Below are 57671 nucleotides of genomic sequence, written 5' to 3' on the forward strand. Positions count from 1 at the left end.
TTATTTTCTCATAGACAAAAAGGCCTCGAAAAAATAACCACTTATTTAGTCGAAGGATTTCAATTCGGGTTTAAAGTATTTGGACCAGTGATTCCAATTGCTGCATTCTTTTATTTGGGAGATGCTGGGTTTCAAGCAATCATCGGAGAGCGGCTTCCTCAACATTCACATGGAATCGTCAACGATTTAGGCGTTGCACTTGCATCTGTTGTACCATTAACTGCACAAGTTGGTGCGATTACATTAACGGTAGTAGGAGCAATAACTGGCTTGGATGGATCAGGTTTTTCAGGAATATCATTGGCTGGATCTATTGGTAGTTTGTTTGGTACAGCGATTGGTGATGGTGCAGCAACATTAACTGCTTTAGGTCAAATTGCAGGAATTTGGGTAGGTGGCGGAGCGTTAATTCCATGGGCAATGATTCCCGTTGCCGCTATATGTAAAGTGGATGTATTTGAGTTAGCGAGGCGTAATTTTCTTCCTGTCGTCATTGGTTTGATTGTGACAACAATTGTAGCGATGTTTTTAATATAGTGATATAAAATTGATAGGGCTGAGGCGAAGTGAAGTAGCCTCAGCCTTTTTATAAACATTCTCGTCGCTGGCGTTTTTTTCTATTACTGTAATTGGCTGATGTTTTTTCAAGTGGGAAGCTTTTATTTATCTGTCGTTTGTATATAATAAAAACTGGTATATGCAGGATCTGATAGTAATTCTTTCTTATTACTTTGTTCTTCCTGTATTTTTTTTGCTATAGGATTTGTACTTTCCCAGTTCTTATATGAAGATTCGGAGTCCCAGGCTGTAATAATTACATAAGTATGACCTTTCATCGGAGTTAAAACCCTAGCTGCTCTAAAACCAATTGTATTTGTAAAGTTTGAAGAGAATTGCTGAAATTTGAATTCGAAAATGGGTTTTCCTTCATCAGTTAAGGGGATATATTGAATAGCAATAAATTTACTTCTATGAAGGTCTCCAGTTGAATCATGGATGTGATAAGATTTTGGTTGTTGAAACTTACTTTTTTTGCTTTCTGTTTCATGTACTAACAGGGTATTCTGACTATTTTGCATGAGAACGATATTCTCATTACTGAATTTTTCCATCAGGGGAAGTAGGAAATTTTTAGTGCCGCTTGTCATATAAAGATTCATTACTTTCACCTCGATTTTAATGATAAAAACGTCAAATTTTCGACATTTGAAGCGGGTACTGTACAATAAACACCGAAAAAAGTTATAGTTAATGTGAACATTTACTAAATAAGAATAATTCTAAGCTTATTTGTATGGAAAATACATAAGGCAAATGAAAGGTGGACTTAATTTAATGACTATAAATGATACATTCCTAAAGGCGGCTCGAGGAGAGAAGACTGATTATGTGCCTGTGTGGTATATGAGACAAGCAGGCAGATCACAGCCGGAATATCGCGCAATTAAGGAAAAATACTCTTTGTTCGAGATTACACATCAACCTGAATTATGCGCATATGTAACAAGACTTCCTGTAGAACAGTATAACAATGATGCGGCTATTTTGTACAAGGATATCATGTCACCGCTTCCAAGTCTCGGTGTGAAAGTTGACATAAAACCTGGTGTGGGTCCAGTCATTGATGAACCAATTCGTTCGATGCAAGACGTTGAGAAGCTCGGCGAGATACATCCTGAAGAAGATGTTCCATATATTCTAGATACGATTAAGTTATTAACAAAAGAGCAATTAACTGTACCGTTAATTGGTTTTACCGGTGCACCATTCACATTAGCGAGTTATATGATTGAAGGTGGACCTTCTAAAAATTATTATAAGACAAAAGCGTTTATGTATTCAGAACCAAAAGCATGGTTTGCACTTATGGATAAATTAGGTGAAATGGCAATCACATATGTAAAAGCGCAAATTAAAGCAGGTGCTAGTGCCATTCAAGTTTTTGATTCTTGGGTTGGTGCATTAAATGTAGAAGATTATCGTATTTATATTAAACCCGTCATGGAAAAAATCTTCTCTAGTTTGAAAGATGAAGGGGTACCACTTATTATGTTCGGTGTTGGCGCGAGTCATTTAGCGAATGAATGGAATGACCTTCCAATTGATGTTGTAGGCCTTGACTGGAGGTTGCCAATTAGTGAAGCAAGGTCAAGGGGTATTTCAAAGACAGTGATGGGGAATTTAGAGCCAGCCTTGTTACTTGCTCCGTGGGAAGTAATTGAGAAAAAGGTCTGTGCTATTCTTGATGAAGGCATGAGTCAACCCGGATATATTTTTAACTTAGGACATGGTGTCTTCCCAGAAGTAAATCCTGAGACATTAAAAAAACTCACATCGTTTATCCACAGTTATTCTAAGGAACAATTTGGGAAATAATAAAAGAAAAAGTAATCATTTTTAAAGAGGTGTAAGAATGAATAAAGAAAAAATTGGTTTGTTAGTAATGGCTTATGGAACACCTTATAAAGAAGAAGATATTGAACGTTACTACACACATATTAGACATGGTAGAACTCCATCGGAAGAGATGTTAGAAGATTTAAAGAGTCGCTATAAAGCGATTGGAGGAATATCGCCATTAGCAAAAATAACTGAGAATCAAGCGCTATCACTTCAAGAACATTTAAATCAGATTCAAGATCAATATGAGTTTAAAGCTTATATCGGTTTAAAGCATATAGAACCATTCGTTGAAGATGCAGTTCAACAAATGCATAATGATGGGATTACTAAAGCTGTCAGTCTTGTTCTTGCACCACATTATTCTACTTTTAGCATTAAATCTTATAATGGACGAGCAGAAGATAAAGCTCAGACGCTTGATGGTCCAACTATTTACTCAGTTGATAGTTGGTATAAGGAACCGAAATTTATTCAATTTTGGGCAGATGGTGTGAAGAAGCAAATCGCTAAAATGTCAAGTGAAGAAAGAGATCAATATATATTAATTGTCTCTGCACATAGCTTACCAGAAAAGATTAAAGAATATGGTGATCCATATCCTGATCAACTACAAGAAACAGCTGAGTTAATTGCTAAAGAAGCTGGCGTTCGTGAATTTGCTGTCGGTTGGCAAAGCGAAGGAAATACACCTGACCCATGGTTAGGGCCTGATGTGCAGGATTTAACAAAAGATTTACATGCAAAAAAAGGCTATAAAGCATTTATTTATGCACCAGTCGGTTTTGTCGCTGATCATTTAGAAGTCTTATATGATAATGACTATGAATGTAAGGTGGTTACAGATGAAATAGGAGCTGCCTACTATCGTCCAGAAATGCCAAATAGTCATCCAGCGTTTATTGATTCTTTAGCAACAGTTGTCTTAGACAGAATGAAAAATAAGTAATGAGTTGATTGCAACCGCTTTTTTTATTTTCATAAAGAAGCGGTTTCTTTTTTAAGGATTTTTTGACAATATGAACAGTTTGGTCATAGAGAGGGGAGAATTAAATGGCCGTTGACCGTAAACAATTAATTATTCAAGCTGCCACAAAATCATTTTCTCTTTTTGGCTATAAAGCTACAACAATGGAGCAAGTAGCCAAAATTGCTAATGTAGGAAAAGGGACAATATATACTTTTTTTAAAAATAAAGAAGAATTATTTGATGAAATTATTACGGCACTTATTAGAGAAATGAAAATAGAGGCAGAGCAGGTTTTGTCACCAGATTTATCTTTACAAGAAAATTTACATTTAGCTCTATATCGCATTTTGGAATATAGACTAGAGCATCAATTAACAATTAAGCTGTTCCAAGAGGGAAAAGAAATGGGGACCACTGCAGTTATAGAGATGACGAACAAAATGGAAAGAGAAATCATTTCTTATATAGGAGAAAAGGTAAAAACATTAGGTATTGATAAAGGAGAAATCGAGCCGTGCGACCCTGAATTGACTGCCTTTATTATGTTAAAGTTATACATATCACTCATTTTTGATTGGGAAAGACAGCATGCCCCACTTTCGAAAAGTGAAATCGCTGAGCTTATGGAAAGGTATGTGTTTAAAGGGCTTATAAAATCATGAATGTAGGATGGAATCATCATCAAATCAGCTCGCACATCAAGTGTGGGCTGGTTTTTTTGTTTCTAATAAAGTGATTTTAGATAACAGTTATTTCACTGTGCTTATTTAAAAGGTAAATCTAAGCAGCGCTAAAATATTGTATGAATTAGCTCACTCCAGCAAAACCAATCTTCACTCAGCGGGGTAAGAGAGTCCGGACTTAAATAAGTCATTCTGTTTGAATAACAGAAATGAAGCCGAGCAAATAGAGTTTCCAAGTCAGTCAAAATCGGAAATGGAAATGAGAGCTGAGCTAGGGTGATTTGCGTCTCAATCAGATCAAAAAATAGAAAGAAATGCCAAGCTGAGGTTTTTTGTAACAGTATTTATTCTTTTTACACCTGGATTCAAAAGTCATTCATACTAGAAGGCTTGTTGGAGTAAAACAAAAAGAAGACTTGCTAAGGGGAGCAGGCCTTCTTCTTCCAATGGTTATATATTAAGGGATGGAAACTAGCATTCTATAAATCTGAGACACCTAAACAATGGTCACACTTATTACCGTAACATTCATGTTGCTCTTCGATGGACTTCCCGCATTCAGTACATTGCTTTTGTGGGAGATTCCTAAAGAAATCTAAAATGTTTTGAACCATGGTTGAAGCCTCCTAATCGTTAATTGAATTGTTTTGATATTTATATTGTATTATAACAGATTTATATAGTCAACAGCTGTTTCAATACAAATTAGCAAAAATGAAAAAATGGGCATTATTTAGTATAGTTAGAGATGAATCAAAAGGAGGGAAATGCAATGAAGTTAACGGTTATAGGTGCATGTGGAGGTTATCCAAAAGTGGGAGAAGCAACTGCGGGGTACTTATTAGAGCATGATGATTTTACATTATTAATTGACTGTGGAAGTGCTGTTATATCCAAAATGCAAGAGATTAAACAACCAGAGGAGTTAGACGCAGTCATACTTTCCCACTACCACCCAGATCATCATGCTGATATAGGTGTACTTCAACATGCTCGTTTAATTCAAGGGTACTTAGGAAAAAAAACAAGTATTTTACCGATTTATGGGCATGATGAAAATGAATATGAATTCCAAAAATTAAATTATAAAAATATCTCAGAAGGTGTACCTATTAAAGAGAGCCTACCATTAACAGTTGGTCCCTTTACAATTACTTTTCAACGGACTAACCACCCTGTATTATGCTTTGCGATGCGCATAAAAGTAGATAATAAAGTAATTGTATATACAGGTGATACCTCATATAAAGAAGAGTTAGAAGGGTTTGCTCATGAAGCAGATATACTTCTATGTGAGTGTAATTTTTATGGACATCAAGAAGGTAAAAATGCGGGACATATGAATAGCTATGATGCTGGTCGGTTAGCACAAATAGCTAAAGTGAAGCATCTTCTATTAACCCATTTGCCCCATTATGGTAATATAGAATCGTTAAAGGATGAAGCTTTAACAGAGTACAAAGGACCGATTAGTCTAGCCGCATTTGGCATGACTTTTGAAATTTAAAGGAGTGGTACCATGAAATTTATAGATAATCAAGGAATTACAGATCCTCGCATTAATTTAGCTATTGAAGAATATGCGTTGAAGAATTTAGATATTAATGAATCATATCTATTGTTCTACATAAATAAACCATCTATCATAATTGGTAAAAACCAAAATACGATTGAAGAAATCAATACAGAATACGTTGAAAAAAATGGACTGCATGTGGTGCGCCGTTTATCTGGTGGCGGTGCTGTATACCATGATCTTGGTAATTTAAACTTTAGTTTCATCACAAAGGATGATGGCGAAAGCTTTCATAATTTCTTAAAATTCACTGAACCAGTAATTACTGCTCTAAAAAAGTTAGGTGTAAATGCAGAATTAAGCGGTAGAAATGATTTGACAGTAGATGGGAGAAAGATTTCTGGAAATGCACAGTTCTCTACAAAAGGGAGAATGTTTAGCCATGGAACATTAATGCTCGATTCAGAAATTGAAAATGTTGTCTCTGCACTTAAAGTGAGAAAGGATAAGATTGAATCAAAAGGAATCAAATCTATTCGTAGCCGGGTAGCAAACATCTCTGAATTTTTAACTGAAAAAATTTCTATCGAAGAATTTAGACAGCTAATTTTACATCATATTTTTGAAGGTAGTGAAGTAAGTGAATATCGCCTAACAGAAAAAGACTGGGAAGAAATTCACAAAATCTCAGAACAAAGATATCAAAATTGGGAGTGGAACTATGGCAAGTCACCAAAATTTGATTATGAGCATTCTAAAAGATTCCCAGTGGGTTCTATTGACATTAGACTGAATGTAACAAAAGGACAAATTACTGAATGTAAAATTTACGGTGATTTCTTTGGTGTCGGAGATGTAACCGATATTGAAGAAAAGTTAGAAGGCATCCGCTACGAAAAAAGTGAAATTGAAAAGGCGCTAGCTGGTGTAAATATAAAACATTATTTCGGTAATATCACTATAGAAGACTTTGTAAATTTAGTTTATTAGAGCTGTATCAGTCTGTTTTTACTAAGGCATATAAGTATTTTCACCGTTTAGGATGAAGAACTTTTATGCTTTTTATTTTATTTATAAAGAAAAAAATAGAGTAGATCTCCGTAGACTACTTGAATCCTGAAATTTCTTTTAATATAATAAATTTAGAAAATTTATATTATAAAAATGAATGACTATTCATTCAGAAAAGAGGGAGAAACTTGAATTTAACAAGTCAGCTTCACAAGATTGCCTTAGAAAATGGGGAAAAAAATGCGTATTATTTTATGGATCAAGCATGTACATACGCAAAGCTCGATGAACAAGTAACAAGGTTTGCATCAGGACTTTCGTCATTAGGTATTAAAGAAGGTGATCATATTGCCTTGCTACTTGGTAATTCGCCGCATTTTGTTATTAGTTTATATGGTGCGTTAAAGCTAGGGGCAAAGGTCATACCGATAAACCCTATCTATACGCCTGAAGAAATTGGCTATATTTTAAGAGATGGCGATGTAAAAGCGGTGATTATGCTTGAGCAATTATTACCATTAGCAGAAAAAATGCATCATTTATTAACAGATATTAAGCATTATATTGTCTGCGAAACCGGTCAAACAAGTGGACTTCCAGCTCTGGGAGATAAGTCGGTATTTCCTAAATTGAAATCGTTTTCAGAGCTTGTTTCCAATGGAGATGTAACATTTGTTGATGCAGATGTTACACCCGATGATGTCGCGATTATACTCTATACATCAGGAACAACAGGCAAACCTAAAGGAGCCATGTTAACTCATCGTAACCTGTATAGTAATGCGAGTGATGTCGCGGACTATTTGCAGATTAATGAACGTGACACGGTGATTACAACCTTACCTATGTTTCACGTGTTTTGCTTAACTGTTGCTTTGAATGCACCTCTGATAAGTGGAGCAACAATCTTAATAGACCCTAAATTTAGTCCGAAAGAAATTTTCCGTTTAGCGGAAAAATACAAGCCAACTGTTTTTGCCGGCGTGCCTACAATGTATAATTTTCTTTATCAATATCCTGAAGGCAACCCTGGTGTCTTCCAATCTATGAGATTATGTATTTCTGGAGGTGCTTCACTTCCTGTTGCATTGTTAGAAAATTTTGAGAAGAAATTCAATGTGGTTATTTCTGAAGGCTATGGCTTATCAGAAGCTTCTCCGGTCACATGCTTTAACCCACTAGATCGTCCACGGAAACCGGGGTCGATTGGCACATCTATTATTCATGTTGAAAATAAAGTAGTTAATGAATTAGGAGAAGAGGTCGCTGTAGGTGAAGTAGGGGAGCTTGTTGTGAAAGGCCCTAACGTTATGAAAGGATATTACAAAATGCCTGAAGAAACATCTGCCTGTTTAAAGGAAGATTGGTTATATACAGGTGACTTAGCTAAGAGGGACGAAGAAGGATACTTCTACATTGTTGACCGTAAGAAAGATATGATAATTGTTGGTGGCTATAATGTGTATCCAAGGGAAGTAGAAGAGGTTTTTTATGACCATCCTGACATTGTAGAAGCGGCTGTTTTAGGTGTACCTGATCAGAATACAGGAGAAAAAGTTTTAGCCTATATTGTACCTAAAACTGAAAATTTAACAGAGGCACATTTATTGACTTATTGTAAAGAAAAGTTAGCCAAATACAAAATTCCTTCCTCTATAGAATTTTTAGAAGAATTGCCGAAGAATACAACAGGAAAGATACTGCGACGTGCTCTTAAGAAAAAGGTACTAGAAAATCAGGAAGCATAAGTTAAAAAACATGTTGACAAAAGATTCTAAATATTTTAGAGTAACTATATCAATTAAATAACCACTATCTAGAGAGGTGGAGGGACTGGCCCTACGAAGCCTCGGCAACAGACTTAGCATTGCAAGTACTGTGCCAATTCCAGCAAGCTAGCATTTAGCTTGAAAGATAGGAAGAGAATGAAATATTTATGAGCGTACGTTACCTCTTCCTTTTTGGAAGAGGTTTTTTTATGGCTGATTGGACCACCAAAAGCGATAAACATTCTTAGCACAATTGATAAATACATTATTATGCTTCTTTTGTAGAAGTATTAGTGGAGGTAATGGCAGTATGAGTTATAAAAAACAAATGATATTGAATGCATTTGAAATGACAAGTGCAATGCACAATTCTCATGGGCTATGGAAGCATAAAGATTCCAAACGACATCGTGCCTATAAAGATATTAATTATTGGATGGAATTAGCCAAAACACTCGAGAAGGGAAAATTCGATGCTGTCTTTTTTGCGGATGTATTAGGTGTTTATGATACGTATAAAGAAAGTAAAGAACCTTCAATTAACGATGGATTACAGTTTCCTGTTAATGATGGGGCGTTTGTCATCCCTGCTATGGCAGCAGTGACAGAGCATCTGTCATTTGCATTAACGGTGAGTACAACATATGAGCCACCTTTTGGGCAGGCAAGACGGTTTTCCACATTAGATCATTTGACAAAAGGAAGAGTGGCATGGAATATCGTTACTTCTTATCTTCCTAATGCAGCAAGAAATTTTGGTTTCAAAGATATGATCAAACACGATAAGCGTTATGAAATTGCCGATGAATATATGGATGTCGTTTATAAACTGTGGGAATCAAGCTGGGAAGATGGAGCAGTGATAGAAGATACAGAACAAGGGGTATTAATCGACCGTAAGAAAATCCATGAAATTCACCATAAAGGAGAATATTTTGATGTCGAAGGACCGCATTTAACAGAACCGTCACAACAAAGAACACCTGTTTTATATCAAGCAGGGACTTCTCCTAAAGGACGTGCTTTTGCAGCAAAACATGCAGAATGTGTATTTGTAGGTGGGCCAACACCTGAAAGAGTAAGAAATTATACAGAGGATATTCGAAAACAAGCGGAAGAATATGGCAGGAATCCGGAAGATATTAAAATATTCACTTTCCTAACAGTCATCGTAGGTAAGACAACTGAAGAAGCGGAAGAGAAATTTGCTGAATACAACCAATTATGGAGTGCAGATGCAGCGAAAGCACAGTTTGGGGGCGCAAGCGGTTATAATGTTGCGGAATTTACAAAGGATGAGTTAGATAACCCATTTGAATTTAAAGCTACAGAGCATGGGCATTATAAAGCTGCTTCATTAACGAAAGATGCGAAGAAAAAACTATCGATTAAAGAAGCGATTTCAAAACTAGAAGGATTAGATAGAGACAATATAATTGTCGGCAATCCATCAGAAGTAGCAGACCAAATTCAATATCAGTTTGAAGCCTCTGGTGTCGATGGTTTTAATTTAAATCATTTAGTAACGCCAGCAGATTTGGAAGATTTTATTGAGCTTGTTATTCCGATTCTACAAGAACGTGGTTTATATAAAAAGGAATACAAAAAGGGTACGTTAAGAGAAAAGCTTTTTACTCATGGCTCGCCCCTTTTACCGAGTGGTCATCCAGGAAGTAAATATCGTAAAGGTGAAAAGATAAATAATTAAAATAAGAGGTGAAGGGTATGAGAAAAGTTTGGTTATTATTTTTTGTACTGACTGGTTGCACTGTTTTAAGTGCATGTGGGACATCAGGTTCATCCGGCGAAGAAAAGAAAGAGATGGTCTTAGGGGCGACAGTTCCTTATAGTGATATGCTTGAGCAAGGTGTAGCACCACTACTTGAGGAAAAAGGGTACAAAGTAGAAGTAAAGGAATTTAATGATTATGTTCAACCGAATATTGCTTTAGATAGTGGAGATTTGGATGGTAATTTATTTCAACATAAAGTGTACTTAGAGAATTTTAACACTGAAAAAGGGATGGATCTAGTAGATATTATTTCTGTTCCTACAGCTCCAATTGGTATTTATTCAGAAAAATTCAACTCCCTTGAAGAAGTGAAAGATGGCAGCACGATGGCCATTGCTAATGATCCTACAAACTTAGCGAGAGGATTAACAGTTGCGCGTGATGCTGGTTTAATAGAATTGAAAGATGATATAAACCCAGTCAATGCAACAGTAAATGATGTATTATCTAACCCGAAAAATTTGAAATTCCATGAAGTAGATGCAGCCCAACTGCCAAGGTCTCTTGAATCAGTTGATCTTGCTGCTGTTAATGGTAACTTTGCGGTTGCTGCAGGATTAGATTTAACAACAGCAATTTATCGGGATCAAATTCCTGAGGAAATCCAAAATAGGATTGTTGTTCGTAAAGAAGATAAGGACGCCCAAATGGCAAAGGATATCATTGAAGCCATAGAGTCGGAGGAATTTGCAAAAGTAATTGAAGAAAACTTTAAAGGTTTTCATAAGCCAGAATGGATGGGCGAATGAGTAAATCATCTTAATTTTTAAAAAAAAATTGACAAATATTGATAAATATTATAGAGTAAATGATATAAAATTTAATATGATTTTTCTTATCCAGAGAGGTGGAGGGACTGGCCCTTTGAAGCCTCGGCAACAGGCAATTTATTGCACTGTGCCAATTCCAGCAAGCTGTTGCTTGAAAGATAAGGAGAGATAAAGAACGGAACTTTAACCTCTTCTTGTCAGAAGAGGTTTTTTATTTTGCATGATTTAATCACCAAGGGATGATCTCCTCTATACAAATGCTGTTTTTAAACTGATTAAACCTATTTGTTAAGTTGGAATTAAAGTTGCTGATTGGACCTCCAAAGGCAGTAGTGCAGCTAGATTTACATCAACGGGAAAAATCGGCAATGGTAGTCAACCATTGTCCACCAAAATGTTGCAATATAAAGGAGGACGAAAAAATGAAAAGAGTAGAATCAACAGTTATACCAGGTGCAGATTCTTTTTATTATGAAGGTGGGGACATTGGTATTCTCCTCATTCATGGCTTTGTTGGAACACCGCAGAGCATTGAGGACTTGGGTGCGGAACTTGCAAATAGGGGTTTTACTGTTCATGCCCCAAGGCTCACGGGACATGGAACAAAAAGCAGAGATTTAGAGTTATATGGTTATGATGATTGGTTCAATGATGTTGTTACAGCTTATAAGCAATTAAAGGAGAAGTGCAAACAAGTCTATTGTTTAGGTCAATCTATGGGCGGTGCATTAGCGCTGTTGTTAGCTAAGAAATATGGAGAGCTGGATGGTCTGATCCTAATTAATACTGCACTGACATTACCAGATTACGAGTATTTAAGATATTACGATGAGAAACACTATATTGACGAAGGTAGCCCAGATATCAAAAATCCGACTATACATGAAATTACTTACGATAATATTCCGGTAAAAGCAGTTCACTCTTTACAAAAGGTAATGAGTGACGCAGGAAAAAGTTTATCTCAAATTCATTGCCCAATATTATGCTTTAAGTCTATCCATGATCATGTTGTACCTCCAGAGAATACAGATCGTATTTTTATCGAAATTCAAACAGATCATAAATGGCTTCGAGTCCTTTACAACTCATACCATGTAGCATCCATGGATTATGATCAGACCAAAATTATTCAGGATACAACAGAATTTCTAGATACGATGAATGAAGAAAAAAAGAACACCGAGTGGGGGGGAAAAGAGGTTGGCTAAGTTTTTACAAAAAGCGATAGCAAAGAGAAAACAAACCTTAATCAACCTTATGCTTACTATAGATGAAATAAAGTTCAAGCGACATGAATTAGAACAGTTAACACTTACAGAAATAGAGGAGCTTGTAAAAAGACTAAAATAAGTCCCATAAAGGAGAATTTTATGGAAAAACACATTGATCAAGATAAAATTCATACCATTCTCACAACATTAAAGGAACTCGAATATGGTTGTGTCACCATTACTGTACACGAAGGGGATATTACCCAAATTGACATTACCGAGAAGAAACGATTTGCTCTGAAAAAGAAACAACAAAATAAAAAATGATGGAATGGAGCAAATGAAAAGGAGTGAGTTACATGCAGTCAACAATTAGTAATCAAGCACCCAATGTAGCTAAAAACCTATCAGGCTGCATGTACTTGAATCTACCTGACTTTCACTTTATTAGATGGTGTTGTCAATCTTTTAATATTAATAAAGGAATCTTCCATACGGTTGAACAATCGCTTTATGACAAAGGGTTGCATTCAATAATTGTTAGGAGACTGTTCGTCATCGCGTTTTTGGATTTTGCCTCGAATCAAATTGAAAATCGAAACAATAAAACGAGAATCAAATTTGGAAAAGGTGGTTTAAGTAAAGCACTTGATGAGTTTTTTATAAAATATGATCACTAAAGGAGAATTAAAAATGACCGCGAAAAGAATGTACCTCAATGCTTTTGATATGAACTGCGCTGGGCATCAATCACCAGGACTATGGACACATAAGGATGATCAATCTTCCACTTATAAAGACATATCATATTGGACACATTTGGCTCAAGTACTTGAAAAGGGACGTTTTGATGCCATTTTCCTGGCAGATGTGCTTGGTACATATGATGTTTATCAAAATTCTAGAGAAGCAGCGGTTAAACAAGGGGTACAAGTGCCAGTTAATGATCCTGCTTTCGTTGTTCCTATAATGGCGCAAGTAACAAAACATTTAGGGTTTGGTCTAACGGTTTCAACTAGTTTTGAACATCCATATGTATTTGCAAGGAGGATGTCCACTCTCGATCATTTAACAAAAGGAAGAATAGGTTGGAATATTGTCACATCTTATTTAAATAGTGCCGCACTAAATATAGGACTAGATCAACAAATCAGCCATGATGAACGTTATGAGATAGCTGATGAATATTTAGATGTCACATATAAACTGTGGGAACAAAGCTGGGAAGACGACGCAGTGGTTTTAGACAAGGAAAAAGGGCTCTATACAGATCCAAGTAAAGTTCACGATATTAACCATGAAGGGAAATATTTTAAGGTGCCAGGTGCACATCTATGTGAACCTTCTCCGCAAAGGACACCGGTTATTTTTCAAGCGGGTGCATCTACAAGAGGGAGAAAGTTTGCTGCTAAACATGCAGAGTTGGTCTTTATAAGTGTGCCCACAAAAGAAGCCGGTAAAGTAATAGTCGATAAAATTAGGGAAGCAGTAAGAGCGGAGGGGAGAGACCCCAGTGAAGTAAAGATTCTCTCTCTCGTCACGCCTATTATCGGTGAAACAGAGGAAGATGCTAGAGTTAAGTATGAGGACTATCAAAACCATGCTAGTTATGAAGGATCATTAGCGTTATTTGGGGGGTGGAGTGGTATCGACTTCTCAGAGTATAAAGCAAATCAACCAATCGAGTACGTTAAAAATGACGCCATTCAGTCAATCGTTGAAACATTTACGAATATAGATTCTACAAAGAGTTGGACGGTCGATGACATTGCCAAATTTGTTGGTGTTGGCGGGATGGGTCAAGTGGCTGTTGGTACAGCACACTCTGTTGCTGATCAATTAGAAGGATGGAAAGAAGAGACAGGAGTTGACGGGTTTAACGTTGCATATGCCGTCACTCCAGGTACATTCGAAGAGTTCGTTGAGCATGTCATTCCAATCCTACAAGATAGGGGGCTCGTAAGAAGAGAGTATGAAGAAGGTACTTTAAGAAAGAATTTATTTGGGTATGACCATTTGCCAGAGCATCATTATGGTAAAAAATTTAGTAAGTTGACAGTTACAAAATAGGAGGCATCTGAAGATGACAAATGTTGTAATCATATCGGGAAGCACATCAAACAATTCCCGTTTAAACGGATTAGAGCAAGAAGCGATTGCTTTTTTAAACAAAAAGGGCGTGCCATATGAGCAAATTACAGTAAGGGAGCTACCTGCTGAAGATTTAATTCATGCAAAATTTGATAGCCCAGCAATTATCGCAGCGAATGAAAAAGTAGAAAAATCAGATGCTGTAATTATATTAACACCAGTATTTAAAGCCTCTTATACAGGTGTACTAAAAGCTTATTTGGATTTATTACCTCAAAAAGGCTTCGTTGATAAATCTGTATTACCGCTTGTGATAGGGGGCTCATTCGGACATTTACTTATGATTGATTATGCATTGAAACCAGTTATATCCAGTTTAGGAGCAGAAACAGTCCTTCAGGGTGTATATGTTTTAGATAAAGAGATTGAAAGAACAGAAGAACATTGTTTTATTGTCGAAAATCATGTAAAGGAAAGATTAGATAAAGAATTAAATCGTCTGCATTCTTTATTGTCTATAAAGGAGTTACAACTAAAATAACTGAAAATATATTTTTTGCCGAACAACTCCTGTTTGTTCGGCTCCTTTAATTGTTTGAAAAAACTTTGAGATACAATATTTTTATAAAATTTAGAGTTGTATAATAAATAAGAGAAGATAAATTTTAGCTATTGTTTTGCCACTACTTTTATAGATTGAGGCATAGATTATATTATTATTGAATTTTTTAAAATGGAGGTTGATGATGTGACAATAATGAAATTAAGTGACGGTACAAGTATTTATTTTGAAGATGTAGGTAATGGTGAACCAGTCATTTTTATTCATGGTGTATGGATGAGTGGTCGATTCTTTGAAAAGCAGATAGAATACTTTAAGACTGATTATCGTGTGTTAATACCAGATTTACGAGGACATGGTCAATCAGAAAAAATCCATCATGGCCATACCATTGCACAGTATGCCGAAGATATTAGACAATTTATCACAAATTTAAAACTAGAGAATGTGACCCTTGTTGGCTGGTCGATGGGGGCATTTGTCATATGGGAGTACTTAAAGTTATTTGGTGATAAACATATTAAATCGACAGTAATCGTAGATGAACTTGCCTCCGATTTTAAATGGCCTGATTTCTCAATAGGCGCCTTTGATATGGAGACTTTAACTAGTTTTATGAGAGAAGTGCAAAGAGACCAAAAAGCCTTTTTAAAAGGCTTCATTCCACTAATGTTTAAAAAAGAATTAAGTCTAAGCGAGCTAGATTGGATGCTTGAAGAAACGACAAGATTACCTGCTTCCGTTGCAAGTGCCATTCTGTTTGATCAATCAGTCGTTGATTATCGTAGCTCTCTACCCGATTACGACATTCCCACACTTCTATGCTTTGGTAAGGAAGAAAAGTTGATACCAGTAGCGGCAGGCAAGCATCTTTTAAATGCTTTACCGAATGCAAAGCTGCATATATTTGAGGAAAGTTGTCATTGCCCTTTTCTAGAGGAAACTGATGTTTTTAACAAAATCGTAGATAACTATATTAAAGGTTTATAAAGAAGGTAACTAGCTTTTCTTCATAGGGAAGGCTAGTTTTTCCTATGTAATTTTTTAAGGTGAATGGCTTTGTTTTATATTTGAAAGGGTTTTCATGATTTAGTGGCGAATATTGTTATGAATATTTTTTAAAAAAGAAAAGGAGCTAGAGTATGGAACAAATTCAATTAGATATCAACGATTATATTGCTACAATAAAATTAAATCGTCCTGATGCGTTAAACGCATTTAATTATGAAACGTTAATTGAGTTACAACAGCAAGTAGAAAATGTTCGAGCAAACCCAGAGGTGAGAGTAGTTATTTTAACTGGGACGGGCAATCGTGCATTTAGTGTTGGTGCAGACCTAAAAGAAAGAAGAAATCTTACCGATGAGGAAGTAAGGCGAAACCTATATAAAATGGGGGACGTTTTTAATATGATTGCAGAGTTGCCTCAGCCGACGATTGCAGCTATTAATGGTTTTGCGTTTGGTGGCGGTTTAGAGCTTGCTCTATGTTGTGATTTTAGATTTGCGGCGGATGTTGCTAAGGTAGGCTTAACTGAAACAGGTCTAGCTATTATTCCTGGAGCAGGAGGGACGCAGAGGCTTCCTCGCTTAATTGGTGAAACAAAAGCAATGGAATTAATACTAACAGCGAAGAGGTTATCAGCCATAGAAGCACAGCAATACGGTATCGTAAATGAGGTATGTAATGAAGATATATTGTTAGATACAGTCATACAATTTGCGAGTAAAATGCTTAATAATGGCCCAATCGCACTTAAACAAGCAAAGTTTGCTGTTAAACAAGGAATGAATACTGACTTACATACAGGATTACATATTGAAAGAAAAGCTTATGAAGTGTTACTACCAACAAAAGACAGAGTGGAAGCATTACAAGCCTTCGCAGAGAAAAGAAAGCCGAATTTCCAAGGAAACTAACTGTTTAAAAAACCCTTTAACCACTATTTGTTCATTAGTTGTTAAAGGTTTTTTTGTGGAGATAATAACAGCTGTAAAAAAACTAAATATATTTACTTCAGTACCAGAAGGAGAACCTAGCATACACCATATAAAACAATACCTTCATTTTGTTGTAAAGCGCGCAAAAGGAATTTTGTCGCATCACTCACGGAAATGAGAGCTGGGCAAAATCATGCGTAACGCTTTAGACCCGGAATAGGAAAATAAATCTAAGAAAATAGGAAGAAGTATATGGGAAAGTCACAAATAAGATACTTGCTATCTATAAAAGGTGAGTATGTTTTAGCTTAGTAATCAAGTAGATAGTAATGTGCTTCTTGACAAAGTAGGGTAGTATTCATTCGACCAAAATATAGACCAATATTTGGTGTTGAACGAAAGAAGTGAAAAAAATGTTAAATATTTGCGAAAAAACAATTGACTATGATAATCATTATCAACTACAATTACGTTGTAACGGTCATCATCCTAATTACCTAGTCCATAAAGGGGAAGGAGGCATATTATTTTTTTTGTATAACGTTGAGAATGATAATCAATTAAATTCCTATGGCTTATTGTATAAGGGTGAAGATAAGTTTTTTTATTTCAATATAATTGAGAATGATAATCAATTATATAGAGGAGGGTATATTTTTGTTAGTCAAAAAGTTTTCGGCTCTACTTTTATCAGTAATTGTATTCTTAGTCATTACTCCAGCCCTACATACGTCAGCTGCACTAACTGATGGTACATATTCTGTGTCGTACTCAGTTATTAAACCAGATAGTGGCTCAGCATCCATGGCAGATGGGTATTTTGCTAAGCCAGCAAAAGTAAAAGTAGAAGGTGGCAAAATAACGGTCCAATTAACAACAACGAGCAGCATGATTAAAGATTTCCAAGTTGAATCAAAAAATGTATCTGTGCTATCAACTAGCGGTGAAAATGAAACAGTTCAGTTTACAGTAAATAGTATTTCTCAACCTGTAAATGCAAAAATTCATGTCGTTGCAGATGCCTCTTATGATCACTGGTATTCTATTAGACTATCTTTTGATGAAGCGAATGCAAAGTTAATTGAGGCGGCAACGAATAATCAAGAAACAGCACCTGCTTCATCTGGTGGTGAAGAAGATAATAATACCAGCGGACAGAATCAAGAACAAGAAGTTGTAGCTAATCCAGAGACTGGAGACAATGTTCAACTTTATGTTCTACTAGCTATCGGTGCAGCTTTATTTATTTTATTCACTTATCAAAAACAAATGAAAAGGGGTTAAATATGAAACGCTTATTAAGAGTAACAGTTGCACTATTTGTCCTTGCCTTAGCTGTTTTACAAAATGCCTCACCAATAAAAGTAAATGCTGCGCAAGATTTAGCAAATGGGAAGTATACCATTAATTATCAAATTTTATATAATGGTCAGCCTAATGCAAGCTGGAATAGCTTTTTTGAAAATCCTGCATCATTAATAGCAAAAGATGGAGCATTAAGCATCACGATAAAAATTAATGGTGCCAACCAAGTAATGCAAAAGATACAAACAGAGTCCAATGGTACCTATCAAGATGCCCAAGTTGTAAGTGAAGACCAGGCCTCAAGAGTATATCAATTTCCTATTGATGGACTGAATCAATCAACAAATGTGAAATTATTCATGTCTTACGGAACCCATACCATTCAACTTTCTTTTGATGAAAATTCAATTACTACTGTTGAATTAGATCAACCTGAAGAACCAAATCCAGAAGAGCCAAGCACGGAAGAGCCGGGAACTGAGGAGCCAGGAACGGAAGAGCCAGGCACAGAAGAGCCGGGAACTGAGGAGCCAGGCACAGAAGAGCCGGGAACTGAGGAGCCAGGCACAGAAGAGCCGGGAGCTGAGGAGCCAGGCACAGAAGAACCGGGAACTGAAGAGCCAGGAAATGAAGAGTTAGCAGATGGTCAATATACAATCAAATATCAAGTGTTATATGATGGGCAACCAGCACCTGCAAATTGGGCAGGATTTTTCCAAAGCCCAGCGACGTTAACGATTGCAAAGGGTGTTCCTTATATTTCTTTCAACTTAGGGGCAAGTCATGTAATTACTAATCTTCAATCAGAATTAAATGATGTTTTTGAAGATGTAGAAGTAGTAAGTGAGAACGCTGCAGAACAAACAAAACTAGTTAAATTCCAAATAGCAGATGTGAACCAATTGACTAATTTACGTATGGTTATGTCTTATGGTAGTACTCATGATGTAGCACTTGAGTATGATGTAGACAGCATCCAACCAATTGGAAATGATCCAGGAACTGAAGAACCTGGAGGAGAGAATCCGGGAACTGAAGAACCAGGCACAGAAGAACCAGGTGATAATGAGCCAGCACCAAATGATGATGTGTTAGCAGATGGTGAGTATCCATTACCATTATCTATTCTTGGTGTAGATTCTGATACGGAATCTGCATTTGCGAAATATTTTGCGGATGAAGCTTTATTAACTGTAAATGACGGTGAGTATTCCCTGCAATTTACACAAGTGACGGGGCTTGATACGTTAGGAACAATTGAATTTGATATTGCTGGTGAAAAGGTAGCTTTAGAAGAAATAAGTAGAGACGAAGAAGCTGAAGAACGTGTATTATCAGTTGATATTGAAGCAATCCAAGAAACATATGTAGCTGCTATTGAAGCCATTGGTGCACCACATCTTTATCCTGTTCGATTTGTGTTAGATGTATCGAGCTTGGATGTTGAAATTGACGATGATGGTAATGGTCAAACACCCCCTCCAATCACTCCTGGGGAAGATAAGGGTAGCGGAAGTGGAAATAACAATGATAGTCATTTGCCATTTGACCGTAATGATAATCAAGAACAACCAAAAGATAATCAAAAAAATGTAACCAATGTAAAAACAGGTGATTCATTAAATTATCTTCAAGTAGGCATTTATGCAGCATTACTTCTTTTGTCTGGATTCTATTTATTTAGAAAATACAGATTAAAAGGAATGGGTATGTAAGGAATTTAGTAATAAACTGCTGTTCGCATTTTGAACAGCAGTCCCATTTGGAGGTTTCTTATGAAAAGAATTCAACTAACATTTTGCATCATGCTATTATTTTTCATTGCTGGGTGTGCAGGCGGACAGACTGCAGTTGAAGAGAAGGAAGCGAAAGATGAAGGTCAAACAGAAGAGGAAAAAGTAAGAATTGTTGCAACAACTACTGCTATAGCAGAAGTGATGAACGAACTGGAGCTGGATTTAGTCGGAATACCTACCACTTCATTTCCACTACCTGAACGATATCAAGATGTTGTCGAGGTTGGAAATCCTATGAAGCCTGATATGGAGGTCATTAAAACATTAAATGCTGATAAGGTTTTATCAGTGACTACATTAGAATATGACTTGAAGGACTCGTTTGTAAATGCAGGAATTGAAACAGAATTTCTCAACTTTCAAAGTGTAGAAAGTATGATCACAACAATCAAGGAATTAGGAGGTACATATCATCGTGAAGCTCAAGCAGAAGCTCTATCTCAAAACGTTGAAAGTAAAATTGAAGAGGTACAAGAAAAAACCGCACAATATCAATCTCCAAAAGTACTAATCTTACTCGGGATTCCTGGAAGCTACTTAGTGGCAACAGAAAACTCTTATGTAGGTAATTTAGTGAAGGTTGCTGGTGGTGAGAACGCAATTACTGGCTTTAACGAAGAATATATATCAGCAAATACAGAGTATTTACATGAAGCAGATGCTGATGTCATTTTGCGATTATCACATGGGATGCCCGATGAAGTAGTTGAAATGTTTAATAGTGAGTTCAAAGACAATAATATTTGGCAACATTTTAATGCAGTTAAAAATAATCGCGTATACGATCTGAGGGAACCTTTATTTGCCACAACCGCTAATTTGAATGTAACAAATGCACTTGATGAGCTTGTAGACATACTATACGTAGATTAAAAGGAAGAAGCTTATGAATAAAAAAAATATCTATTTTGTAATCGTGACCATTCTTTTGTTAGTAGTGACGGGCTTTTCTGTTTTAAGTGGAAGTGTATCTGTCACGATCAAAGAATTAATAATGGACCTGTTTTATGGAGGAAATGAGGAAGTAGCTGTCATTCGCGATTTACGCTATCCCCGCATTATCGTTGCAATGTTTGCTGGTGCCGCCCTATCAGTAGCGGGAGTGTTGTTTCAGTCGGTAATGAGGAATCCATTAGCTGATGCAGGCGTCATTGGGATTTCTGCCGGGGCGAGCTTCTTTTCTTTGTTTGGTATGTTGTTTCTTCCGGGCTTATATATAAGTGGGCCGTTATTTGCTTTCATTGGGGGAAGTATCGCTTGTTTTCTCGTTTATTCTATGAGCTGGAAATCAGGATTAAGTCCTTTACGTATTATCTTAACGGGTATTGCTGTTAGCGCAATGTTTACAGGATTAAGAGAAGCACTCTTAATGATCTGCAGTTATTTCAATATCGCCCTCGGTCCATCTAATAGCTCTACGTTAACAATGAAAACATGGGCAGAGGTTGAAATCATTGTCATGTATGGCATTCTTGGTCTCGTGCTAGCATTCTTAGTCAGTCCATGGTGTAATCTATTGGCATTGCAAGATAAAAAGGCTAAGAATTTAGGTATGAATGTCAATGTCTCAAGAATAATGATATCAGCCATCGCTGTACTTTTAGCTGCAGTTGCAACGTCTGTTGCCGGAGTCATTGTATTTGTTGGCTTACTCGTTCCTCATATTGCTAGGCAATTAATCGGTACGGATCATAAACGATTAATCCCATTTTCTGCTATTGCAGGTGCATTATTAATTTTGACGGCTGATACACTAGGTCGTACGCTAATCGCTCCACTAGAGATACCAGCTTCGACGATTATGGCTGTCATCGGTGGGCCGTTCTTAATATTTCTATTAAGAAAGAGTGATAAAGTTTATGGAATTTAAATCCATCCAATTTTCATACGATAAGGAAAAACAAATATTAAAAGACAATACTGGGGTTTTTCCAGCAGGGAAAATCTCTACCATTATAGGGCCTAACGGGTCCGGTAAATCAACGCTATTATCATTATTAGCAAGAGATGAAAAGTTGACAGCTGGATCGATAATGATCGATGGCAAACAAATACACCACTTTAAAGCAAAGGAGTTCGCAAAGTTAGTAGGAACAGTCTACCAGCAAAATGAAGCGCCGATAGATTTAACAGTAGAGAAGCTCATTGCTTTTGGTAGATTACCATATAAGCGAGCCTTTCAAAAGTTGTCCTTAGAGGATGAGGAAGTCATCGATTGGGCAATTTCATTAACCAAGCTTGAAGACAAACGAGAGCGGCAGTTGAATCAATTATCTGGCGGTGAACGGCAAAGAGTTTGGATAGCGATGGCGTTAGCGCAGAAAACAAAAATGCTTTTCCTTGATGAGCCAACAACGTATTTGGATATGTATTATCAGTTGGAATTATTAGAGCTGATTCAATTACTTAACCGAGAATACGGTTTAACGATTGTGATGGTGCTTCATGATATTAATCAGGCAGTACGCTATTCTGATCAGCTTATTGTCATGTGTGATGGTGAAATTGTTGCATCTGGTCTGCCCCAAGAAATCGTCAACGAATCCTTAATTAAAGATATATATGGCGTAGATGTTTGTGTAGAGCATAATATTCGTACGGGACTGTATTTAGTTCCTTTAGGAACATGACAATGAAAATGCTCAAAACATTAGTTAACCTTTTGGCTATTGGTGTTTTCCTCTATGCTGGTTCACAACTTTTTCTCATTTTTTATGACTATTATGAGAACAGGCAAAACATGAATAATGTGCAAGAGATTTATCGGGCAGATGAACATGAGCCAAATACGCAAACAACGGGATTAAGAGCGCAGTTTGAACCATTAAAAGAATTAAATGAAGATATTATAGGCTGGATTACGGTTGACGATACAGCGATTGATTATCCGATATTACAGACACGGGATAATGACTACTATTTAACAAGAAATTACTTGCGAGAAGAAACTAGAGCTGGAAGTATCTTCATGGATTATCGCAATAATATCAGCGATGAGGAGGATCTTAATACGGTCATATATGGACATCGAATGAAGGATGGTACAATGTTCGCTGGTTTGAAGAAGTATTTGGATTCATCTTTCTTTAATAAGCACCCAGTCATCTATTACGATACGCTTTATCAAGGCTATGATTTGGAAGTTTTCTCTGTTTATCAAACGAAGACTGATTTTTATTATATTGATACAGATTTTTCATCTGACAAAGAATATGGCGACTTTATTCATTCGCTAAAGGAAAAGTCTGTACATGAGACAGATGTGCAAATAACAGGAAATGATAGAATTGTCACCCTTTCAACTTGTGATTACTCTTTAGATCGAACAGAAGGAAGGCTAGTTGTCCATGCGAAGTTAGTAGAAAGGGGATAAAAAGTGATGAGAAAATGGTTAGGCGCTTTTTTGCTTGGCACATCCATTAGTTTAGTAGGCTGTGGTGTACAAGATATCGAACATGCGGTCTCCTCTTCAGTAGAATCGTCATATACAATAGAAGATTTTGCTGGTAGGGAAATCGGTTTTGTTGAGGAGCCGACTAAAATAGCCGCATTAAGCAATGGTGATGTCGATATTATTTATTCATTGGGAGAGAAGGTAGTTGGCAGACCGAATGCCGATACTTGGATTAAAGAAGCCGAGGGAGAACAACAAATTGGCTCCACACATGAAGTTAATTTAGAGAGAATAGCATTACTGAAACCTGACGTAATATTAGCCAATCGAACGTTGAATGAAAAAGATGTACCTTCATTGGAATCATTAGGAGCAGAAGTAATTTTAACAGAAGCTAATTCAATTGAAGACATAATGAATCAAATTTCACTTTATGGATCGATGTTAGATAAAGAAGAAGAGGCGAAGAGTGTAAGGTCAGATCTAGAAACGAAGTTAAAAGAGGTAGAACAGCCATCGACTGCAGCTCGCGTTTTACTTGTTTATGGTGCGCCAGGAACATATATGGCCGCTCTACCGAATTCCTTAAGTGGGGATATCCTAACATATGCAGGCGGTGAGAATATTGCTGCAGATTATCAAGCGTTAGAGAGTTTCCCACAATATGCGCAAATCAATACGGAGAGAATTATTGAAGCAAATCCTGACTTTGTCATGTTAATGACCCACGGGAATCCCGAAGAGGTGAGGGATGGGTTTATAAAAGAAATGCAACAAAATGCAGCTTGGAACTCTATTGAAGCTGTGAAAAACGGCAGAATTGAAGTGTTACCTGCTGACCTATTTGGTACAAATCCTGGCACAAGGGTTGTGGAAGCAGTCAGTTTTCTCTCAGAGAAGTTGAAAGTGAAGTGAACCATCATTGAATGTAGTAAAAAATAGGAAAGTCGTGTTGACTTTCGTGGTCCTAATTGTCCTTACACTACTATCTATCTATGCAGGTATTTCCTTCGGAGCTATTTCCATACCGTTAGTTGAAATCTTCCAAGCTTTTCAAGGAAATGGGGTGGAAATGTATCAGACGATTATATTCGATTTACGTTTACCAAGGGTACTAGTTGCTTTACTAGTGGGCGCATGTCTTGCTGCCTCGGGGGCTTTGTTGCAAGGTGTGATGAAAAATCCATTGGCAGACCCGGGGATTATTGGTGTTTCTGCTGGTGGCGGTTTACTTGCTGTCATAACGATGCTCGTTTTTCCTGCTTACAGCTATTTATTGCCGGCAGGTGCATTTATTGGCGCATTTCTAACAACGATACTCATCTATTTACTAGCATGGGAAAAAGGCGCTTCTCCAGTAAAAATTATTCTGGCAGGTGTAGCAATGAATGCCCTTTTAGGTGCGTTAATGAATGGTGTTATGGTCATATATAGTGACCGAGTGCAAGCTGTTCTCTCGTGGTTATCTGGTGGCTTAAATGGGCGCAGTTGGTATCATCTTGAATTCATGTTGCCATATGCAGTTATTGGTCTACTGCTTTCTTTTTTTGCTATTAAGAAAGCGAATCTTATGCTTTTGGGTGACGAAACAATAAAACTACTTGGTCAAAATGTAGAGTGGGCAAGATTGCAAATGATATTGCTGGCCTCTTTTTTAGCAGGAACCGCGGTCAGTGTTGGAGGGTTAATTGGTTTTGTTGGTCTAGTCGTACCTCATATGATTCGATTAATTATTGGTGAAGATTATCGCTATCTTTTACCATTTTCAATCCTAGGTGGAGCTAGTTTAGTAGCTTTTGCCGATACTGTAGCAAGAACATTGTTTGACCCAATTGAGTTACCTGTTGGGATATTGCTCGCTTGCATAGGTGCACCATTCTTTCTTTATTTATTAAGGAAGAGGAGGGTTTCTGCATGATAGATTTGCAGCAAGTCGCGTATAATCAAGGGAATTTTCAATTAAAAGATATCCATCTGACATTTCCAACAGGGCAAATTACAGGGATTGTCGGACCGAACGGATCGGGTAAATCGACACTATTAAAATTGGTAGCGAAACTTATATCCGCTAACCGAGGAGATATTCTTATAAATCATGAGAGTATCAATAACTATACAAGAAAGAATTTAGCGAAAGAGTTAGCTATGCTCGTTCAGCTAAAGGAGGGGATGCCGGGGTTCTCAGTGCGACAAATGGTTGCGTATGGAAGAACACCTTATCAAAAAATGATGAAAAGTGAGAACGTAGAAGACAATGAAATCATTGATTGGGCAATGAAGGTAACTGGTATTACTCATATGAGCGATCGTCTTGTGCAAACATTATCGGGAGGAGAACAGCAACGTGTCCGCATTGCGATGGCACTTGCTCAAAAAACGAATATTTTGCTCTTGGATGAACCGACGACTTACTTGGATATCGGACACCAAATTGAACTGATGTCATTGCTAAAAGAACTGAATCAACAGTTTAAAATGACCATTGTCATGGTACTTCATGAGCTCCAATATGCAGCGATGTATTGTGATTCAATGGTAGTTCTGCAAGGAGGGGAAATTGTCGCAACCGGTCTCCCCAAGAAAATCCTAAATGCAGAATTACTTAAAAAAGTATATAAACTTGATGCTGATGTAATATTTGATGGTAAAGTGCCATTAATTAAACCAAATCAATTTTAAGGGGGAACCTGAGATGTATATTGTAACAAATACTGTTCACCTTCAACCAGGAAATGCTGATATGTTTGTTGAGAGATTTAATCGAGAAGGTAAGGTAGAAACGATGCCGGGCTTCGTTGGTTTAGAAGTAATGTTAACGGAAAATACGAAAGAGTATGAAGAAATAACTATTGTTACAAGATGGGAAGATCCAACAGGCTTTAAAGGATGGATGAAAAGTCGAGAATTTAAAGATGCCCATGCCCATAGAGGCGGAATCCCTGAATTTATTATTAAAAACAAAACGACTTATTATCAAGTAAAGTTACGTCGCAAGCCAAGGATAGAGACAGAAAGCTCTGTCGGGTAAATGTACTTAGTTCCTTACAAAAAGATTGTAAAGACATCCTATTTGGGGGTGTCTTTTTTTTGAATGTTGAAATAATCAAGAGAGTTAAATTTTCATTCACTGAGTATAGACAATAAGCGTTTAAAGGGGGTCAACCTGACTTAGAAATACGTGTTTCGTCATAAAATAACTTAGTGTTCTGGGGCATTATAATAAATATGAATGGTAATCTGTACATTATTTGAGCTCCTCTTTCTTCTTACTTGTCTACGACCTGGATGGTAAAAGCATAAGTGACCGTTCCTTCCTTCCAATGAGCAATAAGGTGATAATAATAGATCCCTGCTTTTGATGGTGAGGTTATTGTCTCTTTTGTCATATCTTTTGAGGTTATCATTTCATCATCTGTCCATTGTTCAATGGTGAAAGTATGATAGGTGGGTTTACATTTAAATTCAATGTAAATATCTTCATTAGGGGAAACGATTGTTGGCTTATGGACTTTGGCCATTTCTATTTGTGATGAGTAGACAACATCTACACATATCTCACTATTGAGACTATGCCAACAATAAGAACCTTGATTAGAAGGTATTTTATCTTTACCTACTGTAATGATAGGTACTGGTGGAGTAGAGTTTCTAAAAAAACAAGAATACTTGTTAGAACCAAAATGATAAAAACTAGACTTCCAAAAACCACTTCAAATAAATCCCCCCTAATAATACTTTTTTCATTAGACGACCAAATTCGTATTTCGTTACAGCCAACGACATTTCTTTGTAACTCTTTCGTAGTTTCTAGAAATTAAAATAGAGTGAGTAGATTTAAGGAGAAAAAAACGTAAAAAAATTATGCAATTTATTGGCAATTAGTTTATTATGAGTATGTAAGGTATTTGACCCTGTACCAAAAGAATCAGTACTAGCAGCTGGTTATAGTATTAGTGGATCATACGGCGGGAGAACTTACCTTATATGTGCCATCATCTTATGAAGGGAGTGATTAAGTTCCGTTAATGGTGATGTTGCATGACTGCACGCAAGCTGTTAGTCAATTTGCGACATGTTAAAATGAATGCGCTTTCATAAGGGGTTTTCTCGTTTTATATCCTAATAAAAGTGCTTCTGCTAATAACAATACTTGTTGGAATTGGTTTGAAGAGAGAAAAAATATAAGACTACTGAAAATGAGGTTCTTTTGCTCAAGGTAACTATTCAAAAGTTTTTGTAGGGAGCTCGTTGCTGATGGGGGAGGGGGGAGTAACAATAAAAGTGGTTGGCAAGTGGATGTATAAAGGCACGTATCGAGGCATCATTTCATTGGATACAACGAGTGTACAAGAAGGTTACCACATAGCGAAACCCCAGGTGTGCCTTAAGCAATTGACAGAGGGGTGTACCATACCATAGCTTAGATTAGATTTAAAAGTAGGGATATTGGATTATGCCATGAATTAATATACAACTGTTACGGCGTCTTATATAGGACAAGCTACTATCCAACAAGATTCCTACGTAGATTATTCCAAGCAGTTATTAACTGTAGAAGATTACTACAGAAAAAGTACAACTTCGCTTAAAAGCGAACGCACGGCAGGATTCAATGCAAACGATGTAGAATTGTATGTTGGGAAAAGGGTATCCATTAGCTGATCATTTTTATTCAATAGTGGTAGTAATATACATTAAATTAATTGAAAATTTATAATAATTAATTATATATTAATTGTAGTTCCAATTTCATGGAATTCATTCTATTTTTTAGTGTCAGATAACATAAATTTTTGGAAAATAATAAAAAGTTCTTGTCTCCTTAGTATTATATGTATATAATTTAATGAACCAAAGCACCAAAGCATAAAAGCGATAAAGTAAAGGGGATGAATGAATAGTGAAAAAGAAAAATAGGTGGAAAACATTATCGACAGCTGGATTATTAAGTGCATTAATATTGGCAGGATGCGGAAACTCTGAAGAAACAACGAATGAGGCAAGTGGAGAAAGCGGTGAGAAAAGCTATCAAGTCGGTATCACGCAAATCGCTGAACATCCAAGTTTAGATGCAGCATCTGTTGGCTTTCAACAAGCATTGAAGGATGAGGGATTAGAAGTAGAATTTGATACACAAGTTGCACAAGGGGATCAAAATAATAATCAATCGATTGCGAACAACTTTGTAAGTGATCAGGTGGATTTAATCTTTGCTAACTCTACACCAAGTGCACTAGGTGCATTAAATGCTACAAAGGATATTCCGATTGTGTTTACTTCTGTAACAGATGCTGTTGGTGGCGGACTTGTTGATTCTATGGAAGCACCTGGCGGAAATATTACAGGCACATTAGATAATCACCCAGATGCCATACCGAATACAGTAGAATTCATAAACAAATATTTTGATATTGAAACAATTGGCGTTGTGTATAATTCGGGTGAAGCCAACTCTGTATCGCAAATTGAGACAGTGAAAGAAGTTATAGAAGGAACAGGATTGAAATTAGCTGAAGCAACTGTTTCAACATCAGCTGAAGTAAAACAAGCTACAGAATCATTAGTCGGTAAAGCAGATGTCCTTTATATCATTACAGATAATACAGTAGTAACAGCTCTAGAGTCAGTCGTTCAAGTGGCAACAGATAAGAAAATTCCACTTTTTGTTGGTGAATTAGATTCTGTCGCTCGTGGCGGATTTGCTGCATACGGGTTTGATTATAATGATATCGGTTATGAAGCAGGTGTGATGGCAGCAGAAATATTAAAAGGTGAGAAAGAAGCAGGCGAAATGGATGTACAATATCCACAAAATCTAAAGCTTGTTATAAATAAGGAAGCGGCTGAAGCAATGGGTGTTGAACTAAATCCTGAATGGGAAGAATCTGCGGAATTTATTGAATAATGACAGGTATCTTAATCAGCACGACAGATGAAAGGGAGAGAGCATAATGCCTTCAGCAATATTTGGCTCCATTGAAGCAGGTGCAATTTATGCATTAATGGCGTTAGGTGTATATTTATCTTTTAGAGTATTAGATTTTCCTGATTTAACTGTTGATGGTAGTTTTGTCACTGGTGGAGCAGTTGCTGCCGTTTTAATTGTAGGAGGAACGAATCCATTCTTAGCAACAATTTTAGCATTCGTTGCCGGTTTCCTAGCTGGCAGCGTGACAGGATTACTTCACACAAAAGGAAAGATCAATCCTTTATTATCAGGGATTATCATGATGATTGCTTTGTACTCTATTAATCTACGCATTATGGGTAAGTCGAATATCCCACTATTATCAGAGGAAACCGTCATTACAAAACTAACTGATTTTTGGCAAGGATTAGGTTTAGATAACGCCTTAGCTTTCATTGGCTTTGTGCCAAAAACATGGGCAATCTTAATTCTCATGCTGATATTGGCTCTTTTTGTCAAAGTAATTATTGATTGGTTCTTGAAAACTGATATTGGTCTGGCCATTCGAGCAACAGGTAATAATGAAACGATGATTCGTAGCTTTTCAGCGAATACAGATACATTAAAAATATTAGGTCTAGGGCTATCTAACGGTTTGGTAGCTTTATCAGGTGGCTTAGTGGCACAATACAATGGTTTCAGTGATGTCGGCATGGGTATAGGCATGATTGTTATTGGGCTTGCTTCTGTTATTATCGGCGAAGCGATTTTTGGTGCAAAAACAATTGTTCGAGCAACATTAGCTGTTATCGGTGGGGCGATTCTGTATCGAATTATTGTTACATTAGCGCTACGCGTGGAGTTCTTAGAAACGGGAGATATGAAATTAATTACGGCATTGATTGTCGTCTTCGCGCTTGTACTACCGAAGATTCTTGAGAAGCAAAAAGAGAGACAACGAAAGAAAAAACGAATGCTTCAAGCAGGAATGGAATAAGTAGAAGAGAGGGGTGACGACATGCTTGAATTAAATCAGATTCATAAAATCTTCAATGAAGGCACACCAGATGAGAAGATTGCACTAACACAGATGAATCTCGATCTTCATCAAGGCGATTTTATGACGGTCATTGGTAGTAATGGTGCAGGAAAATCGACTTTAATGAACATTATCTCAGGGAAGTTAATACCGGATGTCGGTCAAATAATTATTGATAGAAAAAATGTATCGAATGTAAAGGAAAATAAACGGGCACGTCTAATAGGGCGCGTATTCCAAGACCCAATGGCAGGGACTGCACCTGCAATGACGATCGAAGAGAACTTAGCCATTGCCTACACAAGAACGAGATCACGCGGCTTGCATATAGGCGTTTCGAAGAAAAGAAAATTGTTTTTTCAAGAAAAATTAGAGATGCTTCATTTAGGTTTGGAAAACAGACTGCAAGCAAAAGTAGGTTTATTATCAGGTGGTGAGAGGCAGGCATTGTCTCTTTTGATGGCAACCTTCACAGAACCTAAAATCCTTTTATTGGATGAGCATACGGCTGCTTTAGATCCATCCCGGGCAGAATTGATTACGAATTTAACGAAAGAAATTGTTGCTAAATACCAATTAACGACATTAATGGTAACTCATAATATGCAGCAAGCGATCGATCTAGGAAATCGGTTAATTATGATGGATAAAGGCCAGATTATTTTTTCTGCGGATGAGAAGCAAAAATCGCAGCTTACGGTTGAAAAATTATTAAATGAATTTCAACAAATTCGTGGTGAAAAAATGAACAGTGACCGTGCAATACTTGCATAAATGAAGATTTTAGTGTGAGAAAGAGTCCGTTAGTGGACTCTTTTTTTTGTGGTGGGGACTTGATTTTTGTTCTATCAATAGATTGTTTATAAATACGATAGCAGGGTGATTTCTATTTAATGATTTTGTCTTGGTGAAGGAATGTTGCGGTTGATCAAATCTTGTAATGAAACTTGATCTAAGATAAAGGCAATTTCTTCACGCAATAGTGCCCATAGTGGCTGAAGCACACACCCTTGATCTTCTAATGGACAATATTCATAAGCGGTGATACTGACACAACTCATCGGTGCAAGTGGACCTTCTAGTTGACGAATGACCTCTCCTATATTAATCTCATGACTTTCTTTCTTTAACATATAGCCCCCGTAGACACCTCGTTTACTTTTTACATAACCATGGCTTTTTAAAAGAAGTAGAATTTGTTCCAAATATTGAACAGGTACTAATGTTTGAGCTGAAATGTCTTTGATGGTTATAACAGTTCCTTCATTATTCCCGAGAACAATTAATGAACGCAGCGCATATTCACCTTTACTCGATATTTTCAAAAGTTCGGCCTCCTGTTAAACATCTTATAAAAGGGTATTAGTGCTTTCATAGAATTATAACCTAGGCTTCTACTCATTTTCTTGCATTCTAATCACGAAAGTACAAGCTTGTCATATTGTATTTTAGAAAGTTGAGAAAGTCGATCAACTATTCATAGAATTGCATGTAAAGGAGCGATTTACACCGTGACATTTCAAGAAAAAGTTCGCCAAGTTTTACAAGAAAAAGAAGTGCCTTTAGATAAGGCGATTCGTTCATTAAATATTTGTTCAAAAGAGTTGGAGCCTTATATTACACAACCGCAAGGGATGTTAGAGTATGGGAGAAACGTCATTTATCGCAATCAGCAGGTTGAGGTCATTGTTGTTTATCTTCCGCCATTTGCTAAAACGCTTGTCCATGATCATGGTTTTTCAAAAGGAGAAGTTTATGTTGTTCAGGGAAGCTTACTTAATCTCATTTATCATAAAGATTTATCGGTTAATAAAATTGAGTCATATAAGGCAGATGAGTCTTTTCATGTACAAGGGGATACCATTCATCTCATGTTTAATCCCACACCATTTGAGGTCATTAGTTTTCATGTGTATTCACCGCCATTAGCACATAATCAGACTTATCCTGCTGAAGGGAGAGAATAAGCTTGTTTATTGAAAGCTTAAAGGATGGCAGAAATGTGTGGTTGAACGGTAAAAGAATTGATATTACCGAAGATACAAATTTTAGAGGTACGTTGACGACGATTGAATCCTTGTTTTCGCAATTAACGAACCCAAAGTTACAGCCATTAATCGGTTATTTTGATGATGATTTACAGCAATGGGTGCATAAGGCTTTTTATTTGCCAAGAAATATCACTGAATTACAGGAAAGGCGCACGGCTTTTGAGGCATGGGCGAAAGATACGAACGGCATGATGAGTCGACTTTCCGATTATGCCCGTTCGCGAGTGGCAGGCTGGTATGCAAATAGAGAAGCGTATCGTGAATTAGATCCGCATTTCCCAGGAAAAATAGAGGCTTATTATCATATAGCCAAAAGAGAAAATCGTTTCATTGCCATTATTCAAAGAGATCCGCAAATCAACCGGAGTGCTAATGAGTATTATAATACGAAAAAGTTAGGTTTATTGAGAATAACAAAAAAGACAAACGAAGGCGTATATATTAATGGGGCTAAGATGATTGGCACTTCCGCACCTTATGCCCATGATATTATTGTTTATCCCTTAGCACCTTTAGATGAGGCGAAGAAAGATTTAGCGCATATGCTGATTGTGCCCGCAAATGCTAAGGGCTTGCATATGGTTTGTCGTGAGTCTTTTGCAGAAGCGTCGCAAGTTGAATATTCCCTTAGTGCACAATACGATGAAATGGATGCGGTCCTGATTTTCGATGATGTCTTTGTTCCGTGGGAGAGAGTTTTACTGCATGATAACCCTATTGCTTTAGCTCAGTTAAAAGTTGATTCTATTTCTAATAGCTTAGCGTATCATCAAGCCATTGTGCGCTTGCAAACGAAGTTATCTTTTATGGCAGCAGTAGCAAATGCCATGGCACATGTGATTGGAGCAGATGGCTATTTACATGTACAAGAAAAGCTAGGGGAACTTATTATCCAAATTCGCACAATTGAAGGGTTAATCATTGCCGCTGAACAAAATGGAAAGTTGGAGAAAGACATTTATATTCCAGATTTTAATTATATTCAAACAGCGAGAGTACTGGGGACGAAATATTATCCCAATGCAGTTGAAATCATTCAATTAATAGGTGCTGGCGGCTTGATACAATTACCTTCGTCCATGGCCGATCTATCAGGTCAAATCAGTCAGTTGACACAACAGTATTATAAAGGGAAGAATGCTACTGCAGAAGAAAGGACGAAGCTATTTAAATTAGCTTGGGATTTAATAGGTTCACCTTTTGGTTCTCGTCATGAATTATACGAGCGCTTTTATTCTGGGGATCCGATGCTGCAAACAGCAGATATGTGGCGGAAATATGATAAAAAAGAGTGGACGAGACAGCTAGCTCCCTTTTGGAAAAACTGTTAGTAGAAGAAGCCTAAACATTGAAATAGCCACCTGATAAAAGGTGACTATTTTTAAATTACCTCACAACCTAATTCTTTAACAATAATTTCATGAATTTTCTTTTACCTACTGAAACAATCATATTATGGCTAATCGTAGTCGTTTCCATATCAGTGATGATTTTTTTACCATCTATTTTAATTGCGCCACCAGCAATCATTCTTTTAGCCTCGGATTTTGAAGGCAGTAAGCCTGTATCTACTAACAATTGCACAAAGGTGATAGAAGTTGGGCCAGTCCATGTCATTGTCGGCAGTTCTTCAGGTACTTCTCCTTTTTGGAAAATCGTAATAAATTGTTGTTCTGCTTTTTCAGCTGCCTCTTCATCATGGTACATTTGTACAATTAGCTTTGCTAATTGCATCTTTACATCACGTGGATGGAGGGTTCGCTTAACTAGCCCTTCTTCTATCTCAGTTATTTCTTCAGGTGTAAGTGGAGTAATAAGTGTAAAGTACTTCACCATGAGTTCATCCGGAATGGACATCGCTTTCCCGTACATTTCGTTTGCTGGTTCATTAATACCGATATAATTATTCTTCGATTTTGACATTTTCTCAACGCCATCTAATCCTTCAAGTAGTGGCATCAGCAGTGCAATTTGCTTAGTTTTTCCAAATTTCTCTTGAAAGTGCCTACCCATAAGGACATTAAAGTGCTGATCGGTGCCCCCTAACTCAATATCACATTCAAGCACAACAGAATCGTATCCTTGCATGACTGGGTAGAAGAATTCGTGTAAAGAAATCGGCTTCCCGAAGGCAATTCTTTCTTCAAAGTCATCACGTTCCATTAAACGGGCAATGGTAATTTTACCTGCTAATTGAATGACATCATCAAACTTAAGTTGAGAGAGCCATGTTGAATTATAATGTAATTCAACTTTTTCCATATCGAGTACTTTACCAAATTGCTCAAAATAAGTTTGGGCGTTATGCTTCACTTCTTCATCGGTTAACGGCTTTCTAGCGATGGACTTACCTGTTGGATCACCAATCTTACCAGTAAAATCCCCAATTAATAATTGAATCGTATGACCATTATCTTGGAATTGCTTTAACTTCTTTAAAACAACCGTATGACCTAAATGAACGTCAGGAGCTGAAGGGTCTAAGCCAAGTTTTATCTTTAAAGGTTTATTTAATAAAATAGATTTTGCTAACTTTTCTTCTAATTCTTCAGTGGGTATTATTTCTTGCACACCTTGTTTGTATAACTTTAATTGTCTCTGTAACTCTTTTAATTGCTGTTCTGATAATTTTTCTTTCACAATTATTCACATCCTTAAAAAATAATAAAAATCCACATCCCTGATAAAAGGGACGTGGATTTCACGCGTTACCACCCTAATTGAGAAGTATAATACTTCTCCACCTCAACATTTAACGAACGTAGCCGTTCATTGCAAGTAGCAATGAAAGTTCAAGAAGTTGTAATTCGCTTCATCCTTTATACCGACTCTCAGTCATTTGTCGGCTCTCTGTGATAGGGAGGAGGTTGCTACTAAGACTTCTATCATCACTTTTTCTTTATTAAAATTTATTGTCTTTAATGAGCCGGTAAAGGGTTGCAGCTAATTGCTTTTGATCGTCCGTTTTTAACCCTTTAACAATGGAGATTTCTCCCTCATGAAATTCGGGATAAAGCTCTTCAATGACGTCTCTACCCTTAGGTGTAATCACAACAAAAGTGTTTCGGCGATCTCTTGGGTCGGTTTCCCTTCTGCAAAATGACTTATTCTCTAATGTACGCATAATATTACTGATTGTTGCTTTTGATACACCTGCAGAAAGGGCAAGCTCTTTTGTTTCCATTTTTCCATATATCCATAAATCATAAAGAATCGAAAAGGAAGTCCAAGAGATTTTATGCTTGGCTAACACTTCTTGCTCTAGCTTATTTTTAATGCCTTGGCCAATGCGATATAGGCTAGTGACTACGGCTATTGCATTTGGCTCTATCGTTGTTTTTTTACTTATCTTTTGAATGACCGTTGACTCTTCAGGATGCAAATAGCCATCTTCGTCTAATTGGTGAATAGGATCACCCCTCTTTTATTTTCAGAATCATTAGCTATGAAATGATTCTACAAAAAAAGAAACAGAATTGCAACCCTTAAACTTAAGGGTAATACAAAACTGTTTGATAAATAATCATATCTTCCCCAATATTGCGATACGTATGTGCTTTGTTGGCGGAGAAACGGATGGAATTACCTGGTTGAATGGTGTATTGTTGTTCATTAATTTCAAGTTGTAGTGTACCAGTAATCACCGTTACATACTCTTCAACACCTTCATTATGTTTTTCTGATAGATGTTCATAACCTGTCTCAATCTCGACAGTAAAAATTTCAAACTTTTTCCTTGGGTCAAATGGGAAGACCGGATATACGCGATATTTCCCACTATACTCCATAATGGGGCTTATATCATGGCGATTAACCACATGAATAGGAGACTGCTGTTCCTTAATTAAAGATGAGAAGGAAACTTGTAATCCTGTGGCAATCTTCCATAATGTTGTCACTGTTGGGTTGGATTCACCACGTTCTATTTGCCCAAGCATCGCTTTACTTACATTAGTTAAGTTGGCTGTAGTATCTAGACTTAAACCTCGTGCTTTACGTAGATTTTTTAAGTTAACACCGATATTTTTTTGAATATTATCCATAATTCCTCCGAAAATGATTGTTTATTATAACGTACGAATGTATAATATATTGTACAAATAACTAATCAGTTTATTTATTCAATATTATACTATTTTTTGGGATGAAGGGTAGGGAGAAATCTTGGCGGAGCTATTGTTACAAACAAGAGAAGTACCATTTCGAAAAGGGGTGCAGGCTGGTGTAAGTATTGCGATTGGTTATGCCCCCGTTGCACTTACGTTTGGCTTATTAGCAAAGACAACAGGTTTATCTTTTATAGAGACTGTACTTATGAGTATGATTGTTTTTGCAGGTGCATCACAATATATGGCACTTAGCTTAATTAGTTTAGGGACGAGTACTTTCGAAATTATTTTTACAACTTTTATTGTTAATATTCGCCATTTTCTGATGAGTACAGCGCTTAATGAAAAAGCCGAAGATGACAGACTAATGAAAAAGGCACTCTATTCATTCGGCATTACAGATGAATCTTTTTCAGTTATTGCTACAAAAGATGGCGTGCAAAAAACTGGTTTTATTTTAGGTGTGAATATCATTGGGTATATGAGCTGGGTTACCTTTACTGCTCTTGGGTTCGTCGTTGGTGCAAACTTGCCACAAGTGTTACAAGAAAGCATGACAGTTGCGCTATATGCAATGTTTATTGGTCTACTTGTCCCTTCGATGAAAGGCAGTGCTAAAGTTGTTTACCTTGCTGCTATTGCTGCCGGATTAAACACTATTTTTACCTTTACCGGTGCACTTTCAACAGGATGGTCAATTGTTATAGCAACTTTAATTTCTTCCGTTCTTGTTGAGGTTATAGAAGGAATGAAGAGGGAGGATCGGCAAAATGAGCAATGAAGTACTTTGGTTAATTATTGGCATGGGTCTTGTTACATATCTTCCAAGGGTTGCGCCATTTTTACTTTTTAAAGGAAAGGAACTGCCTATATTTGTGCAATCTGTTCTGAAAAATGTTCCTTATGCGACTCTCGGTGCTCTTATTTTTCCTGGGGTTTTGCTTATTGGAGAAAGCATCTGGTACGGCTTACTTGGTGCAGCGATTGCGTTTATTGTTGCTTATATTGGCGCGAATGTAGTCTTTGTTGTCCTTAGTGCTATTATTGTTTTGTCAGGTTACTCCTTATTCATCAGTTAGTTATTTCTTTCCTCTTTTTTGCAGTTCTAAATATGGAAAAGTATACTAAACTAAGTATGAAGGGTTGTACTTTTTTCATTGAGATTAAAGGAGGGAACAAATTGGCAAGAAAAATTGGTCTTTATGGCATTCTTGGCTACTTTTTATATGGTTTATTCTTTTATTGGTATTTATTCCATTTTGCAAATACAGATTTACCATTCGAGTATCAAGGTACAGTTGCTGATCCTGCCACTTTTTTAAATGGTAGAGAACTTGTATTAACTGAGGAATATTCAAAAATACGTAATTTACTATTTTTCTTGTCTACACCTTTTGAATGGATGTTTTACTTATCAATTCTTTTATTGGGGTTATCTGGTGCATTTAAAAAATGGGCTGAGCAATCTTCTAAATTCAAATTTGTGCAAACGTCTATTTATGTTGCTTGGTTGTCACTATTCGCTTTTATCGCTACGACACCACTCAGTTATATCAGTTATCATTTTTCAAAGCAGTACAATATTTCTACGCAAAGCTTTGCTAGCTGGATGAAAGATGAACTTATAGACTTTTGGGTGAACTTTGGCATGATGGTGCTTATCGTTTATGTATTGTATCTGCTTATTAATAAAAGCAGGAAGCGGTGGTGGCTATATGCTTGGATGTTAACCGTTCCTTTTTCATTGTTTTTAATGTTCCTTCAACCAGTGGTCATTGATCCGTTATATAATGATTTCTCTCCTTTAAAGAATAAGGAATTAGAGAGTAAAATATTGGCGCTTGCTCATGAAGCAAACATCCCAGCTGACCATGTGTTTGAAGTTGATATGGCGGAGAAAACGAATGCTTTGAACGCTTATGTTACTGGTATTGGATCAAATTCCCGGATTGTTCTCTGGGATACAACATTAAATAGATTAGATGATGACGGTATTTTATTTATTATGGCACATGAAATGGCGCACTATGTTGAGAAGCATATATATATTGGCATAGGCGGATATTTATTATTATCTTTAGTTGGATTGTATTTAACTTATCGCATAATGGAATGGGCGGTAACGAAGTATGGAGATGCATTGAAGATTCCAGCAGTAAATGATATCCGTTCATTACCATTATTTCTTATAATTATTTCCATGCTTCTGTTCATTTCTAGTCCGTTGTCCAATTTAGTTTCACGCTATCAAGAAACAAGAGCGGATCATTATGCAGTTGAATTAACAAAAGATCCAGAAGCGGGGATCGAAACTTTTCAAGAGCTTACCAAAGCTGGTCTTAGTCAAGTGAATCCACCATTACTTGTGAAGGTATTTCGCTATGGACATCCGACAATGTTGGATCGAATCATTGACTTAGAAGAATATCAAATAAAACATCGAGACGATGAATAGATAAAAAAGAGGTACCATTTTGTGCACACAGCCTTTTGCATTTGCAACGGGGGGTGTGTATATTTTGTTTTTTTAATTTTTTCCCTTCCTTACCTTGATTCCCAGTATAATTCAAAAATAAAAAATCCCCCATTGGTGGTGGAGGATAATAGGTTACGAGCCATATTCTTTTTGCAGTTGAATATATTCATTTGATAGTGTAATGAACATTTTTTTATTTTTGCAGTCTAATGCTTTATCTAATTTCACTTTTACAGCTTGCAGTTTTCTGTTTAGGATAGCGTCGCTAATGACCATGTCGACATATAAGTCTAAAACAAATGCTTCTTTCTTTCTTTTGCGTTTCATGGCGCTTGCTTTCATTAATTCGGCGTATGATTTTTCTTTCATAAAAATCACCCCAATGGCTTTTTATTAGTATATGTAAAGAATTGTATTTATTCAACTTATTTTTGAATTTTTAAAAAAATTAAATATATTATTTTCAAATAAATTGTCAATTAAATAGGAAAAAAGACTGGTTATCATCTTCTCTTTCTGGTAAAATAGAGCTAATTTTAAAAATATTTAGTTTATTTTTCAAAAAAAGTAAAGGGGTGTACCGTTTTATGGCTGAGAAGGAAACGATGATTGAAGAGTATGAAATTAATACAGAAACAATGATGATTTTGCCTATTGAATATGGTAGTAAGATTTATTCTCATATTTATGAAATCGAAGGTGAAGCGGTTTCGCCTTTTAAACCGCTTGAAATTATTAAGAAAAGTTGTCGCTTTTTTGGTGCTAGCTATGAAGGTAGAAAAGAGGGGACAAGACAACTGACAGGTATTACACATAAAGCACCTATTACGATTGATCCCACTAATCTCATTTATTTTTTTCCCACAGCTTCTGCTACAAACCCCAACTGTATATGGATATCTAATGAGCATGTGCTCCATTATCGTCCGCATGAGGGAGGACAAACAGAAGTAACTTTTAGAAATAGGCGTACGCATATTATCCCTGTTTCACATAACATATTTCAAAATCAAATTCTAAGAACCGTTCTGTTAAAAGATACGTTATCGAGCAGAATTGAAGAAACGGAACGAAAATCGCTTTACTTTCTAAAAAGGAAAAAAGCTGAGAAAGTTTCAGAAAACATTAACTTCCTTCGCAGATTATGATGGATATTATTGGCTAATTTGCGATGAAGTATAACGTTTGAATAAATAAAACTCCAGTAATTCATGGACTTTATTTCGTATACGAGGGTTAAAATAATTATGCTGCTCTTCATATCCTTTATAAAGAAACATGAACATTGTAAATGCTTCATCGCGCTTAATTTCTTGTACACTCAACTTTTCTTTATTCATATAGTGCTTCACGCTTCTTAATTCCTTCTGAATTACCCTCATTGTTTCATCAACTAAATTCACATAAGGTTGCTTCAACTTAAACGGACTTGCATCAATCACTTTTAAATCCCTATTAAGTATCGTAAGCACCATTGGCAAATAAATCGCTTGTTCCATAATATTCCGGTCTCGCTCAGGAATTCTTGTCATCGTAAATACTTCTCCTTTTTTTGTTATAGAACATTTGTTCTTATTATATTCTACTCTCATTAAAATATTCATGCAACTGTATCCATTTTTTGTTATTTGATTTTTAGCTTGAAAGAGAGGTATGAATTACTCACAATAAAAGTGGGTAAATAAAGGGGAATATTCCTTACGTCACGAATAAAAGTGAGAAGAACCTATAGAGGAGTGAAGAGGATGAATGCAAAAAAACGAATCAAGCCGGAGGATCAATATCAACTGAAGTCGGTAACTGATCCACAATTAAGTAAGAATGGCTATGATTGTATTTATATAGAAACGACCATGTGTGAAGAAGAAAATACATATAGCTCTCATTTGTTTTACATAAATACCAATCAACCTGCAGAAACGCAACAATTAACATACGGAAAAGGGAGAAACTTGGCACCAAGATGGTCACCAGATGGGTCACAAATCGCATTTGTTTCTAATCGTAATAATGAGGTGAATCAAATATTTATGTTATCAATGAATGGAGGCGAAGCAAAACAGCTGACAAATGAACCGAATGGTGCGACCAACCCTATATGGTCACCGGATGGTAAAAGAATCGCTTTTCAATCAACTGTAGAGAAAGAGAACCTTCCAGAAAAAAACAAGGATAAACCAGAGCCGGTTGAAATAGAAAGGATGAAATATAAGTCTGACGCCAAAGGTTTATGGTCTGGTGATTATCAACATATTGGCGTAATTGATATTGCTTCAGGAGAGCGTGAATGGCTTACAACAGGAGAGCAGGATTATTATCTCCAATGCTGGTCTCCGGACAATCAATCCATCGCATTATTAGCCGATTTGGCAACAGATAAAGATCATTCCTTCAATAATGATGTTTACATATTAGATGTTGAAAGTAAGCAGATGGAGAATATGACAAAAGGAGTTGCCAGCTTCTCTCATGTATCATGGTCCCCTGATGGCAAATGTTTAGGGCTAATTGGGTCGAAGTCGACTTATAAGAATGCTTCTTTGTCCAAGATATGGACATTAGATGTATTCTCAGGAGAATTGACTTGTTTAACAGAAGAATGGGATGTACAAGTCGGTGATTATGTTGTTGCTGACTTCCATCAGTCTGCAAATGCTTCACAGATTTTATGGGCTGAGGATAGCTCGAGCTTCTATTTTCTAGCATCTGACCATGGCAATACAGTACTGTATTTTGGCACAGTTGAAGGAGCGATGTATCCCGCATTATTAGAAGAAAGGCATCATATTTATGGTGTTTCTACAGGGGGCACGATAGATAAAGCGATAGTAGCGATTAGCACACCTACTAATCCAGGAGATTTATACTTGTTGAACGTGACTAGTGGGGAAAAAACAAGACTGACAAATATTAATCAAGCGTTCTTTGAGGAGACGGCTGTTGCTGATGCAGAGGTCCTTCAATATCAATCGATAGATGGCTGGGAATTACAAGGTTGGTTAATAAAGCCGATAAATCACGAGACAAGAGAGAAGTATCCTCTTATTGTAGAGATTCATGGTGGTCCACACACGATGTATGCCAATACATATGTCCATGAGTTTCAAGTGTTAGCCGCAGAGGGCTATGCGGTGTTATATACAAATCCACGGGGCAGTCATGGATATGGACAAGCTTTTGTAGATGCTGTTAGAGGAGATTATGGTGGCAAAGATTATGAAGATATCATGACTGCTGTCGATTATGTTCTCGAATATGATGAGGGAATTGATCGTGAGAGGTTAGGGGTAACAGGCGGTAGCTACGGTGGATTTATGACAAATTGGATTGTAGGACATACAAATCGTTTTAAGGCAGCTGTTACCCAGCGCTCCATATCTAACTGGATTAGCTTTTATGGTGTAAGTGATATCGGCTATTATTTCACTGACTGGCAAATAAAAGGCCAGTTAAATGATATAGAAAAATTATGGAAACATTCACCATTAGCATTTGTGGAACAAGTAGACACCCCACTATTAATTTTACATAGTGAAAATGATTTAAGATGCCCGATTGAACAAGCAGAGCAATTTTACATTGCATTAAAACACCATAACAAACAAGCGAAGTTTATTCGTTTTCCACAAGCTAATCATGAACTCTCTAGAAGTGGTCACCCAAACTTAAGAATGAAGAGACTTCATTATATAAAAAATTGGTTTAATCAATATATTTAAAGATGCTTACCCCGGTAGTGTGATCACTTTCGGGGTATTTGGTAATATTTCGTAAGTGAAACTTTTTTCATGCTGTATCAGTCATATATAAAGGGACGGAAATATCTTTAAAAAGATGTAAAGATAATGAAGAAATGATTTAGAAAAAAGGCTGTAACGTGTATAATTCTAGTATATCTTTTAAAAGAGTTACTGTTCTGTTTATTCCAAAAGTAACAGTATCGGGATAATCTGATATAATTTACAAAAAGAAAGAAAAGAATAATAGGATGAAAGGATACATCTAAAATGAGATCTGAAAGACATCAAGGAAAGAAGAAAAAGCGGAAATTTGGCAAAATAATAAGAAATTTATTTATCATATTCTTGCTTGTTGTTGTTGCAGTAGTAGGATATTCTTACTACCAATTTAAACAAGGTCTACAAACTTCTAAAGCAGATAATGATTCAAGTGTACCAGAGCAAGTATACGAATTTAATGGTGAAAAAGATCAATACGGTGGAACGAATATTTTACTCTTAGGTAGTGACTCAAGAGGAGAAGAAAATGCACGTGCAGATACAATTATGGTTGCACATTATCAACCTGATTCAGGCACTTATAAAATGATTTCTTTTATGCGCGATATGTATGTCGATATTCCAGGACATGGTCAAAATCGTATTAATGCTGCACTTGCTTATGGAGGTCCAGAATTATTAAGGCAAACGATTAAAGAGAACTTTAACATCGACTCGCAATATTATGCAATTCTTGATTTTGAGGGGTTTGAAAAGGTCATTGATGTGGCTTTTCCAAACGGTGTAGAAATCAATGTGGAGAAAGAGATGTCTCAGAAAATCGGTGTAACATTAAAACCGGGATTACAGAAATTGGATGGCGAACACCTATTAGGATATGTCAGATTCAGAAATGACGCGGTTGGCGATTTCGGTCGAGTTGAAAGACAACAAAACGCGATTAAAGCAGTAATGAATCAATTTACTAGTTTAAATACGATAGCTAAACTACCTAAACTAGTAGGAGTTGTTACACCTTACGTCAATACCAATATGAAAACAAGTGACATCTTATATATGGGAAAAGATGTTTTAATGAATGGAAGCCCGCAAGTAGAGTCATTAAGAATTCCAGCAGATGGCACTTACCAAAATGTTAGAATCAGTGGAATGGCTGTTTTACAGGTTGATTTAGAAGCAAACAAACAAGAGTTACAGCAATTTTTAACTAACTAAAAGAAGAATATCTATGTTTTTTCGAGCGAGAGAAGGAGAGTATGGATGGATTTAGAGAGTATCAGACAGTGGCTTACACTAGAAAATATATTAGCTCTAATTGAAGAATATCGTTCATTTGGCCCTCTTCCAGGAATTCTACTACCTTTAATAGAGGCATTTTTACCTTTTCTCCCGCTTTTTTTATTCGTGATGGCTAATGCGAATGCGTTCGGATTATGGGGCGGATTTTTTTATTCTTGGATTGGCTCAGTTGCAGGAGCTTTGCTCGTTTTTTTTATCATTAGAAAATATGGCCAAGCGCGATTCTTAAGTGTAATTAAAAACCATGATAAAGTAAAAAAATTAATGGCATGGGTTGAAAAGCATGGTTTTGCACCGTTATTTTTATTACTATGCTTCCCTTTTACACCATCTGCTATTGTAAATATTGTGGCTGGCTTATCGAGAATAAGTATTGCCCAATACGCATTGGCAGTCATAGCAGGAAAAATGGTGATGATTTTTACAATGAGTTTTGTCGGGCATGATATTGCCTCACTGATTACAAAACCGACGAGAACGGCCATCGTCATCCTCATCATTGCTATTCTTTGGTATGTAGGTAAAAGAATAGAAATTAAATTAAATACAAGTGTAGAAAAAACGAAAAAATAGATAGTTTAGAGGAAAGCCCGGCAGATGTTTGCTGGGCTTTTTGAATTTTTGAATAAGAACAGAAAAAGAATAGAGCACATGCATCTATCCTGCAACAATGTTAACCACCAAGCAGAATTCCCTGTATTTACTTTAAACACAAAAAGGAGAAAAGTGTGAGAGATGTGCTAAAATAGGAACAAAGATTCTATAGGTCGATTCACATTGAAAGTGAAGGTGAAAATACATGACAGTAAAGATGTTAATTGGTCGGTCTCAGACAGGAAAAACCGAGAAGATGGTCAGTGAGATAAAGCAACTTATGAAAGAAAATCCTGAAGGCTCACCAATTATTTATATTGTTCCAGAACAGATGACGTTTCAATCTGAATATAAATTAGCTAGTTCTAAAGGTTTAGGAGGAATGATTAGAACACAAGTTTTTTCTATCACGAGATTAGCATGGCGAGTTCTGCAAGAGACTGGTGGAATAAGCCGTTATCATTTAAGTAGTATTGGTACAAACATGCTCATTCGCAAGATTATTGAGGAACAGAAGGATGAGCTGAAAATTTTTCAAAATGCAGCTGATAAAAATGGCTTTATCCAGCAGATGGAAAGCATGTTAACAGAGTTTAAACGGTATTGTGTGAACCCTACTGAATTACAAATGCGAATAGCGCAATTACAACAGAATGATCATGAGAAAAAAGTGTTAGCAGAGAAACTGCATGATTTAGAATTGATTTATTCGAAGTTTGAAGCCGGTATATTGGATAAATACTTAGACTCGGAAGACTATTTGCAATTACTTGCTGAAAAAGCAAATGAATCGGTTTATTTGCAAAAGGCAACAGTTTATATCGACGGTTTTCATAGTTTTACACCACAGGAATACCGCGTTATTGAAGCACTTATCCGTCATTGTCCAAATATGACAATTGCCCTAACGTTAGATCAGCCGTTTGATAACGAACCACCAGATGCCCTCCATTTATTTAGGCAAACAGGTGAGACATATCAAACAATTCTAGAGATAGCTAAGCAACAAAAACATCAAGTCGAATATGAGTTACTTTCTCAAGTTCCGACAAACAAGCATGAATCATTGAGACATTTTGAAGCCAATTTTGAAGTGCGTCCGACTATCCCATTTAGTGGGGAGGCACGGGTCATGATTGCCCATGCAATGAATCGCAGAGCAGAAATTGAGGGGATTGCCCGGAAGGTTCGTGCCCTTGTTCGTGATGAAGGGTTAAGGTATAAAGATATAACCGTACTTATGAGAAACGGTCATGAATATCATGATTTAATTACAACCGTGTTTAATGATTATGAGATTCCTTTATTTATTGATAGAAAGAAGTCCATGTTACATCATCCTGTTGTCGAATTTATTCGTTCCAGTTTAGAGGTGTTAATGAGTAACTGGCGATATGAACCTGTTTTCCGTACGATAAAAACTGAAATGATTTTTCCACTTAACTATTCGTCTTCATTATTACGTGAGAAGATGGACCGGTTAGAAAATTATGTTTTATCTTATGGCATACAAGGTAGTAAATGGACAAAGAAAGAGCGCTGGAAATATCGGAGAATTCGTGGCCTTGAGATGACAAATACAGGGCAAACAGATGCAGAAAGAGACATAGAAGAAGAAGTCAACCAATTAAGAGATATCGTAGCTGCACCACTATTGAGACTTTCAAGGCGAATGAAGAAAGCGGAAACAGGCAGGGAATACGCAGAAGCCCTTTATTTATATTTAGAAGAAACAGATATCCCAGCCAAAATAGAAAAACTGCAAATAGAGACGGAAGAAAGAGGAGAGCTTGTTAGATCTAGAGAGCATAACCAAGCATGGAATGCAGTTGTTGAGCTATTGGATGAATATGTAGAAATGCTTGGTAGTGAGCAGATGACGACAGAGCGCTTTGCGACAATATTAGATGCAGGTATTGAAGCACTACAATTTAGTATTGTACCACCTGCAATGGACCAGGTAATTGCTGCTGATATGGAAAGGTCACGAGTGGCTGATATGAAAGCTGCCTTTATTATTGGTTTAAATGAAGGGGTTCTACCAGCAAAGTTTCCAGAAGAAGGTGTATTAGCAGATGATGATCGCGAGCAGTTATTGTCACTAGGAATGAAAGTAGCTCCTTCAACGAAAACGAGATTGTTAGATGAAGAGTTTTTGGCGTATAAGGCATTTGTCACACCGTCAGATTATTTATTTGTTAGCTATCCAATGGCAAACGAAGAAGGTAAGGCACTCATTCCCTCTCCATTTATAAAGAGAATACAAGATCAATTTGTACAAATAAAAGAAGAGTATTTGATGTCAGATCCAGCAGAACTAAATGAAGAAGGACAAATAGACTATATCAGTCATATTAATACAGCATTAACGTTTTTAACATCGCAATTACAATTACAGAAACGCAATTATGCCATTTATGACATGTGGTGGGATACGTATAATATTTATTTACAGAAATCAGGCTGGCAAGATATCACAAACAAGGTTTTAGCAAGTTTACATTATGAGAATAGGACAGAACAACTAGATGAAGAGATTAGTAAAGCATTGTATGGTGAAACGATTCGTGCAAGTGTATCAAGAATGGAACTCTTTCATAGCTGTCCGTTCTCACATTATGCCCAATATGGTTTGCGTTTGAGAGAACGGCAAGTCTTTCGATTAGAAGCACCTGATATTGGTGAATTATTTCATGCCGCCCTAAAATATATAACCGAAACGGTTATGCATAAGGACTTGCAATGGTCAGATATGACAAGGGAACAATGCGAATTACTTGCAAAAGAAGCCGTTGAACTACTTGCACCTAAATTACAGCATGAAATCCTCCTAAGCTCTAATCGATACTTCTATATTAAGCGAAAACTGGAGCAAATCATTAGCCGTGCATCCTTTATTATGGGAGAACATGCAAAAGCCAGTGGATTCACACCCGTCGGTTTAGAGATGAGCTTTGGACCTTCTGGTGATTGGCCATCTCTATCTTTTCCATTGAAAAATGGCAGTATGATGGAACTAGTGGGACGCATTGATCGTGTTGATCAAGCGAAAGGTGAGAAGACAGGATCGTATTTACGCATTATTGATTATAAGTCAAGTGAGAAAGACGTGAATATTAACGAGGTATATTACGGATTATCGTTACAAATGTTAACCTATTTGGATATTGTCATTGCCCATTCAGAGGAACTCATCGGTATGAAAGCTGATCCAGCGGGTGTTCTGTATTTTCATGTTCATAATCCAATGATTAACTCAAGCAAAATGCTTGGTTTAGACGAGATAGAAAAAGAGATCTTGAAAAAGTTCAAAATGAAGGGATTATTATTAGGAGAAGAAAATGTTGTACGTTTAATGGACAAGTCTTTAACAACAGGCGATTCGCCGATTATTTCTGCTGGCTTTAATAAAGATGGGTCGCTATCAAAGCGATCCAAGGTTGCTGATAAAGCGGAATTTAATTACTTGCGACAATTCGTGAGAAATAAATATATTAAAACGGGTAACCAAATGACTGGTGGTCAAGTGGAGATATCACCATATAAATTGAAAGAACGGACGCCATGTACATTTTGTTCTTTTAAATCCATCTGTCAATTTGATGAGTCATTAGAAACGAATACATTTAGATTATTAGATGAAAAACCGAGAGATGAAGTGCTAACTCGAATAAGAGAGGAGGCAGAAAAGGATGCCTAAATCTATCATTCCACCAAAGCCTGAGAATCTTACTTGGACAGATGATCAATGGAAAGCGATCCATGCGACAAATCAAGATATTCTCGTAGCGGCAGCAGCAGGATCGGGGAAAACCGCTGTACTAGTTGAAAGAATCATTACCAAAATATTAAACACTGACAATCCCATGAATGTCGATGAGCTCCTTGTTGTCACATTTACTAATGCTTCAGCAGCAGAAATGCGTCATAGAATAGGAGAAGCGCTAGAGAAGGCAATTCAAGCGGACCCACATTCCTATCATTTACGTAAACAATTAACTTTGCTCAATAAAGCATCCATCTCAACGTTGCATTCTTTCTGCTTAGAGGTAATAAAGAAATATTATTATTTAATCAATATAGACCCAGGATTTAGAATTGCAGATGAAACAGAGGCTCAATTATTACGAGATGAAGTTTTAGATGATTTATTTGAAGAAGCTTATGGTAAAGAAGATAACGAAGCATTTTACCACTTAGTGGATACGTTCACAAACGATCGCAGTGATGTGGCGCTTCAAGATATGATTAGACAAATCTATGATTTTGCTCGAGCAAATCCGTCAATGGATGATTATTTGGACAAGATGATTGAGATGTACAATGTGACTCCTACTGCAAATATGGGCGATATTCCATTTGTCGGTTATCTCCTCTCAGATGTTCGCCTGCAATTACAAGGTGTGAGAAGTTTATTAACCCACGCACTTGAGTTAACAAAGCAACCTGGGGGACCAGCGCCAAGAGCGGACAACTTTGTAGCAGATATCCAACTAGTCGATATCTTAATACAGGCGGCTGAGCAATCTTGGGAGACATTGTATGAGGCAATGCAGTCTTATAAATTTAAAACTTTAAAGGCTTGTAAAGGGGAAGAGTTTGAGCCAGAACTAATAGAAGAGTCGAAAAAAGTGCGAGATCAAGCGAAGGATGTCTTGAAGAAACTGAAAGAAGAGCTTTTTAGCAGGAAAGCAGAATCTTTTCTAAAAGATATGTTAGAAATGAAGCCACATATTGCAGGATTAGCACAATTAGTAAAAGCATTTGCAGAGAGGTTTGCAGCAGTTAAAACAGAAAAAGGACTAGTAGACTTCGCTGATTTAGAGCATTATTGTTTGGATATTCTTGGGGTTGTTGATCAATTTAATCAATTCATTCCTACAGACGCTGCCCTTGCCTATAAAAAACAATTTAAAGAAGTGCTTGTCGATGAATACCAAGATACGAATATGGTACAAGAGGCGATTCTTCAACTAGTCACAAATGATAATGAGTTAAACGGAAACCTCTTTATGGTTGGAGATGTAAAACAATCGATTTATCGTTTCCGTTTAGCAGAACCGAACTTATTTTTAAACAAATATAATCGGTTCACGACTGACGGTGAATCAACAGGTTTACGCATTGATCTGGCGCGGAATTTCCGCAGTAGAAAAGAAGTCCTACATGGCACCAATTTTATCTTTAAGCAAATTATGGGAGAAAATGTAGGGGAGATTGTTTATGATGAAGCAGCTGAACTTGTTCCTGGAGCTGCTTATCCTGAAGAAGTGACGCATCCGATTGAGTTAACGATGATTGATCTTGAAGATGAAGATCATACGGAACAACCTGATTCGTTTGAGGAGGAAGAGCTCGCGCAATCACAATTAGAAGCAAGACTCATAGCAAAGAAAATTAGAGAATTAATGGCTAGCCATAAACAAGTGTATAATGCAAAGCTTAAGCAAGAGCAACCGATGAAGTATCGGGATGTTGTGATTTTATTGCGTTCAATGACGTGGGCACCACAAATGATAGAGGAATTAAGACAGCAAGGGATTCCTGTTTATGCTGATCTTTCACAAGGCTATTTTGATGCTACCGAAGTTTCCATTATGATGTCACTCTTAAAAGTGATAGATAATCCATATCAAGATATTCCATTAGCCGCTGTATTACGTTCGCCAATTGTTGGTCTAACAGAGAATCAATTGGCGACCATAAGAGTTCCTCATCAAACTGGTGCTTATTATGAAGCAGTTCAACAATTTTGTTCTGAAGTTCAAACAGGGGCTAAGGTTGCCATTTATGATAAGCTAAAGCCGTTTTTATTGCAGTTAGAAAATTGGCGACAAAAAGCCAGACAAGGTGCTTTATCTGATTTGATTTGGCAATTATATAGAGAAACACGATTTTATGATTTTGCAGGTGGGATGCCTGGTGGAAAACAACGCCAAGCTAATTTGCGCGCCTTATATGATCGGGCAAGACAATATGAAGCTACATCATTTAGAGGATTGTTTAGATTTTTGCGCTTTATTGAAAGAATGAGAGAAAGAGGAGACGATTTAGGGGCTGCCCGTGCCTTAGGAGAACAGGAAGATGTAGTACGTATCATGACTATTCATAAAAGTAAAGGGTTAGAGTTTCCTTTTGTCTTTATGCCAGGGCTAGCACGAAACTTTAATACGATGGATTTGAAGAAGTCTTTCTTGCTAGATAAGGATCTGGGGTTAGCATATAAATATGTGAATGCAAATAAAAGGATTTCTCTTGCTTCGTTACCGCAGCTTGCCTTCAAACGTAAGAAAAAAATGGAGATGCTTGCTGAAGAAATGCGAGTGCTTTATGTTGCTTTGACAAGAGCGAAGGAAAAGCTTTTCTTGATTGCTTCGCCGAAAAATATGGCTAAGAAGTTGAAGGATTGGCAAAGGGTGTCGAGGAATTCAGACTGGCTACTTGATGATTTTACTCGTGCTCAAAGTACAAGCTATTTAGACTGGATCGCACCTGCTATCATCCGACATCAAGATAGCGCAACTTTAGATACTAGTTTGAGTCCGGTAGTAGCAGCAATTCATAACCATCCATCTAGTTGGGAAGTTCAAATTGTTGCAAAAGAAGAAGCGAAGGCGGTTATTGATGAAAATCAAAATGAATCTGACCTTCTCTTAGAAAAAGTACAGCAGGGAGAAAGAGTCGATAAAAAATCTCGTTATTATGAAACGATTAAGCATCGTCTGGAATGGTCATATCCTTATCAATCAGCAATGAAATCAAGATCGAAACAGTCAGTTTCTGAAATAAAAAGGCAAAAAGAAATCTTTTCTCAAGAGGAAAGTGGGCAAGAATTAGTTAAAGGGTTTAAAAAGCCAATTTTAAATCGACCGTTATTCATGCAAGAAAAGTCCATTACACCTGCTGAAAGAGGAACGGCCTTGCATACAGTGATGCAACACTTAGACTTACATGATCCAGCAGAGGAAAAGCATATAATGGAAAAAGTAGAACATTTAGTGAAAAAAGAACTGTTAACAGCTGAGCAAGCTACGGTCGTTGACCCAGCTTTGATTGTTGACTTCCTTGAAAGTGAGCTAGCTGAGCGTATGAGAAAAGCAACGACTTTGCAAAGAGAAGTACCGTTTAACCTTGCTTTGCCAGCTAGTGAAGTTTACTCCCATTGGGATCAAGCAGAAGATACGGTATTAGTACAAGGAATTATTGACTGTTTGTTTGAGGATCATAAGGGCCTTGTTATCGTGGATTACAAATCAGATCGCATTACCGATCGTTTTAGAGGTGGAATGGATGAGGCAGCACCAATTTTAATTGATAGATACCGAGTTCAAATTAATTTATACACGAAAGCGGTCGAACAGATAACAAAAAGGAAAGTCGCACAAAAGTACCTTTATTTCTTTGATGGCGGTTATTTTTTGGAAATATAAAAAGAGGGCAGTTGCCCTCTTTTTAGTGTATTCTTATAAGTTGCCTACAGTTGGCTGATCCAATAGGTTTGCATCTAATACATTACTTGCACTGAGCCCGTTGTTTGTCATTATAAATCCACCAGTGTTCAAAGTTCCAGAGCCAGTAGTGGATTTAGAGTTACTTTTTGGTGATATATAAAGTGAATCGCCGAATTGAACAATACCACCTGAAACATTGATTATCTGGACAGGGCCGATAATTGCCGGCATAATAAACACCCTTTATTCTTCGTTTTTCACAAATTGTCTAAAATGTTTCACACGAGATTCCATACTAATATCTTTCGTATTGCCAATATGAAGGACTGAGCTTGATGAAACGCCTAAAATATCTATATTCTTAACTTTAATAATGGGTTTATGTTGAATATAGTGAGTTTGGATATTTTCAGTTATTTTCGGAATAATTAATTCTTCTCTATAGAGGTCATAGGCGTTGTAATTACCTTCTTTACCATAAAAGATTTCAGCGTCTCGCTGCAGTGCCAATGCCCTGGAATAACCTTGGATATAAGAAGTATCGCCGATTTCGAAAATGGAGGAGAAGCCAAATGTGTCCACCTTAATCTGGTCTACAACTGATGTTCTTTTAAACATGTAATTACTCCGGTGTTAGTGGTACAAAGGGACCGATAATTAGTGATTCAGGTGGTGTATCAAAGGTAGAGGCAAGCTGTATCGTTTCCGCATCACCGACAAGAAATATGGATGAACTTGACACACCAATTATCCGCACATCTCCCACACATAACTCGCGGTTATATACTTGGAAATTCATTCTTTTTTCATCTCCTTCATATTCTCCGGTAAATGACTAAGGAAGGCATAGACACCATTTCGTATTTCCGTTTTTAATGTTTCAATCACTTTTGTTTTCTCTTCCTGGCTGTCTAGATTACGATTAGACTGCTGTTTCAAATAGTAGTCTACACGACTAGAAAGCTGCTTTTTAATATCCTCTTTAATAAATTCTACATAGGAGCTATCCTTTGGCATTTTTAAGTTTGCTTCTGCTTCTTCAACAATTTGTGGGAGCTCCCCTTCTATAAAAGTTAATAATGCCGTTTCTATTTCCATATTTCTTTTAAACAAATTTTTGGGAGAATAAGGTGTTTGTAATTCTTTTTGATCGACAGAGAAATCATCAATATCTTGCAAATCTGATGGATTTAAGCCAATGTTTAATGTCCCTTCCAATGTCTCTACTTTTAACTGGTCAAATTTATATTCGATCCGGTCGATATGAATAGGCTGACGATCATTTTGTGCCATTTCTTCCTTCATTTTTTTCATTGAAGATTCAATCTTTTGAATTCGCTGTTCTTGCATTTGTACATAAGCTTGTAATTGTTGAAAATACGTGTAAAAATCTTGACTCATCCTAAAATCGCCGCCTTTCCAATCTTATTATGGTTTCGATGGAGCAGTTAAGGGAACGAGTGGTGTCCCTACTGTTGTTCCTGGGGCAATTGGTGTTTCTTCATATTCTGGTGCAGGTTCGGTAAACCCTCCCGTATTATACAAGTGCGAGGATGGTTTAATAATACCTGCACTGCCAATTTGAAATACGGAAGAGTTTGAGACCCCGCCGATTTTAATTAGCTGAATAGAAATAGATTGTTGAATATAATAATTATTCATCGCTCATCACCTTAAAGTTATGCATTAAAGTAGTTACCTTGGTCAACGCTATCGTTATCATATGTGTTGGTTGTGCTATTGTAGTTAACAACATCTAATCCATCCCCTGTATTAAAAGAACCGGCTCCAGAAAACGTTTTGGCATTAGAGAGGGGCATTACCTTATAAATATCACCAATGTTAAAAACGGAACTACTTCCTATAGAAATTACTTGAACAGCTCCAACAATTGCTGGCATATAAACACCCTTTGCATACACTGAAGTTTTGAAAACGGGCGAATGCCCTAATTATCTATTTATCATTATCCTATGTGCCTAGTGTAATAGTGTGAAGAAACTTTATGATTAAGGGTGAAAAATATAGATGTCAGACTGTTGAAATGCTAAAATAATTATAATCAGAAAATTTTAATTATTTTAGCGAGGAGTGATTTACCGTGAAGGTACCATTAATATTAACTGAATTTCTAGATCGTGCGGTAAGGTTATATGGAGATAAAGAAGCAATATATGGTGATACGCTCACACTTACATATAATCAATTGAATAAAAGGGTGAATCAATTATCACATGGGCTAGAAAGCATTGGTGTACAAAAGGGAGACCGTGTCGCTTATTTAGCGCCAAATACTGTGGAAATGCTTGAAGGGTTTTATGGTGTATATCAATTAAATGCAATTATGGTTCCACTTAATATCCGCCTGCAGCCAAATGATTACGTTTTCATATTAAATCATAGTGAATCAAAAGTACTTTTCGTTGATCAAGAACTGTATAGATTGATACAACCAATTAAAGATCAGTTAGTAACAGTAGAAACGATTATTGTTCATGATATGGATGGTGATACAACTGAAATTGGTTATGACAATTGGTTAGCATCTTTTCCTGAAGAAAGTTTTTGTAGAGAAGAAATAGACGAAGAGGATGTATGTTCTTTGTTATATACGAGTGGAACAACAGGAGACCCAAAAGGTGTGATGCTTACTCATCGTAACAACTACTTACATGCATTAAGTACGATGCATCATTTGCGGGTGAGTGATCAAGATACACTTATTCATGTACTGCCGATGTTTCATGTTAACGGCTGGGGTTCGCCATTTTATTATACAGCGAATGGGGCAAAACAACTTTGTCTGCGTAAAACGACACCAGAAGTCATCTTTCAAGCAATGGAGAAATATAAAGTGTCTATCGTTCATATGGCACCGACTGTATTGAATAGCTTAATGCAATACTATGATCAGTATCAAACGAAGTTCTCACATCCTATTCGCGTAGTGATTGCAGGTTCTGCCCCGCCACCTGCTTTTGTTTCTAAAGTGGAAGCTGAGATGGGCTGGGACTTTATCCAGGTATATGGGATGACCGAATCTTCACCACTAAGCACGATATCACAAATCAGATCTCATATCCAAATAAATGAAAAAGAAACATATAGAATGAAGGCAAAAGCCGGTTATCAAATGATTGGTTCTCAAGTGAAAGTTGTGGATGAATATGGTGCAGAAGTTGCAAGTAATAGCAAAGATATTGGCGAAGTGGTTGTGCGTAGTCACGGGGTAATGAAAGGTTACTGGAAAAATGAAAAAGCAACGGCAGAAACGATTCGTGATGGCTGGCTACATACTGGTGATATGGGGACAGTTGATCAATATGGCAACATAGACATTGTGGATCGTAAGAAAGATATTATTATTTCCGGTGGTGAAAATATTTCTTCAATAGAAATTGAAGGTGTATTATACGAACATCCTGCCATTTTGGAAGCAGCTGTTATTGCCGTACCACATGAGAAATGGGGAGAAACCCCACATGCCTTTATTGTTTTAAAGGAAGGGATGGACGGGGTGAACGAAAAAGATATTATTGCTTTTACTCGTGAAAATATGGCTCATTTTAAAGCGATAACTAGCGTAACATTTACAAACGAACTACCAAAAACAGCTTCAGGAAAAATCCAAAAGATTCATTTACGTAACGATTATTGGGCTACAAGTGGGAAAGACGGTAGATATGTTAATTGAAAAATTTGTTTGAAGCGAGAGCGCATGTTTTTTGGATTTATTTAATAATGAGAAGTATGGGCATATCTTTTAAGGTAAAGATATGCTTTTTTTCATGTTCGGTAATGTACGTTAAGAAACTGCAAAAAAATAGTAAGAGAAAATGATTAAATTGATAGTAGAAAATATGCTATATTAAGGTAGTGTGTTGATGAATATTGGAATTAAAGGAAGAAATAGGTTAACTGTTTTCAGGTGGCTCTACTTTTATTCTCTCATCAGATTCTAATAGAAATAAGTGACCAGTTAACAAATTAAAGACCGGCAGTCGGGATAGACTGGGAAAAAGAGAAGGAGGTAAAAGGAACGACTTAGTTCAATTGTAAAAACAATTTCTTAGGAGGAAGTTATGCAATCGCTTAACGAAAACAGAAGAATTCATTCCATCGATGCAATGAGGGGATTCGCTTTATTTGGTATTTTAATAGTCAATTTTTTATCTTTCCATTCACCATATACGCATATAGATCCGTTTAATTATTGGGATAAAGCAGGGGATAGTACGGTTTTTCCTATTATTGATGTATTTTTTCAAGCGAGTTTTTATCCGTTATTTTCTTTATTATTTGGCTATGGTGTCATGATTCTAAAAGAAAGGGCAGAGTTAAAAGGCGTTCATAGTCCATTATTACTTGCAAGAAGATTTCTATTTTTATTTATCATCGGTTTATGTCACGCATTATTCATTTGGCATGGAGATATTTTAGTTACCTATGCTATCGCAGGATTTGCTCTTATTTTATTCATAGAACTGTCAGGGAAACTGTTAATCTTACTTGGTCTACTCATTTATATCATTCCAAATCTACTCTTAGTTGGGATATTACTTCTTACGTTATTCATAGAACCAGATCTTTCGGCGATGATGACGACATCTGTTGCTGACATTGTTCAGGTGTATCAATCAGGCACATGGCTAGAAATCGTACGTCAGAATATAGATGACTGGTTAATGAATAATAATTTGGCCACAATGCCCATTTTAATGATTAGTATTTTACCATTGTTTTTAATTGGAGCAGGGCTACGAAAGCTTCAAGTGGTTGAAAAACTTGAACAAAGACGGATGACAGCGATTGTTCTCATGATTGTATTTCTTACTACTGGATACCTTATTAAACTATTACCATATTTCATTAGTACTAATTTAGCAATGCAATATATACAAGATATCTTTGGGGGCCCATTGGTAGCGGTTGGGTATAGCCTACTCATCCTTGTGCTCGTTAATAGCAAGATAGGGATAATCACAAAACCTTTACAAACAATCGGGCGCTTGTCTATGACGAATTATTTAATGCAATCCATTGTGGCTACATGTTTATTTTATAGTTATGGGTTTGGATTGTATGGCAATGTATCATTGCTGACAGGAACAATGATTGCCATTATATTATACGTATGTCAAATTCTATTCAGCATAATATGGATGAAATATTTTGTATATGGCCCATTTGAATGGTGCTGGAGATGGTTCACTTATTGGCAAAAGCCGTCTACATTTAAAAGAATTCAAAAGTAAGAGTCATCTATTATTCACAATCATTTGCTAACATTTCAGTTAATTTACGCTATACTTATTTAAAAAGGGGTGTAGAGTGTGAAGTACATAACATATGAATACAATAATAAACAAGCTTACGGCGTACTTGTGAAAGAAGAAAAAATGGTCTTACCTTTGCAGGAGGCTGCACAAAACAAAGGGGTACCTTTGCCAGAAGATTTAGTGGATGCCATCGGACATGAAAAATGGAGCGACACATTCATACAGGAATTAATAAGCGATGAAAGTGAATCTACCCTGTTGATAGCCTTAGAAGACATTCAATTAAAAGCACCAATTCCAAGGCCGAAAAAGAATGTTTTCTGTGTAGGGAAAAACTATGCAGAACATGCAATTGAAATGGGAAGTTCAGCAGATATTCCTAAAGAAATGATTGTCTTTACGAAGTCACCTACAACAGTAGCTGCTCCAGACGAAGAAATCCCTCATTATCAACAACTAACAGAAATGTTAGATTATGAAGGAGAAGTAGGAGTAATTATCGGTAAAAAAGG

60 protein-coding genes, 2 riboswitches and 1 other annotated feature (2 of these 63 only partly in view) are annotated in these 57671 nt (G+C 36.7%); of the genes, 45 read left to right on the top strand and 15 right to left on the bottom strand.

Annotated elements, in window-relative coordinates; translation table 11 throughout:
• Positions 1–537, top strand: partial view of a hypothetical protein gene (locus MKX67_RS07770; RefSeq protein WP_342489263.1) — the 3' end only. 864 nt of this gene lie to the left of the window's left edge; only the last 537 of its 1401 coding nucleotides appear in the window; its start codon lies beyond the left edge, outside the window; its stop codon occupies positions 535–537.
• A gap of 122 nt (positions 538–659) precedes the next feature.
• Here the strand turns inward: MKX67_RS07770 and MKX67_RS07775 are convergent, their stop codons facing one another.
• Positions 660–1160, bottom strand: a complete 501-nt coding sequence (locus MKX67_RS07775) for an antibiotic biosynthesis monooxygenase (RefSeq protein WP_095369902.1) — start codon at positions 1158–1160, stop codon at positions 660–662.
• Between the two features lie 175 nt (positions 1161–1335).
• Here MKX67_RS07775 and hemE point away from each other — a divergent pair, with 175 nt between their 5' ends.
• From hemE to MKX67_RS07790, 3 genes are all read left to right on the top strand, one after another.
• Complete coding sequence (gene hemE / locus MKX67_RS07780) at positions 1336–2376, top strand: uroporphyrinogen decarboxylase (RefSeq protein WP_342489097.1); 1041 nt, start codon at positions 1336–1338, stop codon at positions 2374–2376.
• A 37-nt stretch (positions 2377–2413) separates the two neighbouring features.
• Complete coding sequence (gene hemH / locus MKX67_RS07785) at positions 2414–3349, top strand: ferrochelatase (protein ID WP_342489098.1); 936 nt, start codon at positions 2414–2416, stop codon at positions 3347–3349.
• 104 nt (positions 3350–3453) lie between these two features.
• On the top strand, positions 3454–4032 hold the full coding sequence (locus MKX67_RS07790; RefSeq protein ID WP_095369899.1) for a TetR/AcrR family transcriptional regulator: 579 nt from the start codon (positions 3454–3456) through the stop codon (positions 4030–4032).
• Positions 4033–4532: 500 nt separating this feature from the next.
• Here the strand turns inward: MKX67_RS07790 and yhfH are convergent, their stop codons facing one another.
• Entirely contained in the window at positions 4533–4667 is a 135-nt protein-coding gene (yhfH, locus tag MKX67_RS07795; protein ID WP_095369898.1) for a protein YhfH, read from the bottom strand.
• 158 nt (positions 4668–4825) lie between these two features.
• Here yhfH and MKX67_RS07800 point away from each other — a divergent pair, with 158 nt between their 5' ends.
• The 23 genes from MKX67_RS07800 (at position 4826) to isdG (ending at position 26241) form a co-directional block, all read left to right on the top strand.
• Positions 4826–5560: an MBL fold metallo-hydrolase gene (locus tag MKX67_RS07800; protein ID WP_307318727.1), complete on the top strand. Its 735-nt coding sequence runs from the start codon at positions 4826–4828 to the stop codon at positions 5558–5560.
• 12 nt (positions 5561–5572) lie between these two features.
• Positions 5573–6559, top strand: a complete 987-nt coding sequence (locus MKX67_RS07805; protein ID WP_095369897.1) for a lipoate--protein ligase — start codon at positions 5573–5575, stop codon at positions 6557–6559.
• 209 nt (positions 6560–6768) lie between these two features.
• Positions 6769–8328 carry a fatty acid--CoA ligase family protein gene (locus tag MKX67_RS07810; protein WP_341103361.1) on the top strand — a complete coding sequence of 520 codons (1560 nt, stop codon included), beginning with the start codon at positions 6769–6771 and terminating at the stop codon, positions 8326–8328.
• A gap of 61 nt (positions 8329–8389) precedes the next feature.
• A riboswitch (SAM riboswitch) is annotated at positions 8390–8501 on the top strand.
• A gap of 158 nt (positions 8502–8659) precedes the next feature.
• Positions 8660–10057, top strand: coding sequence for an LLM class flavin-dependent oxidoreductase (locus MKX67_RS07815; protein ID WP_342489099.1), 1398 nt, complete (start codon positions 8660–8662; stop codon positions 10055–10057).
• Positions 10058–10074: 17 nt separating this feature from the next.
• Positions 10075–10890: a MetQ/NlpA family ABC transporter substrate-binding protein gene (locus tag MKX67_RS07820; RefSeq protein ID WP_342489100.1), complete on the top strand. Its 816-nt coding sequence runs from the start codon at positions 10075–10077 to the stop codon at positions 10888–10890.
• Positions 10891–10973: 83 nt separating this feature from the next.
• Positions 10974–11076, top strand: a riboswitch (SAM riboswitch).
• 257 nt (positions 11077–11333) lie between these two features.
• Complete coding sequence (locus MKX67_RS07825; protein ID WP_095369893.1) at positions 11334–12122, top strand: alpha/beta fold hydrolase; 789 nt, start codon at positions 11334–11336, stop codon at positions 12120–12122.
• Complete coding sequence (locus MKX67_RS07830; protein WP_157733748.1) at positions 12115–12264, top strand: hypothetical protein; 150 nt, start codon at positions 12115–12117, stop codon at positions 12262–12264. Before MKX67_RS07825 ends, MKX67_RS07830 begins: the two co-directional genes overlap by 8 nt.
• Positions 12265–12284: 20 nt before the next feature.
• On the top strand, positions 12285–12452 hold the full coding sequence (locus MKX67_RS07835; protein ID WP_095369892.1) for a YezD family protein: 168 nt from the start codon (positions 12285–12287) through the stop codon (positions 12450–12452).
• Positions 12453–12484: 32 nt separating this feature from the next.
• A complete protein-coding gene (locus tag MKX67_RS07840) occupies positions 12485–12805 on the top strand; it encodes a hypothetical protein (RefSeq protein ID WP_095369891.1) in 321 nt (106 codons plus the stop codon).
• Between the two features lie 13 nt (positions 12806–12818).
• Entirely contained in the window at positions 12819–14195 is a 1377-nt protein-coding gene (locus tag MKX67_RS07845) for an LLM class flavin-dependent oxidoreductase (protein WP_307318715.1), read from the top strand.
• Between the two features lie 13 nt (positions 14196–14208).
• Positions 14209–14757 carry an NADPH-dependent FMN reductase gene (gene ssuE / locus MKX67_RS07850; protein WP_342489101.1) on the top strand — a complete coding sequence of 183 codons (549 nt, stop codon included), beginning with the start codon at positions 14209–14211 and terminating at the stop codon, positions 14755–14757.
• A 207-nt stretch (positions 14758–14964) separates the two neighbouring features.
• Positions 14965–15768 carry an alpha/beta hydrolase gene (locus tag MKX67_RS07855; protein WP_180316986.1) on the top strand — a complete coding sequence of 268 codons (804 nt, stop codon included), beginning with the start codon at positions 14965–14967 and terminating at the stop codon, positions 15766–15768.
• Positions 15769–15920: 152 nt separating this feature from the next.
• Positions 15921–16697 (top strand): enoyl-CoA hydratase-related protein, encoded by a 777-nt coding sequence (locus MKX67_RS07860; RefSeq protein WP_307318708.1) that lies wholly within the window; start codon positions 15921–15923, stop codon positions 16695–16697.
• A 678-nt stretch (positions 16698–17375) separates the two neighbouring features.
• Entirely contained in the window at positions 17376–18002 is a 627-nt protein-coding gene (locus MKX67_RS07865) for an NEAT domain-containing protein (protein WP_157733747.1), read from the top strand.
• Positions 18003–18004: 2 nt separating this feature from the next.
• On the top strand, positions 18005–19738 hold the full coding sequence (locus tag MKX67_RS07870) for an NEAT domain-containing protein (protein WP_342489102.1): 1734 nt from the start codon (positions 18005–18007) through the stop codon (positions 19736–19738).
• Between the two features lie 60 nt (positions 19739–19798).
• A complete protein-coding gene (gene isdE / locus MKX67_RS07875) occupies positions 19799–20692 on the top strand; it encodes a heme ABC transporter substrate-binding protein IsdE (protein ID WP_342489103.1) in 894 nt (297 codons plus the stop codon).
• A 13-nt stretch (positions 20693–20705) separates the two neighbouring features.
• Complete coding sequence (locus tag MKX67_RS07880) at positions 20706–21689, top strand: iron ABC transporter permease (protein ID WP_342489104.1); 984 nt, start codon at positions 20706–20708, stop codon at positions 21687–21689.
• Positions 21679–22449: an ABC transporter ATP-binding protein gene (locus MKX67_RS07885; RefSeq protein ID WP_307318695.1), complete on the top strand. Its 771-nt coding sequence runs from the start codon at positions 21679–21681 to the stop codon at positions 22447–22449. Before MKX67_RS07880 ends, MKX67_RS07885 begins: the two co-directional genes overlap by 11 nt.
• A gap of 2 nt (positions 22450–22451) precedes the next feature.
• Positions 22452–23192, top strand: coding sequence for a class B sortase (gene srtB / locus MKX67_RS07890; protein ID WP_307318692.1), 741 nt, complete (start codon positions 22452–22454; stop codon positions 23190–23192).
• A gap of 6 nt (positions 23193–23198) precedes the next feature.
• The gene (locus MKX67_RS07895; RefSeq protein WP_341055059.1) at positions 23199–24128 is read left to right on the top strand and encodes an ABC transporter substrate-binding protein; all 930 of its coding nucleotides are present in this window, start codon (positions 23199–23201) and stop codon (positions 24126–24128) included.
• Positions 24129–24165: 37 nt separating this feature from the next.
• Positions 24166–25131, top strand: a complete 966-nt coding sequence (locus tag MKX67_RS07900; RefSeq protein WP_342489105.1) for an iron ABC transporter permease — start codon at positions 24166–24168, stop codon at positions 25129–25131.
• Entirely contained in the window at positions 25128–25892 is a 765-nt protein-coding gene (locus MKX67_RS07905; RefSeq protein WP_342489106.1) for an ABC transporter ATP-binding protein, read from the top strand. Before MKX67_RS07900 ends, MKX67_RS07905 begins: the two co-directional genes overlap by 4 nt.
• A gap of 13 nt (positions 25893–25905) precedes the next feature.
• Positions 25906–26241, top strand: coding sequence for a heme oxygenase (gene isdG, locus MKX67_RS07910; protein WP_095369877.1), 336 nt, complete (start codon positions 25906–25908; stop codon positions 26239–26241).
• A 238-nt stretch (positions 26242–26479) separates the two neighbouring features.
• Here isdG and MKX67_RS07915 read toward each other — a convergent pair whose 3' ends face one another.
• Positions 26480–26731 (bottom strand): hypothetical protein, encoded by a 252-nt coding sequence (locus MKX67_RS07915; protein ID WP_340978402.1) that lies wholly within the window; start codon positions 26729–26731, stop codon positions 26480–26482.
• A gap of 576 nt (positions 26732–27307) precedes the next feature.
• On the opposite strand from MKX67_RS07915, the gene MKX67_RS07920 reads away from it, so the two are divergent.
• The 4 genes from MKX67_RS07920 (at position 27308) to MKX67_RS07935 (ending at position 30934) form a co-directional block, all read left to right on the top strand.
• The gene (locus MKX67_RS07920) at positions 27308–27433 is read left to right on the top strand and encodes a PHB depolymerase family esterase (protein WP_342489265.1); all 126 of its coding nucleotides are present in this window, start codon (positions 27308–27310) and stop codon (positions 27431–27433) included.
• Positions 27434–28110: 677 nt separating this feature from the next.
• Positions 28111–29118: an ABC transporter substrate-binding protein gene (locus MKX67_RS07925; RefSeq protein ID WP_095369874.1), complete on the top strand. Its 1008-nt coding sequence runs from the start codon at positions 28111–28113 to the stop codon at positions 29116–29118.
• A gap of 46 nt (positions 29119–29164) precedes the next feature.
• Positions 29165–30118 (top strand): ABC transporter permease, encoded by a 954-nt coding sequence (locus MKX67_RS07930; RefSeq protein ID WP_095369873.1) that lies wholly within the window; start codon positions 29165–29167, stop codon positions 30116–30118.
• A 21-nt stretch (positions 30119–30139) separates the two neighbouring features.
• Positions 30140–30934 carry an ABC transporter ATP-binding protein gene (locus MKX67_RS07935; RefSeq protein ID WP_095369872.1) on the top strand — a complete coding sequence of 265 codons (795 nt, stop codon included), beginning with the start codon at positions 30140–30142 and terminating at the stop codon, positions 30932–30934.
• A 116-nt stretch (positions 30935–31050) separates the two neighbouring features.
• On the opposite strand, the gene MKX67_RS07940 is transcribed toward MKX67_RS07935, so the two are convergent.
• Complete coding sequence (locus tag MKX67_RS07940; RefSeq protein ID WP_307317969.1) at positions 31051–31485, bottom strand: Rrf2 family transcriptional regulator; 435 nt, start codon at positions 31483–31485, stop codon at positions 31051–31053.
• Between the two features lie 186 nt (positions 31486–31671).
• On the opposite strand from MKX67_RS07940, the gene MKX67_RS07945 reads away from it, so the two are divergent.
• The gene (locus MKX67_RS07945; RefSeq protein ID WP_157733746.1) at positions 31672–32127 is read left to right on the top strand and encodes a cysteine dioxygenase family protein; all 456 of its coding nucleotides are present in this window, start codon (positions 31672–31674) and stop codon (positions 32125–32127) included.
• A 2-nt stretch (positions 32128–32129) separates the two neighbouring features.
• Complete coding sequence (locus MKX67_RS07950; protein WP_322909146.1) at positions 32130–33542, top strand: 4-hydroxyphenylacetate 3-hydroxylase N-terminal domain-containing protein; 1413 nt, start codon at positions 32130–32132, stop codon at positions 33540–33542.
• Positions 33543–33609: 67 nt separating this feature from the next.
• On the opposite strand, the gene tyrS is transcribed toward MKX67_RS07950, so the two are convergent.
• The 3 genes from tyrS to MKX67_RS07965 all read right to left on the bottom strand — a co-directional run bounded on the left by tyrS (position 33610) and on the right by MKX67_RS07965 (position 36254).
• Complete coding sequence (tyrS, locus tag MKX67_RS07955; RefSeq protein ID WP_322909669.1) at positions 33610–34857, bottom strand: tyrosine--tRNA ligase; 1248 nt, start codon at positions 34855–34857, stop codon at positions 33610–33612.
• Between the two features lie 39 nt (positions 34858–34896).
• Positions 34897–35109: a binding site (T-box leader), on the bottom strand.
• 4 nt (positions 35110–35113) lie between these two features.
• Complete coding sequence (locus MKX67_RS07960) at positions 35114–35593, bottom strand: MarR family transcriptional regulator (protein WP_095369867.1); 480 nt, start codon at positions 35591–35593, stop codon at positions 35114–35116.
• Positions 35594–35702: 109 nt separating this feature from the next.
• On the bottom strand, positions 35703–36254 hold the full coding sequence (locus tag MKX67_RS07965; RefSeq protein WP_095369866.1) for an XRE family transcriptional regulator: 552 nt from the start codon (positions 36252–36254) through the stop codon (positions 35703–35705).
• 121 nt (positions 36255–36375) lie between these two features.
• Between MKX67_RS07965 and MKX67_RS07970 the strand changes: the two genes are divergently transcribed.
• From MKX67_RS07970 to MKX67_RS07980, 3 genes are all read left to right on the top strand, one after another.
• Positions 36376–37101 (top strand): AzlC family ABC transporter permease, encoded by a 726-nt coding sequence (locus tag MKX67_RS07970; protein ID WP_095369865.1) that lies wholly within the window; start codon positions 36376–36378, stop codon positions 37099–37101.
• Positions 37091–37399: an AzlD domain-containing protein gene (locus MKX67_RS07975; protein WP_095369864.1), complete on the top strand. Its 309-nt coding sequence runs from the start codon at positions 37091–37093 to the stop codon at positions 37397–37399. The genes MKX67_RS07970 and MKX67_RS07975 overlap by 11 nt, the downstream gene beginning before the upstream one ends.
• 101 nt (positions 37400–37500) lie before the next feature.
• A complete protein-coding gene (locus MKX67_RS07980) occupies positions 37501–38775 on the top strand; it encodes a M48 family metallopeptidase (protein WP_095369863.1) in 1275 nt (424 codons plus the stop codon).
• A gap of 153 nt (positions 38776–38928) precedes the next feature.
• Here MKX67_RS07980 and MKX67_RS07985 read toward each other — a convergent pair whose 3' ends face one another.
• Positions 38929–39165: an IDEAL domain-containing protein gene (locus tag MKX67_RS07985; RefSeq protein ID WP_095369862.1), complete on the bottom strand. Its 237-nt coding sequence runs from the start codon at positions 39163–39165 to the stop codon at positions 38929–38931.
• A gap of 218 nt (positions 39166–39383) precedes the next feature.
• On the opposite strand from MKX67_RS07985, the gene MKX67_RS07990 reads away from it, so the two are divergent.
• Positions 39384–39944 carry a competence protein ComK gene (locus MKX67_RS07990; RefSeq protein ID WP_095369861.1) on the top strand — a complete coding sequence of 187 codons (561 nt, stop codon included), beginning with the start codon at positions 39384–39386 and terminating at the stop codon, positions 39942–39944.
• 6 nt (positions 39945–39950) lie between these two features.
• On the opposite strand, the gene MKX67_RS07995 is transcribed toward MKX67_RS07990, so the two are convergent.
• Complete coding sequence (locus MKX67_RS07995) at positions 39951–40328, bottom strand: hypothetical protein (RefSeq protein ID WP_095369860.1); 378 nt, start codon at positions 40326–40328, stop codon at positions 39951–39953.
• A 213-nt stretch (positions 40329–40541) separates the two neighbouring features.
• Here MKX67_RS07995 and MKX67_RS08000 point away from each other — a divergent pair, with 213 nt between their 5' ends.
• From MKX67_RS08000 to addA, 5 genes are all read left to right on the top strand, one after another.
• A complete protein-coding gene (locus tag MKX67_RS08000; protein WP_322909147.1) occupies positions 40542–42515 on the top strand; it encodes a S9 family peptidase in 1974 nt (657 codons plus the stop codon).
• 288 nt (positions 42516–42803) lie between these two features.
• Positions 42804–43751 carry an LCP family protein gene (locus MKX67_RS08005; RefSeq protein ID WP_095369858.1) on the top strand — a complete coding sequence of 316 codons (948 nt, stop codon included), beginning with the start codon at positions 42804–42806 and terminating at the stop codon, positions 43749–43751.
• A gap of 45 nt (positions 43752–43796) precedes the next feature.
• Positions 43797–44408, top strand: a complete 612-nt coding sequence (locus MKX67_RS08010; protein WP_095369857.1) for a TVP38/TMEM64 family protein — start codon at positions 43797–43799, stop codon at positions 44406–44408.
• Between the two features lie 226 nt (positions 44409–44634).
• Entirely contained in the window at positions 44635–48129 is a 3495-nt protein-coding gene (gene addB, locus MKX67_RS08015) for a helicase-exonuclease AddAB subunit AddB (protein WP_095369856.1), read from the top strand.
• Positions 48122–51859 carry a helicase-exonuclease AddAB subunit AddA gene (gene addA / locus MKX67_RS08020; protein WP_322909148.1) on the top strand — a complete coding sequence of 1246 codons (3738 nt, stop codon included), beginning with the start codon at positions 48122–48124 and terminating at the stop codon, positions 51857–51859. The genes addB and addA overlap by 8 nt, the downstream gene beginning before the upstream one ends.
• A gap of 33 nt (positions 51860–51892) precedes the next feature.
• On the opposite strand, the gene MKX67_RS08025 is transcribed toward addA, so the two are convergent.
• The 6 genes from MKX67_RS08025 to MKX67_RS08050 are packed head-to-tail and all read right to left on the bottom strand — an operon-like array spanning position 51893 to position 53781.
• Positions 51893–52111 carry a spore germination protein gene (locus MKX67_RS08025; protein ID WP_095369854.1) on the bottom strand — a complete coding sequence of 73 codons (219 nt, stop codon included), beginning with the start codon at positions 52109–52111 and terminating at the stop codon, positions 51893–51895.
• Positions 52112–52123: 12 nt separating this feature from the next.
• On the bottom strand, positions 52124–52498 hold the full coding sequence (locus tag MKX67_RS08030; RefSeq protein WP_095369853.1) for a spore germination protein GerPE: 375 nt from the start codon (positions 52496–52498) through the stop codon (positions 52124–52126).
• Positions 52499–52502: 4 nt separating this feature from the next.
• Complete coding sequence (locus tag MKX67_RS08035; protein ID WP_095369852.1) at positions 52503–52679, bottom strand: spore gernimation protein GerPD; 177 nt, start codon at positions 52677–52679, stop codon at positions 52503–52505.
• Positions 52676–53281, bottom strand: coding sequence for a spore germination protein GerPC (gene gerPC / locus MKX67_RS08040; protein ID WP_342489107.1), 606 nt, complete (start codon positions 53279–53281; stop codon positions 52676–52678). The genes MKX67_RS08035 and gerPC overlap by 4 nt, the downstream gene beginning before the upstream one ends.
• Before the next feature lie 27 nt (positions 53282–53308).
• Positions 53309–53542 (bottom strand): spore germination protein GerPB, encoded by a 234-nt coding sequence (locus MKX67_RS08045; protein ID WP_095369850.1) that lies wholly within the window; start codon positions 53540–53542, stop codon positions 53309–53311.
• A 17-nt stretch (positions 53543–53559) separates the two neighbouring features.
• Entirely contained in the window at positions 53560–53781 is a 222-nt protein-coding gene (locus MKX67_RS08050) for a spore germination protein (protein WP_095369849.1), read from the bottom strand.
• A 200-nt stretch (positions 53782–53981) separates the two neighbouring features.
• Here MKX67_RS08050 and MKX67_RS08055 point away from each other — a divergent pair, with 200 nt between their 5' ends.
• The 3 genes from MKX67_RS08055 to MKX67_RS08065 all read left to right on the top strand — a co-directional run.
• On the top strand, positions 53982–55574 hold the full coding sequence (locus MKX67_RS08055) for a long-chain-fatty-acid--CoA ligase (RefSeq protein ID WP_095369848.1): 1593 nt from the start codon (positions 53982–53984) through the stop codon (positions 55572–55574).
• A 388-nt stretch (positions 55575–55962) separates the two neighbouring features.
• Entirely contained in the window at positions 55963–57135 is a 1173-nt protein-coding gene (locus MKX67_RS08060; RefSeq protein WP_328198728.1) for a DUF418 domain-containing protein, read from the top strand.
• A 78-nt stretch (positions 57136–57213) separates the two neighbouring features.
• Positions 57214–57671, top strand: the 5' portion of a protein-coding gene (locus MKX67_RS08065) for a fumarylacetoacetate hydrolase family protein (protein WP_233435271.1). The gene runs 439 nt beyond the window's last position; only the first 458 of its 897 coding nucleotides appear in the window; it begins with the start codon at positions 57214–57216; the stop codon falls past the right edge of the window.

The organism is Cytobacillus sp. FSL W7-1323 (assembly GCF_038595015.1).
Lineage (GTDB): Bacteria > Bacillota > Bacilli > Bacillales > Cytobacillaceae > Cytobacillus > Cytobacillus kochii.

Bases quoted from the DNA above. Each gene is read 5' to 3' on its own strand.
- MKX67_RS08030 (WP_095369853.1), bottom strand. From the start codon at position 52,498: ATGTTTAAAAGAACATCAGTTGTAGACCAGATTAAGGTGGACACATTT.
- addB (WP_095369856.1), top strand. From the start codon at position 44,635: ATGACAGTAAAGATGTTAATTGGTCGGTCTCAGACAGGAAAAACCGAG.
- MKX67_RS08000 (WP_322909147.1), top strand. From the start codon at position 40,542: ATGAATGCAAAAAAACGAATCAAGCCGGAGGATCAATATCAACTGAAG.
- hemE (WP_342489097.1), top strand. From the start codon at position 1,336: ATGACTATAAATGATACATTCCTAAAGGCGGCTCGAGGAGAGAAGACT.
- MKX67_RS07800 (WP_307318727.1), top strand. From the start codon at position 4,826: ATGAAGTTAACGGTTATAGGTGCATGTGGAGGTTATCCAAAAGTGGGA.
- MKX67_RS07935 (WP_095369872.1), top strand. From the start codon at position 30,140: ATGCTTGAATTAAATCAGATTCATAAAATCTTCAATGAAGGCACACCA.
- MKX67_RS07825 (WP_095369893.1), top strand. From the start codon at position 11,334: ATGAAAAGAGTAGAATCAACAGTTATACCAGGTGCAGATTCTTTTTAT.
- srtB (WP_307318692.1), top strand. From the start codon at position 22,452: ATGAAAATGCTCAAAACATTAGTTAACCTTTTGGCTATTGGTGTTTTC.
- MKX67_RS07835 (WP_095369892.1), top strand. From the start codon at position 12,285: ATGGAAAAACACATTGATCAAGATAAAATTCATACCATTCTCACAACA.
- hemH (WP_342489098.1), top strand. From the start codon at position 2,414: ATGAATAAAGAAAAAATTGGTTTGTTAGTAATGGCTTATGGAACACCT.
- MKX67_RS07975 (WP_095369864.1), top strand. From the start codon at position 37,091: ATGAGCAATGAAGTACTTTGGTTAATTATTGGCATGGGTCTTGTTACA.
- MKX67_RS07820 (WP_342489100.1), top strand. From the start codon at position 10,075: ATGAGAAAAGTTTGGTTATTATTTTTTGTACTGACTGGTTGCACTGTT.
- MKX67_RS07985 (WP_095369862.1), bottom strand. From the start codon at position 39,165: ATGAAAGAAAAATCATACGCCGAATTAATGAAAGCAAGCGCCATGAAA.
- ssuE (WP_342489101.1), top strand. From the start codon at position 14,209: ATGACAAATGTTGTAATCATATCGGGAAGCACATCAAACAATTCCCGT.
- MKX67_RS07860 (WP_307318708.1), top strand. From the start codon at position 15,921: ATGGAACAAATTCAATTAGATATCAACGATTATATTGCTACAATAAAA.
- MKX67_RS07845 (WP_307318715.1), top strand. From the start codon at position 12,819: ATGACCGCGAAAAGAATGTACCTCAATGCTTTTGATATGAACTGCGCT.
- isdE (WP_342489103.1), top strand. From the start codon at position 19,799: ATGAAAAGAATTCAACTAACATTTTGCATCATGCTATTATTTTTCATT.
- MKX67_RS07840 (WP_095369891.1), top strand. From the start codon at position 12,485: ATGCAGTCAACAATTAGTAATCAAGCACCCAATGTAGCTAAAAACCTA.
- MKX67_RS07815 (WP_342489099.1), top strand. From the start codon at position 8,660: ATGAGTTATAAAAAACAAATGATATTGAATGCATTTGAAATGACAAGT.
- MKX67_RS08035 (WP_095369852.1), bottom strand. From the start codon at position 52,679: ATGAATTTCCAAGTATATAACCGCGAGTTATGTGTGGGAGATGTGCGG.
- MKX67_RS07930 (WP_095369873.1), top strand. From the start codon at position 29,165: ATGCCTTCAGCAATATTTGGCTCCATTGAAGCAGGTGCAATTTATGCA.
- MKX67_RS07870 (WP_342489102.1), top strand. From the start codon at position 18,005: ATGAAACGCTTATTAAGAGTAACAGTTGCACTATTTGTCCTTGCCTTA.
- MKX67_RS07965 (WP_095369866.1), bottom strand. From the start codon at position 36,254: ATGGATAATATTCAAAAAAATATCGGTGTTAACTTAAAAAATCTACGT.
- MKX67_RS07895 (WP_341055059.1), top strand. From the start codon at position 23,199: ATGAGAAAATGGTTAGGCGCTTTTTTGCTTGGCACATCCATTAGTTTA.
- MKX67_RS07905 (WP_342489106.1), top strand. From the start codon at position 25,128: ATGATAGATTTGCAGCAAGTCGCGTATAATCAAGGGAATTTTCAATTA.
- MKX67_RS07915 (WP_340978402.1), bottom strand. From the start codon at position 26,731: ATGGCCAAAGTCCATAAGCCAACAATCGTTTCCCCTAATGAAGATATT.
- MKX67_RS07805 (WP_095369897.1), top strand. From the start codon at position 5,573: ATGAAATTTATAGATAATCAAGGAATTACAGATCCTCGCATTAATTTA.
- isdG (WP_095369877.1), top strand. From the start codon at position 25,906: ATGTATATTGTAACAAATACTGTTCACCTTCAACCAGGAAATGCTGAT.
- MKX67_RS07790 (WP_095369899.1), top strand. From the start codon at position 3,454: ATGGCCGTTGACCGTAAACAATTAATTATTCAAGCTGCCACAAAATCA.
- MKX67_RS08025 (WP_095369854.1), bottom strand. From the start codon at position 52,111: ATGCCGGCAATTATCGGCCCTGTCCAGATAATCAATGTTTCAGGTGGT.
- yhfH (WP_095369898.1), bottom strand. From the start codon at position 4,667: ATGGTTCAAAACATTTTAGATTTCTTTAGGAATCTCCCACAAAAGCAA.
- MKX67_RS07885 (WP_307318695.1), top strand. From the start codon at position 21,679: ATGGAATTTAAATCCATCCAATTTTCATACGATAAGGAAAAACAAATA.
- MKX67_RS07880 (WP_342489104.1), top strand. From the start codon at position 20,706: ATGAATAAAAAAAATATCTATTTTGTAATCGTGACCATTCTTTTGTTA.
- MKX67_RS08060 (WP_328198728.1), top strand. From the start codon at position 55,963: ATGCAATCGCTTAACGAAAACAGAAGAATTCATTCCATCGATGCAATG.
- MKX67_RS08005 (WP_095369858.1), top strand. From the start codon at position 42,804: ATGAGATCTGAAAGACATCAAGGAAAGAAGAAAAAGCGGAAATTTGGC.
- MKX67_RS08010 (WP_095369857.1), top strand. From the start codon at position 43,797: ATGGATTTAGAGAGTATCAGACAGTGGCTTACACTAGAAAATATATTA.
- MKX67_RS07775 (WP_095369902.1), bottom strand. From the start codon at position 1,160: ATGAATCTTTATATGACAAGCGGCACTAAAAATTTCCTACTTCCCCTG.
- addA (WP_322909148.1), top strand. From the start codon at position 48,122: ATGCCTAAATCTATCATTCCACCAAAGCCTGAGAATCTTACTTGGACA.
- MKX67_RS08045 (WP_095369850.1), bottom strand. From the start codon at position 53,542: ATGAATAATTATTATATTCAACAATCTATTTCTATTCAGCTAATTAAA.
- MKX67_RS07990 (WP_095369861.1), top strand. From the start codon at position 39,384: ATGGCTGAGAAGGAAACGATGATTGAAGAGTATGAAATTAATACAGAA.
- MKX67_RS08050 (WP_095369849.1), bottom strand. From the start codon at position 53,781: ATGCCAGCAATTGTTGGAGCTGTTCAAGTAATTTCTATAGGAAGTAGT.
- MKX67_RS07995 (WP_095369860.1), bottom strand. From the start codon at position 40,328: ATGACAAGAATTCCTGAGCGAGACCGGAATATTATGGAACAAGCGATT.
- gerPC (WP_342489107.1), bottom strand. From the start codon at position 53,281: ATGAGTCAAGATTTTTACACGTATTTTCAACAATTACAAGCTTATGTA.